General features: G+C 70.1%; 40 protein-coding genes. 29 read left to right on the forward strand and 11 right to left on the reverse strand.

What is annotated here, in order from left to right:
- Positions 1-88: 88 nt before the first annotated feature.
- Positions 89-2653, reverse strand: a complete 2565-nt coding sequence (gene pepN, locus ABZU76_RS48430; protein ID WP_354884297.1) for an aminopeptidase N — start codon at positions 2651-2653, stop codon at positions 89-91.
- A gap of 182 nt (positions 2654-2835) precedes the next feature.
- Between pepN and ABZU76_RS48435 the strand changes: the two genes are divergently transcribed.
- Positions 2836-3456 (forward strand): DsbA family protein, encoded by a 621-nt coding sequence (locus ABZU76_RS48435; RefSeq protein WP_354884299.1) that lies wholly within the window; start codon positions 2836-2838, stop codon positions 3454-3456.
- Positions 3457-3460: 4 nt separating this feature from the next.
- On the opposite strand, the gene ABZU76_RS48440 is transcribed toward ABZU76_RS48435, so the two are convergent.
- Complete coding sequence (locus ABZU76_RS48440) at positions 3461-4264, reverse strand: MBL fold metallo-hydrolase (protein ID WP_354884302.1); 804 nt, start codon at positions 4262-4264, stop codon at positions 3461-3463.
- Positions 4261-5007, reverse strand: a complete 747-nt coding sequence (locus ABZU76_RS48445; protein WP_354884305.1) for a 2-phosphosulfolactate phosphatase — start codon at positions 5005-5007, stop codon at positions 4261-4263. Before ABZU76_RS48445 ends, ABZU76_RS48440 begins: the two co-directional genes overlap by 4 nt.
- Positions 5008-5052: 45 nt before the next feature.
- Here ABZU76_RS48445 and ABZU76_RS48450 point away from each other — a divergent pair, with 45 nt between their 5' ends.
- Positions 5053-5526, forward strand: a complete 474-nt coding sequence (locus tag ABZU76_RS48450) for a ribose-5-phosphate isomerase (RefSeq protein ID WP_354884308.1) — start codon at positions 5053-5055, stop codon at positions 5524-5526.
- A complete protein-coding gene (locus tag ABZU76_RS48455; RefSeq protein WP_354884311.1) occupies positions 5526-6335 on the forward strand; it encodes a DNA-formamidopyrimidine glycosylase family protein in 810 nt (269 codons plus the stop codon). The genes ABZU76_RS48450 and ABZU76_RS48455 overlap by 1 nt, the downstream gene beginning before the upstream one ends.
- Position 6336: 1 nt before the next feature.
- Here ABZU76_RS48455 and ABZU76_RS48460 read toward each other — a convergent pair whose 3' ends face one another.
- Complete coding sequence (locus tag ABZU76_RS48460) at positions 6337-6906, reverse strand: TetR/AcrR family transcriptional regulator (RefSeq protein ID WP_354884314.1); 570 nt, start codon at positions 6904-6906, stop codon at positions 6337-6339.
- Between the two features lie 70 nt (positions 6907-6976).
- Between ABZU76_RS48460 and ABZU76_RS48465 the strand changes: the two genes are divergently transcribed.
- Positions 6977-7741, forward strand: coding sequence for an SDR family oxidoreductase (locus ABZU76_RS48465; protein WP_354884317.1), 765 nt, complete (start codon positions 6977-6979; stop codon positions 7739-7741).
- Positions 7742-7899: 158 nt separating this feature from the next.
- Here the strand turns inward: ABZU76_RS48465 and ABZU76_RS48470 are convergent, their stop codons facing one another.
- Positions 7900-8736 carry a hypothetical protein gene (locus tag ABZU76_RS48470; protein ID WP_354884320.1) on the reverse strand — a complete coding sequence of 279 codons (837 nt, stop codon included), beginning with the start codon at positions 8734-8736 and terminating at the stop codon, positions 7900-7902.
- Between the two features lie 142 nt (positions 8737-8878).
- On the opposite strand from ABZU76_RS48470, the gene ABZU76_RS48475 reads away from it, so the two are divergent.
- From ABZU76_RS48475 to ABZU76_RS48485, 3 genes are all read left to right on the forward strand, one after another.
- Positions 8879-9763, forward strand: a complete 885-nt coding sequence (locus ABZU76_RS48475) for a TIGR03619 family F420-dependent LLM class oxidoreductase (protein ID WP_354884323.1) — start codon at positions 8879-8881, stop codon at positions 9761-9763.
- Position 9764: 1 nt separating this feature from the next.
- Positions 9765-10205: a nuclear transport factor 2 family protein gene (locus ABZU76_RS48480; protein WP_354884325.1), complete on the forward strand. Its 441-nt coding sequence runs from the start codon at positions 9765-9767 to the stop codon at positions 10203-10205.
- Positions 10206-10299: 94 nt separating this feature from the next.
- Complete coding sequence (locus ABZU76_RS48485) at positions 10300-11313, forward strand: hypothetical protein (RefSeq protein WP_354884328.1); 1014 nt, start codon at positions 10300-10302, stop codon at positions 11311-11313.
- A 4-nt stretch (positions 11314-11317) separates the two neighbouring features.
- Here the strand turns inward: ABZU76_RS48485 and ABZU76_RS48490 are convergent, their stop codons facing one another.
- Positions 11318-11947, reverse strand: a complete 630-nt coding sequence (locus ABZU76_RS48490; protein WP_354884331.1) for a DUF6000 family protein — start codon at positions 11945-11947, stop codon at positions 11318-11320.
- A gap of 89 nt (positions 11948-12036) precedes the next feature.
- On the opposite strand from ABZU76_RS48490, the gene ABZU76_RS48495 reads away from it, so the two are divergent.
- Together ABZU76_RS48495 and ABZU76_RS48500 are read left to right on the forward strand one after the other, a co-directional pair.
- Positions 12037-13164 (forward strand): acyl-CoA dehydrogenase family protein, encoded by a 1128-nt coding sequence (locus ABZU76_RS48495; protein WP_354884334.1) that lies wholly within the window; start codon positions 12037-12039, stop codon positions 13162-13164.
- Positions 13157-14548, forward strand: a complete 1392-nt coding sequence (locus tag ABZU76_RS48500) for an NtaA/DmoA family FMN-dependent monooxygenase (RefSeq protein ID WP_354884337.1) — start codon at positions 13157-13159, stop codon at positions 14546-14548. The genes ABZU76_RS48495 and ABZU76_RS48500 overlap by 8 nt, the downstream gene beginning before the upstream one ends.
- Here the strand turns inward: ABZU76_RS48500 and ABZU76_RS48505 are convergent.
- Positions 14496-15221: a maleylpyruvate isomerase family mycothiol-dependent enzyme gene (locus ABZU76_RS48505; protein WP_354884340.1), complete on the reverse strand. Its 726-nt coding sequence runs from the start codon at positions 15219-15221 to the stop codon at positions 14496-14498. The two genes, ABZU76_RS48500 and ABZU76_RS48505, sit on opposite strands and share 53 nt — an antisense overlap.
- 41 nt (positions 15222-15262) lie before the next feature.
- Here ABZU76_RS48505 and ABZU76_RS48510 point away from each other — a divergent pair, with 41 nt between their 5' ends.
- The 4 genes from ABZU76_RS48510 (at position 15263) to ABZU76_RS48525 (ending at position 19409) form a co-directional block, all read left to right on the forward strand.
- Positions 15263-16171, forward strand: coding sequence for a MerR family transcriptional regulator (locus tag ABZU76_RS48510; protein WP_354884343.1), 909 nt, complete (start codon positions 15263-15265; stop codon positions 16169-16171).
- Between the two features lie 70 nt (positions 16172-16241).
- Entirely contained in the window at positions 16242-16481 is a 240-nt protein-coding gene (locus ABZU76_RS48515; RefSeq protein ID WP_354884345.1) for a hypothetical protein, read from the forward strand.
- A 78-nt stretch (positions 16482-16559) separates the two neighbouring features.
- On the forward strand, positions 16560-17744 hold the full coding sequence (locus ABZU76_RS48520; protein WP_354884348.1) for an LLM class flavin-dependent oxidoreductase: 1185 nt from the start codon (positions 16560-16562) through the stop codon (positions 17742-17744).
- A gap of 81 nt (positions 17745-17825) precedes the next feature.
- Positions 17826-19409 carry a cytochrome c biogenesis protein CcdA gene (locus ABZU76_RS48525; RefSeq protein WP_354884403.1) on the forward strand — a complete coding sequence of 528 codons (1584 nt, stop codon included), beginning with the start codon at positions 17826-17828 and terminating at the stop codon, positions 19407-19409.
- A 334-nt stretch (positions 19410-19743) separates the two neighbouring features.
- On the opposite strand, the gene ABZU76_RS48530 is transcribed toward ABZU76_RS48525, so the two are convergent.
- Both ABZU76_RS48530 and ABZU76_RS48535 read right to left on the reverse strand, forming a co-directional pair.
- Positions 19744-20259 carry a nitroreductase family protein gene (locus tag ABZU76_RS48530; RefSeq protein ID WP_354884351.1) on the reverse strand — a complete coding sequence of 172 codons (516 nt, stop codon included), beginning with the start codon at positions 20257-20259 and terminating at the stop codon, positions 19744-19746.
- A gap of 228 nt (positions 20260-20487) precedes the next feature.
- A complete protein-coding gene (locus tag ABZU76_RS48535) occupies positions 20488-20715 on the reverse strand; it encodes a hypothetical protein (protein WP_354884354.1) in 228 nt (75 codons plus the stop codon).
- A gap of 408 nt (positions 20716-21123) precedes the next feature.
- On the opposite strand from ABZU76_RS48535, the gene ABZU76_RS48540 reads away from it, so the two are divergent.
- The 12 genes from ABZU76_RS48540 to ABZU76_RS48595 all read left to right on the forward strand — a co-directional run bounded on the left by ABZU76_RS48540 (position 21124) and on the right by ABZU76_RS48595 (position 35398).
- On the forward strand, positions 21124-21507 hold the full coding sequence (locus ABZU76_RS48540; protein ID WP_354884357.1) for a hypothetical protein: 384 nt from the start codon (positions 21124-21126) through the stop codon (positions 21505-21507).
- A 72-nt stretch (positions 21508-21579) separates the two neighbouring features.
- The gene (gene pstC, locus ABZU76_RS48545) at positions 21580-22587 is read left to right on the forward strand and encodes a phosphate ABC transporter permease subunit PstC (RefSeq protein ID WP_354884359.1); all 1008 of its coding nucleotides are present in this window, start codon (positions 21580-21582) and stop codon (positions 22585-22587) included.
- The gene (pstA, locus tag ABZU76_RS48550; RefSeq protein WP_354884362.1) at positions 22584-23783 is read left to right on the forward strand and encodes a phosphate ABC transporter permease PstA; all 1200 of its coding nucleotides are present in this window, start codon (positions 22584-22586) and stop codon (positions 23781-23783) included. Before pstC ends, pstA begins: the two co-directional genes overlap by 4 nt.
- A gap of 62 nt (positions 23784-23845) precedes the next feature.
- Positions 23846-25489, forward strand: a complete 1644-nt coding sequence (gene pstS, locus ABZU76_RS48555) for a phosphate ABC transporter substrate-binding protein PstS (RefSeq protein ID WP_354884364.1) — start codon at positions 23846-23848, stop codon at positions 25487-25489.
- Positions 25486-27879 (forward strand): hypothetical protein, encoded by a 2394-nt coding sequence (locus tag ABZU76_RS48560; protein ID WP_354884367.1) that lies wholly within the window; start codon positions 25486-25488, stop codon positions 27877-27879. The genes pstS and ABZU76_RS48560 overlap by 4 nt, the downstream gene beginning before the upstream one ends.
- A 151-nt stretch (positions 27880-28030) precedes the next feature.
- Entirely contained in the window at positions 28031-29017 is a 987-nt protein-coding gene (locus ABZU76_RS48565) for a hypothetical protein (RefSeq protein WP_354884370.1), read from the forward strand.
- 20 nt (positions 29018-29037) lie between these two features.
- On the forward strand, positions 29038-30618 hold the full coding sequence (locus ABZU76_RS48570) for an Ig-like domain-containing protein (protein WP_354884373.1): 1581 nt from the start codon (positions 29038-29040) through the stop codon (positions 30616-30618).
- A gap of 82 nt (positions 30619-30700) precedes the next feature.
- The gene (locus ABZU76_RS48575) at positions 30701-31780 is read left to right on the forward strand and encodes a DUF916 domain-containing protein (RefSeq protein WP_354884376.1); all 1080 of its coding nucleotides are present in this window, start codon (positions 30701-30703) and stop codon (positions 31778-31780) included.
- Positions 31764-32495, forward strand: coding sequence for a hypothetical protein (locus ABZU76_RS48580; RefSeq protein WP_354884379.1), 732 nt, complete (start codon positions 31764-31766; stop codon positions 32493-32495). Before ABZU76_RS48575 ends, ABZU76_RS48580 begins: the two co-directional genes overlap by 17 nt.
- Before the next feature lie 38 nt (positions 32496-32533).
- Entirely contained in the window at positions 32534-33703 is a 1170-nt protein-coding gene (locus tag ABZU76_RS48585) for a hypothetical protein (protein ID WP_354884382.1), read from the forward strand.
- On the forward strand, positions 33697-34584 hold the full coding sequence (locus ABZU76_RS48590) for a class E sortase (RefSeq protein WP_354884385.1): 888 nt from the start codon (positions 33697-33699) through the stop codon (positions 34582-34584). Before ABZU76_RS48585 ends, ABZU76_RS48590 begins: the two co-directional genes overlap by 7 nt.
- 10 nt (positions 34585-34594) lie before the next feature.
- Positions 34595-35398, forward strand: coding sequence for a phosphate ABC transporter ATP-binding protein (locus ABZU76_RS48595; protein ID WP_354884388.1), 804 nt, complete (start codon positions 34595-34597; stop codon positions 35396-35398).
- Positions 35399-35401: 3 nt separating this feature from the next.
- Here the strand turns inward: ABZU76_RS48595 and ABZU76_RS48600 are convergent, their stop codons facing one another.
- Together ABZU76_RS48600 and ABZU76_RS48605 are read right to left on the reverse strand one after the other, a co-directional pair.
- Positions 35402-35911, reverse strand: coding sequence for a cupin domain-containing protein (locus ABZU76_RS48600; protein ID WP_354884391.1), 510 nt, complete (start codon positions 35909-35911; stop codon positions 35402-35404).
- Positions 35912-36509: 598 nt separating this feature from the next.
- Positions 36510-37406, reverse strand: coding sequence for an aminoglycoside phosphotransferase family protein (locus ABZU76_RS48605; RefSeq protein ID WP_354884394.1), 897 nt, complete (start codon positions 37404-37406; stop codon positions 36510-36512).
- A gap of 253 nt (positions 37407-37659) precedes the next feature.
- On the opposite strand from ABZU76_RS48605, the gene ABZU76_RS48610 reads away from it, so the two are divergent.
- From ABZU76_RS48610 to ABZU76_RS48625, 4 genes are all read left to right on the forward strand, one after another.
- Entirely contained in the window at positions 37660-38568 is a 909-nt protein-coding gene (locus tag ABZU76_RS48610) for an AraC family transcriptional regulator (protein ID WP_354884405.1), read from the forward strand.
- Positions 38569-38641: 73 nt separating this feature from the next.
- On the forward strand, positions 38642-39172 hold the full coding sequence (locus ABZU76_RS48615; RefSeq protein ID WP_354884397.1) for a nitroreductase/quinone reductase family protein: 531 nt from the start codon (positions 38642-38644) through the stop codon (positions 39170-39172).
- Positions 39173-39409: 237 nt separating this feature from the next.
- Positions 39410-40438 (forward strand): aldo/keto reductase, encoded by a 1029-nt coding sequence (locus tag ABZU76_RS48620; RefSeq protein ID WP_354884408.1) that lies wholly within the window; start codon positions 39410-39412, stop codon positions 40436-40438.
- A 685-nt stretch (positions 40439-41123) separates the two neighbouring features.
- Positions 41124-42368, forward strand: a complete 1245-nt coding sequence (locus tag ABZU76_RS48625) for an MFS transporter (RefSeq protein ID WP_354884400.1) — start codon at positions 41124-41126, stop codon at positions 42366-42368.
- Positions 42369-42689 lie beyond the last annotated feature (321 nt).

The raw sequence follows: 42689 nt of genomic DNA on the forward strand, positions 1-42689 counted from the left end.
CATGGCCACTTCGGTGTGCTTGAGCACCGTGTTCTGGATGTATTCCTGGGAAAACGGGCTGCGGGCCTGCTGCACGACCCCACCACCGTCAGACCTGGCTGTCGAACTCCCGCGCCGCGAGCGCGCGGACGATGCCGGCGCGGCCTTCGGACACGAGCCGGCGCAGTGCGGCCGGGTGCTCGGTCTTGAGCCACTCGTCGGAAGCGGTCACCGTTGCCGGCTCCACGGCCCACGACGGGTAGAGCCCGATCACGGTCGGCTGGGCGCGCTCGCTGGAGCGGCGCGTCCACACCTCGTCGATGACCTCGAAGTAGCGCTCGACGTAGCTGCCGAGCAGCTGCTTCTGGCCCGGGTGCGAGAAGCCCGAGATGAGGGCGTCGCTGACGGCGTTGGGGATCTCGTCGTCGTAGACGGCGCGCTGCCACGCGTCGGCCTTGGCCTCGGCGGTCGGCTGCAGCGCGCGGCACCGCTCGGCGTGCCGGCGGCCCGCGGCCGTGTCGTCCTTGGCCAGCTCCGCTTCGATGTCCGCGGTGCCGGCCTTGCCGTGGGCGACGAGCGCCTGCAGCAGGCGCCAGCGCAGGTCGGTGTCCACCGTGAGGCCGGGCAGCGGCGCGGAGCCGTCGAGCCAGCCCGCGACGACACCCAGCGTCGCCTCGTCGAGCACGCCGCCGGCCAGCGAGTTCACGAACGCCAGCTGGTGGTCGGACCCGGCTTCGGCGCCCTGGGCGAGCTCCAGCAGCCGCCCGGTGAGCGCCGGCCAGCCCTGCTCGGCGGCCCACTTCTGGTCCGCGTACGAGTTCAGCGCCGTCTGCGCCTGCAGCAGCAGCCGCTGCACCACGCCGACCTCGCTCTCGGCGTGGATGCCGCGCGCCACCAGCGTCACGAAGTCGCGCGCCTTGAGCTCGGCTTCGCGCGTCATCTCCCACGCGGCCGACCAGCACAGCGTGCGGGGCAGCGGCTCGACGATGTCGGCGATCCGGTCGATCAGCGTGGTCAACGACGCAGGGTCGAGGCGCATCGTGCAATAGGTGAGGTCGTCGTCGTTGACCAGCACCAGCTTGCCCGCCGGCTTGCCGACCAGCTGCGGCACCTCTGTGCGCTCACCGGAGACGTCGAGCTCCACGCGCTCCGTGCGCACGACCTTGCCCGAGTCGTCGTCGTACACGCCGACCGCGACGCGGTGCGTGCGCAGCTCGCCCGCACCGGGCTTCGCGCCCGTCTGCACCACGGCGAACGACGCGAACGTGCCGTCTGCCGCCACCTCGTAGCGCGGGCTGAGCGAGTTGAGGCCCGTGGTCTCGAGCCACTGCGCGCTCCACCACGACAGGTCGCGCCCGGACGCCTCTTCCAGCGCGGCCAGCAGGTCGGCCAGCGTGGCGTTGCCCCACGCGTGCTTTCCGAAGTAGACCTTCAGGCCGTCGAGGAAGTGCTCGATGCCCACGTAGGCCACGAGCTGCTTCAGGACGCTCGCGCCCTTGGCGTAGGTGATGCCGTCGAAGTTCACCTCGACGGCGTGCAGGTCGACGATGTCGGCCGCGATCGGGTGCGTGGAGGGCAGCTGGTCCTGGCGGTAGGCCCAAGACTTCTCGATGTTCGCGAAGCTGGTCCACGCGTTCTTGTACTCGGTGGCCTCGGCCTGCGCGAACACGCTCGCGAAGGTCGCGAACGACTCGTTGAGCCACAGGTCGTCCCACCAGCGCATGGTGACCAGGTCGCCGAACCACATGTGCGCCATCTCGTGCAGCAGCGTCTCGGCGCGGCGCTCGTAGGCGTAGCGCGTGACGCGGCTGCGGAAGACGTAGTCCTCCAGGAAGGTCACAGCGCCGGCGTTCTCCATCGCGCCCGCGTTGAACTCCGGCACGAACAGCTGGTCGTACTTGGAGAACGGGTAGGGCGTGCCGAACTTCTCGTGGAAGAAGCCGAAGCCCTGCTTGGTCTCCACGAACAGCCGGTCGGCGTCCATGTGCTCGGCGAGCGACGCGCGGCAGTAGATGCCGAGCGGGATCGTGCGGTGGGCGTCGGAGAACTCGTCGCGCCACTCGGCGTACGGGCCGGCGATGAGCGCGACCAGGTACGTGGAGATCCGTTCGGACACGGCGAAGTTCGTCACCCGCGCGCCGTCGGGAGTGTCCTCTTCGGTCTCGACGAGCGCGTTGGACACGATCTTCCAGTCGCGCGGCGCGTGGACCGTGAGCTTGTACAGCGACTTCAGGTCGGGCTGGTCGAAACAGGCGAACATGCGCTTCGCGTCGGCGGTCTCGAACTGCGTGTAGAGGTACACGCCGTTGTCGACCGGGTCGACGAAGCGGTGCAGGCCTTCGCCGGTGTTCGTGTACCGGCAGTCCGCGGTCACCACGAGTTCGTTGTCCGCGGCGAGCCCGGGCAGCGCGATGCCCTTGTCCTCGACGTAGGTGCTCACGTCGAGCTCGGCGCCGTTGAGCACGGCGGAGCGGACGCCCTCGGCGACGAGGTCGATCCACGACGACTCGCCCGGCCGGGTGGCGGAGAAGCGCACTGTGGTGGTGGAGAGGAAGGTCTTCTCACCGGGACCGCCGTGGCCGTCGGTCAGGTCCAGCACGATGTCGTAGGACGCGACATCCAGCAGGCCGGAGCGCTGCTTGGCTTCGTCACGAGTCAGGTTGGGGGCGGGCACGGGCACCTCTGGTCTTCGATTCCGGTTGCGGTTTTCGGGCTGTCCTGCATCCAATCATGCGAAGCGGTCCTCGGGCGACGGGGAACAACCGGGCCTGTCGCGCGCGTTGGCCGTCATTGGGGGACACCCCCTCTGCAAAAGGCATGCCTGCCGACGTCCAACCTCGCGAGGAGCTCGTTGAGATGACCGCTGCGTCCCAGCCCACCAAGGTGGACTTCTATTTCGATCCGATCTGTCCGTTCGCGTGGATCACCTCGCGGTGGATCCTCGAGGTCGAGAAGCACCGCGAGCTGGACCTGAACTTCCGGATCATGAGCCTGTCCGTGCTCAACTCGGGCCGGGAAGAGCTGCCGGAGCGCTACCAGGAACTGATGGACAAGGGCTGGCGCCCGGTCCGCGTGGCCACCGCGCTGGCCGCCGCGAAGGGCGAAGAGGCGCTGCGCGACTTCTACACGGAGTTCGGCACGCGCTACCACAACCAGGGCAACAAGGACTTCGACGTCGTCCTCAAGGAAACGCTCGAGGCCGTCGGCGCGCCGCCCGAGCTGATCGAGGCCGCCGACTCGACCGAGTACGACGAGGCGTTGAAGAAGAGCCACCACGAGGGCATGGATCCGGTCGGCATGGACGTCGGCACGCCGACCATCCACATCGACGGCGTCGCGTTCTTCGGCCCGGTGCTCAGCTCGATCCCGCGGGGCGACGACGCCCTGAAGCTGTTCGACGGCGCCGTCGCGATGGCGAGCTACCCGGACTTCTTCGAGCTCAAGCGCACCCGCACGGGTGAGCTGAACTTCGACTGACGTCTCACGGGGTCGCGAACGCGGCCCTCGTGACGCCGGCGGGGTAGGGCGAGGCCGCCGCGGCCTCGTCCGCCCCGCTGGCCCCGGCCACCACGGCGGCCTTCAGCTCGTTGAGCCGGCGCAGCCCATCGCGGTGCTCCCGGACGAACCCGGGGTCCACGGGCTCGCCGTGCCCGGGCACCACGATCCGCGGGTCGAGCGCGAGGATCGCCTCGAGCGCGCCCGGCCACTCGCCCAGGTGCGTCTCGTCGCTGAACGAGTACTCCGTGAAGCCCTCGGGCCCGTGCTCCACCACGTCGCCGGCGAACACGACACCCGCGTCGGGCACGTGCACCACCAGGTCGTGGTCGGTGTGCGCGCGGCCGGGGTGCACGAGCACGACGGTGCGGCCGCCGAGGTCGAGCTCGGCCCGGTCGGTCACGAGCCGGTCGGGCGGCATGAGGCCGGTCCGGTCGAGGGCGTCGGCGATCTCCGGCCTGCCTTCCGCGCGGTAGCGCGCGCTCCACTTGGCTTTCGCGGTTTCGCCGTGGTCCAGCAGCTCGCGCAGGCAACGTTCGTGGGCCCAGACGTCGCACGGCAGGAACGGCGTGGTGCCGAAGCTGTGGTCGAAGTGCGCGTGCGTGTAGACGACACTCCACGGCAGGTCCGTCAGCTCCCGCACAGCCGCGGCGAGCTCCGCGCCCTGGTCGACGTCGCCGCGTGTGTCGATCACCAGGCAGCGCTCGGCGCCGATCACCAGCCCGGTGGTCAGGTCGAGCTCTTCGTAGCGCCGCGCGTGCACGCCTTCGGCCACTTCGGTCCAGGTCATTCCGCCTCCAGGGTTTTCCCGCGCAGGGTGGGCGCGGTGGTGCTCACGTCTGTTTGCGCGGCGAGCTCGACGTCGCCGGGGTGGCCCGCCGCGGCCAGTTCGCGGCCGGACGAGCAGGTGCGCAGCGCGTGTGCGAGGTCGGTGCCCGCGTAGGCCGCGGCTGCGAGAGCGGCTTCCGCCGAGAGCGTGCGGCTGTGGTGGGCGAGGGCCGCGACGATGGCGCCGGCGCCGAGCTGGTCTTCCACACACGGGCGCAGGGGTCCGAAGTGCTTGCGCTCGCCCAGCAGGTCGATGCCCCAGCGTTCGCCGGCCGGGATCACGCCGACGGGCCGCCCGGCCGCCAGTTCGAGCGCCTTCGCCGCGACGGCTGACGCGTTGCGCAGGCAGCCCGCCAGCACGTGGGCGCCGGTGGCGGCGGCCGCGGCGGTCAGGGTGGCGCCGTTGGGCGAGGGCAGCGCGAGAAGCGTGCCGGACGGGATGTCCGTCACAGAAGAAGGCCGCAGCGTCCACGCTGCCTCACCCGCGACGACCGCGCCCGCGGCTCGCGCTTCGGTGACGCCGCGTTCGTCGCGCCAGCGCACCGGCAGCACCCGGCCGCCGCGCGCGGTGACGAGATCCGTGGTGGTGCAGAAGGAAAGCACGTCGACCACCACGAGCACCGCGCACGCGCCGCCGAGCGCCGCGACGCCTTCGGCGCCCCATTCGAGCCGCACGCCGTGTCCCGGCTGCTCCCACGTGTCCACCCCCAGAGCATGCCCGCCACCGGCGGTGATGGCAGACTCGCCGCTGTGCGTGTCTACTTGGGATCCGACCATGCCGGTTTCGAGCTGAAGAACCACCTGGCCAGCCACCTCGCGGGCCAGGGACACGAAGTCGTCGACGTCGGTCCGCGCACCTACGACCCCGTCGACGACTACCCCGCCTACTGCGTGGCCGCGGCGCTGCGCGTGTCCGGCGACGAGGGCAGCCTCGGCATCGTGATCGGCGGCTCGGGCAACGGCGAGCAGATCGCCGCCAACAAGGTGCCCGGCATCCGCGCGGGTCTCGGCTGGAGCGTCGAGACGGCGCAGCTGTGCCGTGAGCACAACCACGCGCAGGTGCTCGGAGTCGGCGCGCGCATGCACACCGTCGAGCAGGCCACGGAGATCGTCGAAGCCTTCCTGGCCACCGAGCCTTCGCCGGAGGAGCGCCACGGGCGCCGGATCCAGCAGCTGCTCGACTACGAGCGCACCGGTACGCCGCCGCCCCTGCCGGAAGCCTGATGCCCGAAGGGCACACCCTCCACCGCCTCGCCCGACTGCACAAACGCCGCTACGCCGGCGCGCCCGTCTCGGTGTCCAGCCCGCAGGGCCGGTTCGACGAGGAAGCGGCGAAGCTCGACGGGCAGGTGCTGGAGTCCGCCGAGGCGTACGGCAAACACCTGTTCCACGACTACGGTCCACACGGGACGGTGCACGTCCACCTCGGCCTGTACGGCACGTTCGGCGAAACGCCGCTGCCCGAAACCGAACCGGTGGGCCAGGTGCGGATGCGCCTGATCGGGCGCACGCACTGGACCGATCTGCGCGGCCCGACGCGGTGTGAGCTGCTCGACGCGGCCCAGGTGGACGCGATCAAGGCGCGGCTCGGGCCCGACCCGTTGCGCCGTGACGCCAAGCCCGATCTCGCGTGGGACCGGATCTCGCGTTCGCGCACGTCGGTGGCCGCGTTGCTGATGGACCAAGCGGTGCTCGCCGGTGTCGGCAACGTGTACCGCGCCGAGGTTCTGTTCCGTCACGGCGTCGCCCCGATGGTGCCCGGCCGCGCGCTCGATCGCGGGCTGTGGGACGAGATGTGGGCCGACCTGGTGACGTTGATGCGCCACGGCGTGCGCATCGGCCGCATCGACACGGTGGCGCCGGAGCACATGCCGGCCGCGCAGGGCCGCGCGCCGCGCGACGACCGCCACGGCGGCGAGGTGTACGTTTACCGGCGCGCCGGGATGCCGTGCCTGGTGTGCGGTACGCCGGTGGCGCACCAAGAGCTCGTGGGACGCAACCTGTACTGGTGCCCCGCGTGTCAGCCCGCCTGAGTCACGCGGTGAGGCCGTCCAGCAGCAGGTCGAGTCGTTCGGCCAGCGCGGCGGCCAGGTCGAACGGCGGCGCTTCGTCGGCGAGCCAGCGGCGGAGGGTGTCGCCGTAGATCGCGGTGACCACTTCTGCGACCGTGCGCGGCGGGAGTTCTGAGCGCAGCTCGCCGTGGTCCTGGCCTTGGCGGATGGCGTCGATCGTCGCGTCGGGCACGGGGTGCTGGTGGGCGACGACCTCGTCGTGGCGCAGGCTCACGTGCAGCATCCGGGTGAGGGTGTGTTCGCGCTCGTTGATGGCCGCCAGCGCGGTGAAGTAGCGGTGCAGCCTCGTGCGCGCGGATTCGTCGGAATCGTCGACGGTGAGCAGCTGGTCGCGGCGGTCCTGGCCCCATTCGACGAGGAAATCGCGCTTGTGCGGGTAGTGGTTGAGCACCGTCTGGCGCGCGACGTCGGCCTCCGCGGCGATGTGGTCGATCGTCGTCGCTTCGTAGCCGCCCTCCTCGAACAGCTTGAGCGCGGCCGTGAGCAAGCGCGCCCGCATCCGGGCCCGGTTCGCCTCGCGTCGTCCTGTCACGGAGTCAGCGTACCGAAGATTAGGCTGGAGGCTAAACTTAGGCTGGAGACCATACTTTGAAGGAGCGCACATGCAGGTGGACATCCGCGACAAGGTCATCGTCATCACCGGCGCGGCGCAGGGGCTCGGCCGCACGCTCGCGCTGGGGCTGGCCCGCGAGGGCGCGCGGATCGCGGTGCTCGCGCGCAGCTCGGCGAAGGCGGCCGGCACCGTGGACGAGATCGTCGCTTCGGTGCCGGACGCGCCGAAGCCGCTGGCCGTCGTGGCGGACGTGTCCGACGAGGACCAGGTCCGCGCCGCGGCCGCCGCCGTCGACGCGCACTGGGGCCGGGTCGACGCCCTGATCAGCAACGCCGGCTGGATGCCGCCCGCCGGCACGATGAAGGTGCTCGACTTCGAGCTGGCCGATCTACGACGGATCCTCGACAGCAACCTCGTCGGCTGTTTCCTCGTCACCAAGCACTTCGCGCCGATCATGATCCGAGGGGGCGGCGGGCGGATCATCTACGTCGGCAGCATGGTCGGCACTCAGGCCGGCCCCGGTGCCGGTGCGTACGGCGCGTCGAAGGCCGGGGTGCACCTGCTGAGCAACGTGGTGCACCAGGAGCTGGCGGACCAGGGCATCCGCACGGTCGCGCTGGCGCCCGGGCTCACGGTCACGCCGGGCATGCGCGTGGCGGCGAGCGACGAGCACATCGCGCGGGTGAGCGCGCGCTACCCGGGTGGCCGCGTCGGGCAGCCGGAGGACATCGTGCCGTTCGCGGCCTTCCTGTGCAGCCCGGCGGCCGAACACCTGTCGGGGACGCTGGTGGGGATCCGGCCGATCACGGGGTGAGTCCGATGTGGACGGAGTGGCCGAACCCGCTGGTATGCCTGGGGTTGTACGCTGTCCCCGACAGCGTGCACTCGCGTTGAAAGCCGTGAAGGGCCCCGGGGGACTCGAAGTCCCTCGCGGAGCCCTTCACGGTGCTCGATCCTTGGTCTTGCGTGGGGTCAGAAGTCGAAACCGCCGCCGCCGCCGAATCCTCCGCCGTCGAAACCGCCGCCATCGAACCCGCCGCCGTCGAAGCCGCCGAAGTCCTGGCCGCCGCCGTCGCCTCCGTCGAAGCCGCCGCCGTCACCGCCGTCACCGCCATCGCCACCGTCGCCGCCCTGGTCGCCGGACTCGATGGCGTCCTGCTGGCCGGCGTCGTAGCCCGACTCCCAGGCCGAGGCGCTGGCGATGCCGCCCATGCCGGAGAACATGGCGCTGAACAGGAACATCGAGCCCAGGCCCCACGCACCGGCCACGAGCGCGGGCTTCCACCACGGCTCGCTGTACCAGCCCTGCGGCACCGGACGCCCCGCCACGCGGCCGCCGGGGTAGTAGTACGGCGTGTCCTGGCCGGGGTCGGGCGAGGCCTCGTAGTGCTGGCCCTCGACGTCGACCTTGCGGTGCTCGGTCACCTTGCCGGCGCGCTCGCGCTCGGCCTCCTCCGGCAGCGCCGGGCCGGGGTCGAGGCCCATGGCGGTGCGGGCGGCGCGGACGTAGTAGAGGCCCTCGACGGCGGTGTCCTTCACCAGCCGAGCCTGTTCGACGGTCTGCGCCTGTTCCATCTGCGAGCCGGCGGCGTTGTAGCGCTCGCTGGCGTCGGCCATCGCCTGCTGTGAGGCCGTGTCGGTGCCGGAGATGTTGAGGACCTGCCCGCCGAGGCGTTCGACGAGGCGGCGCGCGTCGGCCTTCGCGTCGTCGAGCTGCCGCTGCCGCGAAGCGGCCTGCGACCGGGCGAAGTACAGCCCGCCCCCGACGATCACGACGACGAGCACGATCAACAGGATCGCGGTGCCCATGGGTCACTCCACGTGTTGAGCTTGTCTCAGCGGCCCTGTGGCCGCCTTTGATTCGGACAACGCGGACAGTACGCTGAGGGTTCCCGGGAGGTGACCTGGAGCACCTCTGGCCGGGAAAAGTAGAACACGTTACAGTCGGGGGATGAAGTTCTCCCTGTCGATCGCGATGAACCCCCTCGATCAGCTGGGCGAGCTCGCCCGCGCCGCCGAGGAGGCCGGATTCTCCTCGATCGTCCTGCCGGATTCCCTCTTCTACTCGGAGAAGGTGTCCGCGGACTATCCGTACACGCCCGACGGCAGCCGGTTCTGGACCGAGGAGACGCCCTGGGTCGACCCGCTGGTGGCGGCCGCTTCGATGGGCGCCGTGACCGAGCGGCTCGAGTTCTACACGTCCGTGCTGAAGCTTGGCTCGCGCAACCCGGTGCTGCTCGCGCGTCAGGTGAACTCGGTGGCGGCGCTGACCGGTGGCCGCTTCGGTCTCGGGCTCGGCATCGGCTGGTCGCCGGAGGAGTTCGAGTGGTGCGGCGCGCCCTACGAGCGGCGCGGCAAGCGCTTCGACGAGGCCATCGAGGTGCTGCGCCTGATCCTCGACGGCGGCATGGTCGAGTTCCACGGTGAGTTCTTCGACTTCGACAAGCTGCGCATGAGCCCGACGCCGCCGAAGCGCGTGCCGTTCTACATTGGCGGCCACACCGACATCGCGCTGCGCCGGGCCGCGCGCGTGGGCGACGGCTGGTCGTCGGCGATGATGACGCTCGACCAGCTGCGCGACACGATCAAGCGGCTCAAGGAACTGCTGGCCGAGGGCGGGCGCGAGGCCGATCCGTTCGAGTTCCAGGCGGTGTGCGTCGACCGGTTCGGGCTCGACGGGTTCCGCGAGCAGGCCGAGGTGGGCGTGACCGACGCGATCACGATGCCGTGGGTGTTCGAAGGCCTCGGTTTCGACGCCGAAGCGGGCCCGAAGGTCGACGCGATCCGCAAGTTCGGTGAAGAGGTCATCGCGAAGTTCCGCGGATCGGGGGAGTGACATGGGTGTCGAGGTCAGCTGGGACGTCGACGCGGACCAGCCGCCGGCTCGCCTGGCGTCGTTCCGCTCGATGACGTCGGTCGCGGCGGGCGACAAGGACGGGTGGCTGGCGTTGTTCGCGCCGGACGCCGTGGTGGAGGACCCGGTGGGCCCGTCGATGTTCGACGAGCAGGGCAAGGGCCACCACGGCCGCGAGGGCATCGGCGCGTTCTGGGACCTGACGATCGCTCACGTGGAGCGCTTCGAGTTCGTGATCCGCGACTCGTTCGCCGCGGGCGCGGAGTGCGCGAACATCGGCACCATCACCACCTACCTGCCCGGCGGCTACCGCGTCGACACCGACGGCGTCTTCGTCTACCGCGCGGGGGAGGACGGCCTGATCACCTCGATGCGTGCCTTCTGGGAAACCGACCGCGCCATGGCGACGGCGCGCCAGGTCTGAGCTGCCCGATACCACCTCCGCGGGTGGTCTGACCGGCCACTGTTCGGCTCGCGGTACCTCCGGGACGCCCGCGCGCGGGCTTACGGTGGGGCGCATGGTGGCTCGTGGTGTGCACCTCGTCGGCAGCGTGCCGCTCGAGGACTCGGAGACGGTGTTCCGCGCGGTCTCGGCCCACGTCGGCGAGTTCGTCCGGCGGGTGACGGACGGCGAGACGGGCGTGCGGTCGAACTGGACGTTCTGGCAGCGGGCGGTGTTCGCGCGCACCCCCGGCCTGGTCACCGACGACGTCCACCGCGGCGAGTACAGCAGCACACCCAAGTACCGGCTGGCCGGTCCCGCTTCGGCGGTGCGCTTCGGCCCCCTCGGCTACGCCCAGGCGGCGCTGTCGTCATGGGTCGTCTTCCGGCGCCTGCGCGCCGCGGGGGTGCTGCCGGACGTCCGGTTCCAGGTCAGCCTCCCCACGCCCATGGCCCCGATCCGCCTGCACGTGGACACCGCCGACCAGGCCGCCGTCGAGCCCGCCTACGAAACCGCGATGCTGCGCGAGCTGGAGCTCATCACCGACGCCATCCCCGCCGACCAGCTCGCGATCCAGTGGGACACCGCCGTCGAGTTCGGCATGCTGGAGGGCGTTTTCCCCAGCTGGGTCCCGGATCGCGAGGCCGGCGTCCTCGACCGCCTGACCCGCCTCGGCAACGCCGTGCCCGCCGACGTCCACCTCGGCTACCACCTGTGTTACGGCGACAGCGGCGGCCGCCACTTCGTCGAGCCCGCGGACACCGCGCTCCTGGTCCGCGTGGCGAACGCCCTGGCCGCGCGGCTTTCGCGGCCGCTGGGGTGGATCCACCTGCCCGTGCCGATCGGCCGGACGGATCCGGAGTACTTCGCGCCGTTGCGTTCCCTGGCGTTGCCCGCGGAGACCGAGCTGTACCTGGGCCTCGTGCACGTCGCGGACGGCGAACCCGGTGCGCGCAAACGCATCGCCGCCGCACTGTCCGCCGTGGACTCCTTCGGCATCGCCACGGAATGCGGCTTCGGCCGGCGCCCGCCGGAGACGGTGCCTGGCTTGCTGGCCCTGCACGCGGCGGTGGCCGACCTGACGCCCTGAGCTTTCACCGCTCCGGCGGCAGGGCCTTCATGCACTCGTCGGCGAATGCACACCGCGCCGCGATGACGTCGTGGAAATGATCGAGCGCCGCCCACTCGTCCGCGCGCTGAGGTGGGAACCTTTCGCGTAGCCACGGTGCCCAGGCGCCGTTCTCGCCCAGGAACTGAGCCGCGTGCGTGGTGCCGAGCAGCCCGTCGAGGTAGGTGAGAGCGCCCATGGCGGCGTCCTGCTCGCCGCGATCGGTGTGTGGCAGGAACGCGCGGAGGTAGTCGACCAGCAGGCGCGCGTGTTCCTCCGTAGCGAACCGCGCGAGCGCGAAGCAGTAACCGCGCCCTGCGTAGATACGCTCGTTCGCGAGGAGCAGCTCGCCGATCCGTTCGCGGTGTGCCTCCCGCCGGGCGAAGGCGACCAGCCAGGAAGCCGTGAGCTGAGCGCGCCATTCGTAGCCGAACAGGAGCTCGAGTTCTTCGTCGGTGATGCGCACGGAGTCCTCCGCCAGCGTGCGTCCGATGTTCCGATTCTCCGCTTGGTCGGACCCGAACGGGGTGTGATTCAACTTCAGGTACCTGCGCCCCGGCGTCACGTACGTTTCGACGGCCGCGTTGAGCGCGGGCTCGTGCCGGTGGTTGCGCATGCGGGAATTCTGCCTGTGCGGACGCCTGACCACGAAGGCCTTTTCCTGGCAAGATCGCCGGTCGGGAGTTGCCGACCAGGGGAGGCGTCATGGTTGCTGGACATCCGCTCGGCCCACCGGCTCACGAGCAGCACTGGGTGGACCTCGCGGCGGACCTTGCCGCCGGGTTCGCGCTCACGACGGCCGAGCGGGACCGGACCGGCGAGCTGCCCGTCGAGAACCTCCGACGGCTGAACGCGAGTGGGCTCGACGCCGCGTTGCTGCCGGCGCAGTACGGCGGCCAGGACCTGAGCTACCGCAGCTACGGCGCGATCGTCCGGCTGCTGAGTGCCGCGTGCCCGTCGACAGCGTGTGTGTGGGTGATGCACATCGGCGCGGCGGCGGGCCTGGTGGAGCTGTCGGAGCCCGACGTGGCGCGGTTTTTCGCCGAGCGGCTGGCGGCCGGGGCGCGGTTCGCGAATGCGTTGAGCGAGCCGGCGGGCGGGAACCTGTTCCTGCAGTCGCAGCAGCCCGCGGAGGCGGTCGAAGGCGGGTTCCGGCTGAGCGGAGAGAAGCGCTTTTCGTCCGGGTGCGAGATCGCCGACCACTTCCTCGTCAACGCAAAGGTCGACGGCGTCTCCACGTTCTTCGGGCTCGACGCCGATCCCGCGACGATGACGTTCCAACCGAGCTGGGACGCGATGGGCCTGCGCGCGAGCGGCAGCCGGCTGATCCGCTTCGACGGCACGCTCCTGCCGCACGAGCGCCGCTGCCCGCCGTCGAAACGGCGGCGCCCCAACCACATCGGGGCGGGGGTGGCGGCGTTGTCGCTGGGGGTGGCCGATGGCGCGCTGGCCGCGTTGCGGGAGCACGCGCGCGCCCGGAAGGTGCTGCCGGGCGGTGGGACGGTGGCGGAGCAGCAGTGGGTGCGCTTCGGCGTCGGCGAGCTGGAGAGCCGGCTGCAGGCCGCGGGGATGTTCGCGCAGCACATGTGCTGGCTCGCCGACGAGAACTCGCCCGGTTTCCTGCCCGCGACGATGCGCGCGAAGCTGCTGGCCAACGACGTCGCGCGCGAGATCGCCGACCTCGGCGTGCGCGTGGGCGGGGGTTCGGGGTACTTGAAGACGTCGCCGATCGAGCGGTGGTTCCGCGACGCGCAGGCGGGCTGGCTGATGGCCTACTCCGCCGAGATCTGCAAGGACGTGATCGGCTCGCAGGTGCTGGGCGACGATGCCTGAGCGGATGCTGTTCAACGCGTTCCACATGTTCGCCGTCTCTCACCACGCGCAGGGGTTGTGGGCCGAGCCGGACAGCCGTCAGCTCGGCTACACCGACCCCGCGACGTGGCTCGACCTCGCCCGGACGCTGGAGCGCGGCCGGTTCGACACGCTCTTCTTCGCCGACGTCCTCGCCCCGTACGAGACCTACCGCGGCTCGCGCGACGCGGCGGTGCGCGAGGGGATGCAGTTCCCGACCGGCGATCCCTCGGTGCTGATCCCGCTGCTCGCCTACCACACGGAACACCTGGGCTACACGTTCACGCAGAACATCCTGCAAGAGCACCCGTACCCGTTCGCCCGCAAAGTGTCCACTCTGGACCACCTGACGGGCGGGCGGGTGGCGTGGAACATCGTCACGTCGTTCCTGCCGGGTGCGGGCCGCAACCTCGGCCACGGCGGGCTGCCGGGCCACGCGGAGCGCTACGGCCGCGCCGAGGACTTCACGCAGGCGGTGCTGAAGCTGTGGCTGCACAGCTGGGAAGACGGCGCGGTGTTGAGTGATCGTGAGCGGCGCGAATTCGCCGATCCGGCCAAGGTGCACGCCGTGGTCCACAATGGACCGTTCTACCAGCTCGACGGCCCGCACCTGAGCGAGCCGTCGCCACAGCGGGTGCCGGTGCTGTTCAACGCCGGTGTTTCGTCGACCGGCCGCGCGTTCGCCGGCCGGTACGCGGAGTGCCTGTTCATCAACTCCCAGGACCCCGCCGAGGCGGCCCCGATCGTTGCCGACGTGCGCCGGGTGGCGGCCGCCGAGGGCCGGAACCCGACGCACGTCAAGGTTTTCGTGCCGCAGTCCTACTTGCTCGCCAGTACCGAGGCCGAGGCCCGGCGGCGCCACGCCGAGCTACTGGAGCGCCAGACCGTGGAGGGGAACCTGGCGCGCGCGTCGGTCTTCGCCGGGCACGACTTCGGCCTCGATGACCCGGACGCGCTCGTCGGCGACCTGCGCCGGCGCGAGGTGTCGGAGCCCGTGCGCAAGCTCCTCGCCTCGACCACCCGTGACGACTGGACGCTCGGCGAGCTGATCCTCAGCCGCACCAGCAAACGCGTGGTGGGGACGCCGGAGCAGATCGTCGAGAACATCGCGCGCTGGCAGGAGGCGGGCGTCGACGGGATCAACCTCGAGTACGTGATCTCGCCGACGAGCTTCACCGAGTTCGTGGACCACGTCGTCCCGCTGCTGCAAGCGCGCGGCCTCATGCAGCGCGAGTACGGGCCGGGGACGTTGCGGGAGAAGCTTTTTCCGAACGTTGGCCCTCAGCCGCCGCGGGACCACCCGGCGTGGGCGCTCACGCCGCGCTGTGGGCCAGCCAGTGGTCGACGAGATCCCGGTCGCCGGTGATCGTCACGTCGTCGGCCGGCCGGCGGCGGGTGAGCACGAGCAGGAGGTCGGTCAGCGGGCCGGAGAGCGTGACGTCGGCGGGGGCGGTGGCGCGGGTCCACTCGATGCCGTCCGGGGTGCGGGTGACGTGCCAGCCCTCGGCGTGGTCGGGGAGGAACCGCAGGGTCTGCCCGGTGCCGCTGAGCCCGGCGACGTCGGGTTTGAGCGTCCGCGTGGCGGGGTTCGCGAGCAGGCCGAACCAGTCACTGATCACGTCCTCGGCCAGCTCCGGGGCGACTGAGAACGCACGGCCCGCCGCGTCGGCGTGGTGCACGACGGCGTCGTTGAGCAGGCGGCGCAGCCAGAACCCGGCCGGCCCCTGGCCGAAGAACGTCCACACGGGACTGTCGCTCGTAGACACCGCGTCGACGAGGTCCGTGGCGCCGGCCCGCAGCCAAGCAGACCAGCCGGCCGGGTCGCCGGGGTCCGCGTCGAACGGGTCGGGCACCGGCGAAGGGCCGGAGCGCACGATGCTCGCCGCCCAGCGGTGCGCCTGGCCGACGTGGCCGACGAGCACACGCAGCGGCCAGTCGGGGCACGTCGGCACGCGGGCGTCGGGGTCGCCGCAGGCCGCGGCTTCGGCGATGGCGGCGGTGTGGTGGTGGAGGGCTTCGGCGAGTCGGGTGGTGTCCATGGCCGTACCGTAGGAACTCCATCCGGCTGGAGGTTCTACCGATGGTGACCGGGCTCACACTGGGGATCGGCGACCTGGCGCGACGGACCGGCGTGCCTGTCCGCACGATCCGCTTCTACTGCGACGAGGGCCTGCTCGAACCCGCCCGCAGCGCAGGCGGCCACCGCCGCTTCGCCGAGGACGCCGTCGAGCGGCTCACGCTCGTCCGCCGGATGCGCGGCCTGGGCCTGGGGCTGCCGCTGATCACCGACGTCCTCGCCGGCCGCCGCTCCCTGGCCGACGCCGTGGCCGCCGAACGCGCCGCCCTGGACCGCGAGGTCGCGACGCTGGCCTGGCGACGGTCCGTCCTGCGCGCCGTCGAGGACGCGACCCCGCTCGACCGGCCCGCGCGCCTCGAACTGCTGTCCGCCGTGGAAGACGGGTACGCCGCCCACGACGTTCTCGTCCGCCTCTGGCGTCCCATGACCACCGGGCCCGTCCCCGCCGAGTCGGCCCGCATGTTCCTGGACATCAGTGCCCCGCCGCCCCCGGAGCTGCCGACGTCCTCGCAGGTGGTCGCCTACGCGTCACTCGTCGTGCTCGCCTCGGACCGCTCGTTCGTCGATGCCCTGCGCGCCAGCACGCTGGTCGACCACGACCGGATCCCCGACCTCGCCGCCCTCCACGCCGAGGTGGCCCAGGCCTGCGAGCTCGCCTTCGCCGCCGTGACGTCCGGCACCCGCCCGACGCCGGGCCCGGCCCTCGACCGCTTCGTCGCCGCCCACGCCGCCTCCCTGCGCACCACCGACACCCCGGCCTTCCGCCACGCCCTCAACCACCGCACGGCCCCCGACCGCGACCCCCGCGTGCGCGCCTACTGGACCTTGGCGGGCCAGATCACGGGCGAACCGGCCCCGATGGGCGTCACGCACACCTGGCTGCTGGACGCGTTGAACGCTTCGACCGGCTGACGGGTGCGCCGTCCCGTGACGGTGTACCCGAAGGCCGCGCTGTTGCGTCGGTTTTCGTGCTACTGGCCGCGTGCGGGCGGCAACTTCCAGCGAGGAAATCCGGGCCGTGGTGACCGCCGCCGCGGCGGCGCGGAAGTTGCCGATCCTGCTGCTCGACGTGGGTCGGGCCGGTGCGTGCGCGGACGGGGACGCGCGGTGGTTCGGCGAGGTGGCGCGAGGGCTGGGGGACGACCGCGCGCTGGTCGTCGTTCGGGGGCGCCGTGCCGGCGACTCCGTCCCCGACCTCGCCGCAGCCCTCGCTCGACGGTGAGTCCCAGATCTTGGACAGGCTCGCCAGACGTCTGACGTCCAACCTATTCTCGCGGCGGACGAGGGCGAGGAGTGGTGCATGTCCGAACGTGATCGGGCTCGGCTGGCGGAGCCGGCGCAGCCGCAGGATTTCCCGGAAAGCCCGCTGAGCCGGGTGTTGCGGCAGCCGTTGCTGCTGGGGGTGTTCCTGCCGCTGCAGACGGGTGGGTGGTCGCAGTCGACGTTGCCGCGCGGGACGGACTGGACGTTCGACTACAACCGGGCGCTGGCGCAGCAGGCGGAGAAGTACGGGTTCGACATCGCGTTCGGGCTGTCGCAGTGGCTGCCCAAGGGCGGGTTCGGCGGGGAGACGCACTACCGCGAGAACTTCCTCGACCCGTTCGTCTCGGCGATCGCGCTCGCGTCGGCGACGGAGTCGATCCTGTTGCTGGGCACGGTGCACGTGCTGTACGGGCCGTGGCACCCGTTGCACCTGGCCAAGTTCCTCGCCACCGCCGACCACATCTCGGGCGGGCGCTTCGGTGCGAACATCGTCACCGGGTACGCCGAAAACGAGCCCGCGATGTTCGGGCAGCTCAAGCCCGAGCACGACAAGCGCTACGCGATGGCCGACGAGTTCGTCGCCGTCTGCAAGGACCTCTGGGCGGGCGCGGACAACCTGACGTTCCACGGCGAGCACTACTCGCTGCAGGAGGCCTACGCGTCGCCGCTGCCGAAGTACGGCCGCCCGATCCTGGTGTCCGCCAGCGGTTCCCCGGCGGGCTTCGCGTTCGCGGGCCGCAACTCCGACCTCGTGTTCATCTCCAGCCCGGCGGGCGAGAACATCGACCGCGCGCTGGAGGCGTTGCCGGCGCACGTGGAAAAGGTCAAGCAGGCCGCGCGGGACCAGGGCCGCGAAGTGCGTGTGGTGATCAACCCCACGGTCGTCTCCGCGCCCACGAGTGCTGAGGCGCACGCGCGGTACCAAGCGATCATGGACCACGCCGACCTCGGTGCGATCGGCGCGTTCACGGACCGCCACACCGCGGGCGACAGCCAGTCGTGGCTCGAGCACTCCGCCCGTGGCCGCGCGGTCGGCGGGCACCTGCACATCGTCGGCTCGCCCGAGGAGGTCACGGACAAGCTGCGCCGCCTGCACGAAACGGGCATCGACGGCGTTCAGCTGACCTTCTACGACTACCAGCCCGAACTCGACTTCTTCGGCACGCAGATCGTGCCGCTGCTGGAAGAGGCCGGGCTGCGCAAGAGTGTTACGAATCCCTGACTGTCCACGCGGGACCGGCCGCCGCGTCCGGTCCCCGGCCTACTCTGTGCGAAGACAGAGGAGGTCACCCTGATCACGTTGGTGCTGATCGGCTTGGTGGGCGGGCTGATCACCGGCATTTCGCCCTGCGTTCTGCCGGTTCTGCCGGTGTTGTTCATGACGGGCGGGGCAAGCGGCGCGCGCAAAACCGGCACGGAGCCGACGCGTCGCCGGCCGTTCCTCATCGTCGCGGGGCTGGCGTTGAGCTTCAGCCTCGTCACGCTCCTCGGCACGCTCGTGCTCGCCGCGCTGCACCTGCCCGGCGACGTGCTGCGCTGGGCGGGGCTCGTGGTGCTGGTGGTGCTCGGCGTCGCGATGATGTTCCCGCGCGTGCAAGACCTCCTGGAACGCCCATTTGTCCGGCTGGGCAGCAAATCCGTGCCGGGCGACCGCGGCGCGTTCGTGCTCGGGCTCGCGCTCGGCACCGTCTACGTGCCGTGCGCGGGGCCGGTGCTCGCGGCCATCACTGTGGCCGGCGCGACGCACACGATCGGTGCCTCGACGGTCGCGCTCACCATCGCGTTCGCCGTCGGCACGGCGATTCCGCTGCTGTTCTTCGCGATGGCCGGCAACCGCGTCGCCGAGCGGGTGAAGGCGTTCCGCGACCGGCAGCGCCAAGTCCGCATCGCCGCGGGGATCGTGGTGATCGGGCTGGCCGTCGCGCTCACGTTCAACGTCACCGACGCGCTGCAGCGCGCCATCCCCGACTACACCGCGGGGCTGAACCAGGCCCTCGGCGCGGACAAGGTGGGAGGCGGCGGCAGCCTGCAGGCGTGCGACCCGTCCGACGAGCTGCAGGACTGCGGCACCGCGCCGCAACTGGTCGGCATCAACCAGTGGCTGAACACTCCCGGCGGGAAACCGGCCGCGCTGCAAGGGAAAGTCGTACTCTACGACTTCTGGGCGTACTCGTGCATCAACTGCCAGCGCGCCATCCCGCACGTCGAGGCGTGGTACCAGCGCTACCACGACGCGGGCCTGGAGATCGTCGGCGTCCACACGCCGGAGTACGCGTTCGAGCACGTCCCCGCCAACGTCGCGGACGGCGCCGCCCGCCAGCACATCACCTACCCCGTGGCGATCGACAACGACTACGCCACCTGGAACGCCTTCAAGAACGAGTCCTGGCCCGCCGAGTACCTCGCCGACGCCACCGGGCATGTCCGCCACGTCTCCCTCGGCGAAGGCGACTACGACGGCACCGAGTCGCTCATCCGCGAGCTGCTCACCACCGCCAACCCGGGCCAGACGCTCCCGCCGCGCACCGACGTCGCCGACGACACCCCCACGAACCCGTTGCAGAGCCCGGAAACCTACCTGGGCTCCGAGCGCAGCGGTGCCGGCGGCGTCCCCGTCGACCTCCAGGGCAAGTGGACCACGACCCCCGAGTACCTCACCGCCGGCGACGACGCCTCCCTCACCCTCACCTACGACGCCTCAGTGGTCTACCTCGACGTCGGCGGCACGGGCACTGTCACGGCGACCGCCGGCGGCGTCACGAAGACGATCCCGGTGTCCGGCAGCCCGGACATCCACGCCGTCGTCCAGACCCCGACGCCCCAGCAGGGCACGGTGACGCTGAAGCTGAGCCCGGGATTGCAGGCGTATTCGTTCACGTTCGGCTGACGTTTCGCAGCAGGCCGCGCCGAGGTCGGTGAGGCAGTGGCGCACCATCGTGCCCTCGCGGTGGCTGGTCAGGAGGCCCGCGGGGCGCAGGATCGACGCGTGGTAGCCGGCCGACGCGGGAGACACGCCGACGTGGCGGCTCAGTTCCGTGGTGGTGCGCGCGCCTGCGGCTGCTCACCGACGCCGCACCGTCCCCACCACCGTGCGGCGTACCCCCGGCATCGGACGGCACTTGGTCAGGCGTCATGGTCGAGCTGGTCACAGGGCGGGGCGGGGCACCCATCCTGGGCGCGCCGAGGTGGGCGGACAAGCTTTTCGAGCGTGCTCGAAAAGGTCACCACCGGCCGCGGTGCACGACCTCGTCGAACGGGCGGCGCGTGGGGTTCTTGATCGGCCGCAGCGGCCGGTCGGCGGGGTAGCCGATGGCCAGCATGAGCGATACGACGTGGTCGCCCGGCACCCCGAGGATCTCGCGCGCCCGGTCCTGGTCGCCGATCGAGGAGTGCCCGGTGCCGATGCCGAGGTCGGCGGCCGCGAGCATCATCGCGTAGGTGGCCTGTCCGAGGTCGTACTGGTCGAGCACGCGCGTGCGGTCGTCGGCCGGTTCGGGCACCACCAGCACGATCGCGGCCTGGGCGCCGGCGAGGTGCCCGGCGCCCTGCCAGACCGTGGAGAGCTCACGCAGCTGCGCGCGGTCGGTCACGAGCACGAAGTCCCAGTGCTGGCGGTTCGACGCCGAGGGCGAGCGCCAGCCGGCCTCGGCGATCCGCGTGAGGTGTTCTTCGACCACCGGCTCGTCGGTGTAGCTGCGCACGTTGCGGCGGGCGCGAATGGCGTCCCAGGTCTCCATGGTGCTCTCCTCTTCGCAGGTCGGACCGGTGCCGGAAAAGACCCTTGCGGGACAAGGCTGCCACGGCGGACGCGAGCACCGCTACCTCGTCAACGGTGAGACCCGGTGATCCACTATGGACGAAAGCTGGCCCTGAGCAAGGCGGGGTTCGTCGCGGCTCTCGAACTGCTCCGAACGGCGGAAAGTGCGCCGCACGGTGTGCGGCGCACTTTCCCGGGAACTGTATGACTAGTTCTGCACGAGCCAATAGCGGATCTGGCCACCGCTGATGGTGATCCTCTGGCAGTCGAGCGAAGCGCCAGGGTGGCCGACCGCGTACACCGCCAGGCCGACGCGGCACGCGGGCTCGTTGTCATACGTCGCGATCACCGTCTGGGCCGAGGCGATCGCGTTCCCGCCGAGGACCAACGCGCCGGCGACCAGTCCCGTGGCGACGACCTTGCTGCTGAGCTTCACGATTCTCTCCAGTCCTGCTCGCGCTCGAATCTTCGTGGTGATCATGACACGGCATCGGGGTATAGCCGGTGCTTTTGTCACATCAGGGTGAAGGCGGGGAAGAAGTGTTGCCCTGTCGGCGAAAGCCCACCGTTGCGGGCAAACGGGCAGGGTAGATTCGTCCCTGCCGTGAACGCTGCCCTGGTGCTCGGGTCGGCCGGGGTGGTAGCCGTCGCGCACGTCACCGTCCGGCGCGCCCGGATCGAGCCACCACCCGGATCGCCGGATGCGGGGTGCTCGACCCGAGTGTGCGTTTAATCCCCTGTGAACGGTTGGAGCACGTGCGCGCTGCCCGTTGTTCGGCTGGCGTATACCGACGTGGGTGAGCCTGAGCGCGTCGGTCGGGGACCGCTGGAATAAAGGAAAACAATGGCCGAACCTCGGTTCGAGATGGTGTCCATCTCGGTTGCTGGACTGAATGGACGAGCGCATTCCGATGCGGGGTGGGCCGTCATGTGGCGTTTTCTCTCAGCCAACAACCGCAGCATCGCACAGTCGGTTAATTCCTTCCCTGACGGTGATTCCTGTGCCTTCGCGGTGCAGACGCTCAAGGCCGGCCTCAAGCTCGCGGAAGTCTTGACCGTGCGCGACGAGCAGGGGATGTGGCTCTGGCAGCTCCGCATGGACGGAACGTCGGTGGGCGTGTCCAGCCGCAAGTACCGCCGCCGCCTCCACGCGATCAATTCGGGTAGTTCTTTTCATCAACTGGCCGAATCCAGCCGCGAGATCAACCGAACGCGTGTTCGTCCGTAGTTAATGTTTTTGCCCGGCCTGAGACAGCTGTCCGGGTAAAGCTGCGCGTGCGTGATTCGGAGAGGAGGGGACATGACCGGTGTGCTCGAACACGGCGGCGGGGAAACGCGGACCCGCCGGAAGACCGGAAGATCCGGCGGCGCCGACCGCTTCTTCCGCCTGGCACTGCTGGGTGCCGGGCTGCTGGTGCTCACGATCATGGTGGTGGTCGGCGGTTTCCTGCTGAAGAACGGAAGCCAGGCGCTCGGCCGGGCCGGACTGTCCTTTCTCACCACGCAGGCCTGGCAGCCCGACTCCGGCAACTTCGGCATCGCCGCGGTGCTCGTCGGCACGCTGCTCATCGCCGGAACCGCGCTGTGCGTGGCCTTTCCGCTGGCCTGCGGAGTGGCGCTGTACATCTCGGAGTACGCGCCGCCGCGGCCGAAGCGGGTGCTGATCAGCCTGGTGGACCTCATGGCCGCCGTCCCGAGCGTGGTCTACGGCCTCTTCGGCGCCGTGTTCCTGCAGTGGAACCTGCTCGACGTGCCGCGCTGGCTCTCGGTGCACCTCGGCTGGTTCCCGCTGTTCACAGTGGACGGTTACGACGCGAACGATCCACTGAGCAGCCAGACGGTGTTCGCCAGCTCCACTTTCTTCGCCGGGCTGGTCGTCGGGATGATGGTGATGCCGATCACCTGCTCGGTCATGCGGGAGTCGTTTTCCCAGGCACCGACCGGAGAACGGGAAGGCGCGTATGCGCTCGGCGCCACGCGCTGGGGCATGATCCGCAGCGTCGTGCTGCCCTACGGCCGCGGCGGGATGATCGGCGGCACCATGCTCGGCCTCGGCCGCGCGCTCGGCGAGACGATCGCGGTGTACATGATCATCGCTCCCGTCTTCACGATCCAGCCGCACGTGCTGCAGAGCGGCGCGAACTCCGTGTCGGCGCTCATCGCCCAGCAGTGGGGCGCGGCCAGCCCGTTCGGCCTCTCGGCGCTGATGGCGGCCGGGCTCGCGCTGTTCGGCCTCACGCTCGTCGTCAACTTCGGCGCGTCCGCGATCATCGCGCGCAGCCGCTCTGGACAGGGGAGTGAGGCATGACCGCCCTGGACACTCGGGAAACCCCGGAGATCCCCGAACTCCCCGAGTTCGACGACACACCCGAAACGCCCGAACGCCGGCGCGTCACCCGTCCCGGCCGCCGCGCGGACACGGTGAACGTCGTGGGCGCACTCGTCGCCGCCGTCGCGCTGACCGCGATCGTGTTCACCCAGCTCGCCCCGTTCGGCGGCGCGATCGGGTTCCTCGCGATCGCGTGGGTGCTCTTCCTGGGCCTCTACGCGCTGCTGGTCTCCCTGACCGACAACGCGCTGACGGTCCGCGACCGCCTGGTCTCCGCGGTCGTCCACAGCCTCGCCGCGTTCGCGTTGCTTTCGCTCATCACGATCGTCGGCTACCCGCTGGTGCGCGGCATCGACGCCTTGAGCCACTGGAACTTCTTCACCGAGGACATGGCCAACGCCGGCCCGCTCGACCCGCTCAGCCAGGGTGGCATCATCCACGCGGCGGTCGGCACGCTGGAGCAGATCGCCATCTCGCTCGTGCTCACCGTCCCCTTGGGACTGACGTGCGCGGTGTTCCTCAACGAGACCCGCGGCTTCTTCTCGCGCCTGGTGCGCACGATCGTCGACGCGATGACCGCGCTGCCGTCCATCGTGGCCGGTCTGTTCGTCTACGCCGCGTTGATCCTCTCGCTGGGACTGGAGAAGTCGGGCCTTGCCGCGGGTTGCGCGATCAGCGTGATGATGCTGCCGATCGTGATCCGGGCCTCCGACGTGGTGATCCGGCTCGTGCCCGGCTCGCTGCGGGAGGCTTCGCTCGCGCTGGGCGCCGGGCAGCTGCGCACGGTGTGGCACGTCGTGCTGCCGACCGCGCGCTCGGGGCTGACCACCGCGATCCTGCTCGGCACCGCGCGCGGCATCGGCGAAACGTCCCCGGTGCTGATCACCGCCGGGTTCACCGCCTACCTCAACGCCGACCCGTTCTCGGGACCGCAGATCTCCTTGCCACTGGAGACTTTCTCGCTCGTCACTTCGCCGGAGGAAGCGATGAAGGCCCGCGGGTTCGGCGCCGCCGCCGTGCTGATGCTGCTGGTGCTCGTGCTGTTCGTGATCGCCCGGCTGGCGGGCGGTCGCCCGGCCGGAGAGCTGACCCGCGGCGGACGCCGGCGCCGGGAACGCGCCTCGGCCGCCGACCGGGAACGGTTCATTCAGAGGATGCAGGGGGAGCAACAGTGACTGTGCCGATCGTTCCCAATCCGACCACAGTCACGGCCGAATGCGGTCGTCGCAAAGGTTACGTGCCGAGTTGGAGCCGGCCTACTTTTGGCCGGATTGGGAAAAGGCGTATCTTCCGCTGGGTCACGCTGGCGCTGGCGCTGGTGCTGCTCGGCCAGAGCACCGCGTTCGCGCAGGGCTACGTGCCCATCAGCGGCGCGGGGTCCACGTGGAGCTCGAACGCGCTCGATCAGTGGCGCAAGAACGTCGGCCAGTACGGCATGCGGATCAGCTACGCCGCCACCGGTTCGACCGACGGCCGCAACCAGTTCAAGGCGGGGCAGGTCGACTTCGGTGTCTCGGAGATCCCGTACGGTCTGACCGACGCCGGCGTCACCGACGTCGCGCCGACCAACCGCGGTTTCGCGTACATGCCGATCGTCGCCGGTGGCACCGCGTTCATGTACAACCTGCACATCGGCAACACCCGCGTGACGAACCTGCGGCTCTCGGGCAAGACCCTGACCGGGATCTTCACCGGCGCCATCACCAGCTGGGCCGATCCGCAGATCAAGACCGACAACCCGGGCCTGACGCTGCCGGCCCGCAAGATCATCCCCGTGGTGCGCTCGGACGGCTCGGGCACCAGCGCGCAGTTCACCACCTACATGGCCCGCCAGTACGGCTCACTGTGGGACGCCTTCTGCCGCAAGGCCGGGCGTGCCACGCCATGCGGGTTCACCTCGAACTACCCGCTCGTGCCGCCGATGATCGGGCAGTCGGGCTCGCTCGGCGTCACGAACTTCGTGCGGCAGGACCAGAGCGAGGGCGCGATCACCTACGTCGAGTACTCCTACGCGCGCAACGCCGGGTTCCCCATCGCGAAGGTGCTCAACCAGGCCGGGTACTACATCGAGCCGAAAGCGCCGAGCGTCGCGGTCGCGCTGCTCGCGGCCCAGATCAAACCGGACCTGACGCAGGAGCTCGGGGCCGTCTACACGAACCCCGACCCGCGCACGTATCCGCTGTCCAGCTACAGCTACATGATCCTGCCGACCACGCCGACGGCGCCGTTCACCGTCGAAAAAGGACGGACGCTGTCGGACTTCGCCTACTACTTCCTGTGCGAGGGCCAGCAACAGGCCGACCAGCTGGGTTACTCGCCGCTGCCGATCAACCTCGTGAAGGCCGGCCTGAACCAGGTGGCCCGGATCCCCGGCTCGACGAAGAAGCCGACTGACATCACGAAGTGCAACAACCCGACGTTCTCGCCGGACGGCACGAACCTGCTGGCCAAGAACGCCCCGCAGCCCTCGCCGTGCGACAAGATCGGCGTGGTCCAGTGCACCACCGGCACCGGCGGGGCGAAGTCCTCGACTCCGAACAACGGCGGCCCGGGCGGCCGTTCGAACGCCACCGGCGGACCGGGTGGCACGGCGGGCAACACCGGCGGCACGGCCGGCACGCCGGGAAACACGAGTTCGAACCCGGGCCCGCCCGGCACGACCAAGGGGCCCGGCGGCGGTGCGATCGACCCCGACACCGGCCTGCCCGTGGGCACGCAGAACCTCGCCGACGGCGGCTCTTCCGTGCCTGTGTCGCTCGCTCAGCGCGACGACGCCACGGCCGCGCTGCTCACGTCCGTTGCCGTCGCGCTGCTGCTCGGGCTCGTGATCGGTCCGCCGTTCCTCGCTCGGCGCCTCACGAAGGACAGGGACCGGTCGTGAAATACCTCAGACTCCTGCTCGCGGCCCTGCTCGCCCTGGCCGCGCTGCTCGTGGCCGCCCCCAGCCAGGCCGAGACCGGCTCCGAGGTCACCGTGCCGGGCACCGGCGCGTTCTCCGCGCTGAAGATCACGGTCAGCCAGACCACGGACCTGATCAACCAGACGGTGCGGGTGACCTGGACCGGCGGGCAGCCGACCGGCCCGTCGGGCAACTTCGCCACCAACTACCTGCAGATCATGCAGTGCTGGGGCGACGCGCCGACCGGCCCGACGCGCGAGCAATGCCAGTACGGTGGCCTCGCCGCGCAGGGCTCACCGGTGGCGGGCGCGTGGACGCGGCTGCGCCAGGTCAGCTACGGCACGTTGGTCGACCAGAAGGAGACGCTCAAACCCGAGGCGGGCAAACAAGCCGTGGTGCCGTTCACGTCCGTCTCCGGGGTCACGACGACCTCGACCGGCGAGTTCTTCACCGCGGGAACCACCAACGAGGTCCCGCTCGCCAAGACCCGGCTCGACGGCGGCGGCGAGGTCGATTTCGAGGTGCAGACCGCGCTCGAGGCCGACGGCCTCGGCTGCGGCACCGTCGTGAACGGCGCGCCACGAGCGTGCTGGCTGGTGATCGTGCCTCGCGGCAACACCGAGGTCGACGGCACCCAGGTCGGCGTCGGGGACAACCGGCCGCAGCTGGACTCCTCACCGTTGAGCGAGACCAACTGGGAGAACCACATCTCCGTGCCGTTGAAGTTCCAGCCGGTCGGCGACTCGTGCCCCCTCGGCTCGGCCGAGCGCCAGACCTCGGGCGACGAGTTCCTCTCCGAAGCCGTGCTGCGGTGGCAGCCGACGCTGTGCGCCGGCGGCGGCACTGTCTACGGCTTCACCCAGGTGCCCGACGGCGTCGCCCGCCAGACCGTGGTCTCGGACAACCCCGGGCTCGCGTTCATGACCGATCCCGTACCGCAGGACCAAGTCACGAAACCTCTTGTCTACGCACCGATCGCCTTGTCGGGCCTCAGCATCGCGTTCATCACCGAACGCCAGTCGGCAGGTGAAGGCGTGGTGCCGCCCGAAGTGTGGCAACGCGACGGCGAGCAGATCACCGAGATGAACCTGAACCCGCGCCTCGTCGCGAAACTGCTCACGCAGTCCTACGTGCTGTCGCTGCCGGTGCGCCAGGACTACCTCAAGGGCAACCCCGACTCGCTCACGCTCGATCCCGAGTTCCTCAGGCTCAACCCCGATTTCCAGGACTCGGGACGGCTGATGTCCGCGGTCGACGCCCTGGTGCCCACAGTGGACATGGACGCCACCACCATGCTGTGGAACTGGATCAAGGCCGACAAGGACGCGTCGGACTTCGTCAACGGTGTGCCCGATCCCGACGGCATGAAGGTCAACCCGTCCTTCCGCGGCACGAACCTGCCGGTGTCGAACTTCCCGCGCTCGGACCTGACCTGCGCCGGCACGGGGAACCTCGCCAGCTGCGCACTCGACCTGCGCCCGCTCGCCAACGACATGCACGAGGCCGGCCGCGCCATCAGCCGCGGTGACACGCTGGGCAAGGCGCCCACCGGCTTCTCGACGCCGACCGGCGCACCCGAGCTCAAGGCCGTCGACCGCGAGCCGCAGGGCCAGCGCAGCCTGCTCGCGGTGGTCGACACGCCGACCGCCGAACGCTACGGCCTGCCCACGGCCAAGCTGCGCAACTCCTCCGGCGCGTTCGTCGCGCCGACCGACACGGCGATGCTCGCCGCCGTCGCGGCCGCGAAACCCGGTGCCACCAAGGACGTCCTGCACCTCGACCCGACGACCACCGCGGCCGACGCCTACCCGCTCACCAACCTCGCCTACGCCGCCACCGCACCGTCCGCTTTGGACAAACAGGCGGGCACCGACTACGCCGCGTTCCTCAAGTACGCGGTGGGCGACGGCCAGCGGCCGGGCGTCGAACCGGGCACCTTGCCCGCCGGGTACGTGCCGCTGCCCGATTCGCTGCGTTCGCAGACCGTGGCCGCCGCCGACACCATCGCGGCCGAGTCCGGCCCGACCTCGCCCCCGCCCGCCGACGACACGTCCGGCCAGGGCTCGGGCGGCGGGCTCGGCGGAGGTGTCCAGCCCCCGGCCTTCGCCGGGTCCGGTGGCACGGGCGACACGGGTGGCGCGCCCGGCACCGGCGCCGGACCTCCGCCGTCCGTTCCCGGCGGAGCATCCTCGGCGGTCAAGGCACCGTCGACTTCCACGGCCAACCCGCAGAACGTGGCGCAGACGCGGCCGACCCCGGGCTCGCCCGTCGGCTTCGTGCGCTACCTGCTGGTGATCCTGCTCGCGGCGGGCGCGGTCGCCGTCGCCTCCGGGCCGGCGCTGACGCGCCTGAGCAAGCGGATGGGGAGGTGATGTCCGCGGCCCGCCGTGTCAGGAGCGGCAACTCCTGACCCGACGAGCCGGGTGCAACCGGCAAGACCGGCGTCACGCCTGCGAAAAGCACTGACGCCGGCGAGCTCGGACGAAGAGTCCGGGCATACCTGCTGAGCAAAGGATACCTGAAGTGAGCAAGAGAAGAACCCTGGTCACGGTCGCCGCGGCGGCCCTGGTCCTCGGCCTGAGCGGGGTGGCCCAGGCCGACCCGAGCGGCGCTCCCACCTTCCGCCAGCTCGCGGGTGTCGGTTCCGACACCACGCAGGGCGTGATGAACGGCCTCTCCGACACGATCACCGTCGGCGGCACCAAGATCATCGCCTCCTACGACGCGGTGGGCTCGGCCAGCATCACCACGAAGGACGCGGCGACCACGCCGGGCTGCACCATGACCCGTCCGGCCAACTCGGGTGAGGGTGTCAACGCCCTCGTCGCCTCGCTCGACGCCGGCGACAACTGCGTGCAGTTCGCGCGGTCCTCGAGCAACAACTCCGCGAGCTACGCGGGCAAGAACCTCACCTACGTGCCGTTCGCCGTCGACGCGGTGACTTACGCGGTGCGCTCGGACAGCTCGATCTCGAAGAAGCTGACCACCGCGCAGCTCAAGAGCGTCTACAACTGCACCGCTCCGGGTGTGGGCACCACGTACAAGCCGCTGCTGCCGAAGTTCGGTTCGGGCACGCGCGCGTTCTTCCTGTCCTCGCTGGGTCTGACGAACGCCGCGAACTACACCACGACGTTCCCGTGCGTGCACGACGCCGACACCACGGGCGCGCCGATCGAGGAGAACACCGGCACGTTCCTGACCGACCCGGCCAACGTCGCGCCGTACTCGATCGCCGCGTACCAGAGCCAGATCACCGGCGTGGTCCCGGCCGTGCAGGGCAAGGCCGTGCTGGCCACGCTCAACGGCATCTCGCCGACGTCGCTGAACACCGCCTCGTCGTTCAAGCGTGACGTCTACAACGTCGTCCCGACCGGCCAGCTGGCCAACGCGCCGTACGCCGGCACCTTCGCCGGCACCGGCTCCGCGATCTGCGGCGCCACCGACGTGATCACGAAGTACGGCTTCGGCAAGGCCGCCAACTGCGGCGACACCAGCATCGTCACGCCCTGACCCGGAAAAGGACCTCTTCCATGAGCACCAGATCCCTGCTGCGCCGCGTCGCCGTGGGCGGTGTCATCGTCACCGCCGCGCTGGCGGCGATGGGCACGCTCTCGACGGCCTCGGCCGCCGTTCCGCCGGGCACGCTCGGCACCCTGACCCTGAGCCCGGCCACGGGCGTCGACACCACCGCGGGCGTGGCCACCACGTCGGCGGGCTGCCCGGACACGGCTGACGCGTACTACCTGTACGTCTTCGGCCCCGGCGGTTTCACGAACGGTCTCATCGCGACGACCACCACCGACGTCGGCCTGTCCCACACGGACGGTTTCCCCGTCCAGCTGGGCCTGTCGATGAAGGACATCGCGCTGGACAACAGCACCACTGTCCAGCCGGGCCGCTACGACCTGGTCGCGAGCTGCATCGACTCGTTCTCGCAGGAGGTGCAGGGCACCTTCACCCAGGCGATCTACTTCACCGACGCCACGCACTACCAGAGCACCGACCCCGACGCGCCGGTCTCGACCAGCACGTCGCTCGCGGTCTCGCCGGCTTCGCCGGCGACGCAGGGCAGCCCCGTCACCCTGACCGCCACGGTCACCCCGGCCTCGGCCGGCGGCACCGTGCAGTTCAAGGACGGCGCGGCGAACCTGGGCTCGCCGGTGGCCGTGAACGGTGGCACCGCCGCCCTCACGACGTCGGCGCTGACCGCCGGCAGCCACTCGCTGACCGCCGTCTTCACCGGTGGTTCGCAGAACGTCGGCGGCTCGACCTCCGCCGCGGTGACCTACCAGGTCAACGCCCCGGTCGCGACCCCGACCACGACCGCGCTCTCGGTAACACCGAGCGGCACGGCTCAGCAGTTCAGCACGGTGACGCTGAACGCGTCGGTCACCCCCGCGGGTGCGGCCGGCTCGATCCAGTTCACCGACGGTGGCGCGAACCTGGGCAACCCGGTCGCGCTGTCCGGTGGCACCGCGACGCTGACCACTTCGACGCTGGGCGTGGGCGACCACACCTTCACCGCCGAGTTCGTCCCCGCCAACCCGGCGGCGTTCGTGGCTTCGGAGTCGGCCGGCGTGCCGCTGTCGGTGACCGCCTTCGCGGGCGTCGCCACCTCGGAGAACATCACCACGACCGTCAACGCGGGTGAGCTGCTCATCAGCGTCGACAACGAGAACGTGACCCTGCCTTCGCCGGCGATGCTCCCCGACGCCTCGATGCTGCAGACCTCGGGCCAGCTGAACCCGGTCACGGTCACCGACACCCGCGCCGGAAACCCGGGCTGGAACGTCTCCGGCCAGGCGACCGACTTCGGTGACGGTGCCTCGCACGCGATCAACGCCGCCAACCTCGGCTGGACCCCGGTCCTCGTCGACAAGGTGGCCGCGCAGAACATCACCGCGGGCCCGGCAGTCGGCCCGGCCGCGGCTGTGGAGCCGGGCACGGCCGCTCCGGCGGGCCTCGGCCTGGCGGGCTCCCGCACCCTCGCCACCGCCGCTTCGAACGGTGGCAACGGCACGGCGCACCTCGGCGCCGGGCTTTCGCTGAACGTGCCGACGTCGACCGTCGCCGGCACCTACACCGCGGTGCTCACCCTCACCGCCATCTGATCACCGGGTCTCCGGCGGCGCGGTGCCGGCCGCCCGCCGGAGACCCGGCCCCAGTTGTTCTTCCGTTCGAAGGGAAACGCCGATGCGCCTCGTGGCACTGGCCGCCGCGCTCCTGCTGGGTTTCGCGCCCGCAGCCACCGCCTCCGCCGCTCCCGCCGCCGAGGTGCACCCGTCTTCGCACCCTGTTGCCCAGGGCGCTCTTCTGCCGGCCGCCCAGCCGCCCGCGGGGGACCAGCGCGTGACGTTCGGCGTCCGTCCCGCCACCGCGAAGGCGCCGGACAACCGCCCGAGTTTCGGTTACGGTGCCACGCCCGGCGCCGTCGTCAAGGACTACGTCGCCGTCTCCAACGTCGGCACCACACCGGTGACGCTGAAGATCTACGCGAGCGACGCGTTCAACACCCCGGAGGGCGGGTTCGACCTGCTCGCCGCCGGCAAGAAGTCGGTGGACGCGGGGGCCTGGACCAAACCTGCGCAGACCAGCGTTTCCCTCAAGCCGCGCTCGGTCTCGATCGTTCCCTTCAGCCTGACCATTCCCGTGAACGCGACCCCCGGTGACCACGCGGCAGGCATCGTCGCCGCGCTGACCACCGAGCAGACGGGCGCGAACGGGCAGCGGGTCTCGGTCGAGCAACGCGTCGGTGCGCGCATCTACCTGCGCGTGACCGGGCAGCTCACCCCGCGGCTCGCGATCACCGGCCTCACCGGCACCTACGACCCGACGCCGTTCGGCCGCGGTGACGCGACCGTGAGCTACACCGTGCGCAACACCGGCAACACCCGCCTCTCGGGCACACAGCGCGTGGGCGTGAGCACGCCGTGGGGGACCACTGTGGACAGTGCGGCGCTGCCGCCGATCCCGGAGCTGTTGCCGGGCGGGCTGTTCAAGGTGACCACGAAGGTCTCCGGCCTGCTGCCCGCCGGCTGGCTGGACGCGACCGTGCACGTCGACCCGCACCCCGTGGCCGGGTTCACCGATCCGGTGGAGCCGGTGGAGGAGACCCTCACGCTGAGCGCCGTGCCATGGGCTTTCCTCGGGATCCTCCTGGCCCTGATCCTCGGCGTGCTCGCCGTGGTGGCCACCCGGCGCAGGCGTCGACGCGGTGGCACGACCGAAGCCCCGCCCGCCGAGGAGGTGGCTGAACATGCGGCTGCGCACTGAGCTCCTCCTGGTGACGGGTGGGCTGGTCCTGTTCGCCGCGCCCGCGCAGGCGGCGCCGATCGGCGGCCTGGTCGTGACCCCCGGTGAGGGCCAGGACGCGTCCTCGATCCGCATGCACACCAGCGCCGGCTGCCCGGCCGACGCCGACGCGTACTACGCGAACCTGCGCGGCAAGGGCATGCCCGCAGCCGGGCAGGTGGTCGTCGCGAACACCGACGTCGGGATGTCGCACACCGGCGGCTTCGACGTGTTCCTGGCCCAGACGCTCAAGGACTACGCCAAGGACAACGGAACCACGCTCTCGGGCACCTACGACGTGACGCTGTACTGCATCGACTCGTTCAGCCAGGAGAGCAAGGGCGAGTTCACCGCGGAGCTGAAGTTCGAGAGCGCGGTGAAGTACGCGGCGCTCGGCGCGGCGAAGGGCCCGAACCGGGCGCCGGAGACCACGTCCTCGGCGCCGCCGCCTTCGCATGCGGTTCCGCCGACGTCGGCCGTCCCGGCCCAGCCCGGCGCGGGTTCGACCCCGGTGACGCTCCCCGGGTCCGGCAGCAGCGGTGGGCCGACGACCAGCGCTCCGGCACCGGAAAACGTTGGCGCGAAAGCGGAATCTTCGCCGACGCTGATCGGCGCGTTCGCCCTCGTGGCGGGCGTGGGCTTGGTGGTCGCCGCGGTGGCCCTCGCCGCGTGGGTGGTGCGCCGGCGTGCCCGGTGAAATGCGGTTGTCCCCTGAACAGCGGAAGGAAAGCTTTCATGCGTAAGCGTCAGCTCGTCGTGGCGGGCGCCTCGGCGGCCGCGGCGGCGATCGTCGTGGTCACCCTGGTGACCTCCACCGCCTCGGCCGCGCTGCCCCCGCCGGGCAGCCTCGGCACCCTCACTCTCGAACCGCCCACAGGCACCGGGGACACGGCGCCGGTCGTGCGGACGTCGCAGGGTTGCACCCCGGACTCCGACTCCTACATCGCCCACGTCTTCGGGCCCGGCGGGTTCGCGCCCGGGCTGGTGGCGACGTTCGGCCTGCAGGACGTGGACTTCTCGACCACGCAGCCGTTCCCGGTGCAGTTCACCAAGGGCATGACCGACATCGCGACGGACAACCAGACCGAGGTCGTCGCCGGCACCTACGTGGTTCAGGTGTCCTGTATGGACTCGTTCTCGCAGACGCCGACCGGCACGTTCACGACGAACATGTACTTCACGGACCCGACGCACTACCAGTCGGCCGATCCGAGCGGTCCGCCCGTGTCGACGACGCCGACCACACCGACGTCGGTGAGCACCTCGCAGCCGACCTCGACCACAACCACCACGTCGACGTCCACGACGACCACGGGCACCACCACGTCCACGGGCACCACGACGACCACGCCCACTCCGTCCGCTTCGGACTCTTCGGACGCCCCGACCTCGACCTCGTCGACGACCACCACGTCGGCCACACCGACCACGACCACCACCGGCACCACGACGACGGGCTCCACGACCACCCCCGGCACCCCGACGTCGACCTCGACCACGACGACCCGCACGTCGACCACGAACTCGAGCCCGGTGTCGACCACCACCACTCCGCGCACGACGACGACCACCCCGACGAGCACGAGCACCACCACGCCAACCGGCACGTCCACGACGACGTCCTCCGGTACGGTCTCCAACACTGAGACCACCGACTCCTCGTCGAGCTCGGCGACGTCCACAAGCGACACTTCGGCGACCGTCCCGGCCGGGGACACCAGCACTCCCGGCTCCGGCGGCGGTGCGGGCGAGAACGTCGGCACCTCCGTGCCGGGCCGTACGCTGGCCTACACCGGCGTCGACCTCGGGTTCTTGATCCTCGCCGCGGCCGTGCTGATCGGGCTGGGCGCCGTGGCGCTCATCGTGGTCCGCCGCCGCAGGGCAGACGCCCGCCGCACATGGTGACCATCGAGACGGACACCGCCGCACCGCCGACGGGGAAACCCGCGGCGGTGTGGGTGACCGGGCAGGCGCTGTCGATCGTCGGCGCGCTGATGCTGTGCCTGGTCGTGCAGATCGCCGTGATCGGGCAGCTGGCGCACAACCGCGACCAGGACCGGGCGTACGCGGCGTTCCGCGACCAGCTCGCCAACGCGACCGCGCCGGCAGGCGGCTACGACCCCGACGGGCACCCGCTGGAGCCGGGGACTCCGGTGGCGGTGCTGACGGTGCCGCGGATCGGCGTGCGCGAGGTCGTCGGCGAGGGGTCGACGTCGGAGGTCCTGAAGTCCGGGCCGGGGCACCGCCGCGACACGGTGCTGCCGGGCCAGGCGGGCACGAGCGTGGTGCTCGGCCGGCGCGCGGGGTACGGCGCGCCGTTCCTCGACATCGGCAAGCTCAAACGCGGTGACCTGATCAGCGTCACCACCGGGCAGGGTAAGCACGAGTACGAGGTGCTGGGCGTGCGCCACAGCGGCGACCCGCAGCCGGCCCCGCCCGCGCAGGGCCAGGGCCGGCTGACGCTCGTCACCGCCGACGGCCCGCCCGGCCTGCCCGCCGACGTCCTGCGCGTGGACGCGCGTCTGCTCACCCCGGCCGTCGGGATCGGGGGTGTGCTGCCGGCGTCGGCGATGAGCGAGTCGGAGCAGGCGCTGTCGGGCGACCCGGCGGCGATGGTGCCGCTCGTGCTGTGGGGGTTGCTGCTCGTGGTGAGCGCGGCCGGAGTCGTGTACGTCCACCAACGCGTCGGCAAGTGGCATTCGTGGGTGATCGGGGTGCCGCTGCTCGGCGCGCTCGGCGTCACGGTGGCCGACCAGGCGGCTTCGCTGCTGCCGAACCTGTTGTGAGGAGACCAGGATGACCATGCTGCTGCCGTCGGTCGAGGAGACCACGTCGATCGAGGCGCGCGCGGTGTCCGCGTGGTTCGGCGACCGGAAGGTGCTCGACCGCGTGTCGCTGACCATGCCCGCGCGGTCCGTCACCGCGCTGATCGGCCCGTCGGGGTGCGGGAAGTCGACCTTCCTGCGCATCCTCAACCGCATGCACGAGCTCGTGCCGAGCGCCACGCTCGCCGGCGAGGTCCTCCTCGGGGGCGACGACATCTACGACCCGTCGTGGAAGCTCACCGACGCGCGCCGCCACATCGGCATGGTGTTCCAGAAGCCCAACCCGTTCCCGGCGATGTCCATCTTCGACAACGTCACAGCGGGCCTGAAACTCACGGGCACCAAGGTGCGTGGCTCCGAAAAGGACGCTCTCGTCGCCGAGTGCCTCATCAAGGCCGGCCTGTGGAAAGAGGTCCGCGACCGCCTCCGCCAACCCGGCGGCGCGCTGTCCGGCGGGCAGCAGCAGCGCTTGTGCATCGCGCGCGCCCTCGCGGTCCGCCCGAAGGTCCTGCTCATGGACGAGCCCTGCTCGGCGCTGGACCCCACTTCGACGCGCCGCATCGAGCAGACGATCGAGGACCTCAGCGGCGAGGTGACCATCGTGATCGTCACCCACAACATGCAGCAGGCCCAACGGGTTTCCGCGCAGTGCGCCTTCTTCCTCGCAGAAGAGGGCGCCCCCGGCGGCATCGTGGAGGCCGGCCCGACCACCACGATCTTCGAGTCCCCGCACGACGACCGCACCGCCGACTACGTCCACGGCCGCTTCGGCTGAGCGTCAGTTGTCACCGTTGAGGATCACCGTCGGCGGCGTCCCCTTCGCCTTCACGTAGAACACGGCCAGCTTCGCCGGCTCCGTCGCGCTCGCGTTGCGACTCACGACGTGCACATCGGTGGGGGACTCGTAGAACACGCCACCCATGGGGACGGTCTGCAGCTTGCCGCCCTTCACTTGCGTGACAACACTTCCCTCGAGGACGTAGACGAACAGGTCGCAGTTGTGCCGGTGCACCTGGGAGGCTTCCCCGGGCGCGAAGTCGACGATCTCGATCATGCCCTCCTTGCCGGCGATGTCGGGCAGGCTCTGGGTCATGAGCCGGGTGACGGCGCCGGCTTTCGTCTGGTGGCCGTCCGGGCTGATGTTGTGGGGGCTGGTGCTTTGGGTGCTCGCGCTGTGGGGGCTGGTGCTCGATGCCGGTGCGATGTCGGCCGCTTCGCCTGTACTGCACGCCGCGACGCTGCCCAGTGCCAGCAGGGAAACCAGCGCTGCCTTGATCGTCTTGTTCATGTCTTGCACTCCCGCCCGATAGTTGATCTTCCTCTCGACGTTAAGGTCGGGATGGCACCGGAACGCGGGTCACTTCAGGGCAAGATCATTGGGCCACTTTCACGGCGAGGGCCACACCGTGGCGTCGACCAGCCGCCCGCTCGCACCGCGCCCGGTAAGGCCGGCGCCGCCGGTCGGTTCGGTCCTCGGCGAGCAGGTCGAACACCAAAGTGCACGGGTTCGTGGAATCTTGGACGTGATCACGCGGGAATCTGCCAGCACGGCGTCGCCGCCGCACGGAGCGTCCGGCCCAATCGGGGAAGCTCCCGCACCACCGGATCCACCACGCCCACGCCTCCCAGCCCGAGGTCGCTCGTAAGCCAGCCCGTCCACCGCGCGACCTGTGCTGGTTCAGTCAACATGGCATGCTGCCCTGTTTACCGATTCCGGTCTGCTGTGGTTTTTCCTCGGCCGTGCATGAGCCGTCGGAGGGGTGGTTGTGGGACCTGACCGCGTGTGACGTGAGCCCGACGACGTTGCGAAGCCTACGATCTGCTGCGGTGACGGGCTGCCACATGGCCCTCGACCAGGATCGAGAACAGGTTCGAAGCAGCGACCGTCAAACGCCCTTCAGAACACGATCAAGTGCCGCCCGGCCTGCAGGTCCCCAGTGAGGCTTGCCGCCGGGGAGGCCCCGATCTCCGTTCTGCCCCATGAGCATCAGGAAGAGGCTCTTCATGGCGGCCAGCCCGCGGGCGCGCCGGATCGCCGCCTCATCTGCGTGCGTGTACGTGTCGAAGAACCGTGAGGCCGTGCCCGCGGGTAGCAGCACCCATGCGGCGGCGAGGTCCCACGCCGGGTCGCCGGCGAACATGTCACCGAAGTCGACGATGCCCGAGAGCGTTCCGTCCGAGACGACGACGTTCGCGGGATGGAGGTCGCCGTGCACCCACACCGGCGGGCCCTCCCACGCGTGAGCCGCAACGGCGTCGTCCCAGACGGCCCGGACGTCGGCAGCGATGTCGTCGGGAGCAACGGCCTGGAGGAAGTTCTCGAAGCCGCCTGTGCAGTTCCGGGGATGGGCTCCGCGGTCTGTGGCGATCGGTGCCTCGGTAGGTGCCTCCACATGGAGCGCCTGGAGGAAGCTCGCCAGCGTGTCGGCCGCATGGGCGCCGCGGCTGATCGTGACGTGGTCCAGCGGCTCGCCGGGAACCCACGTCATCACGGTCCAGTGCTTGGGGAAGCGCTCGGACGGCTCGCCGAACCGCACCGGGGTCGGCACCGGGAGCGGCAGGCGCGGGGCCAACACGGGTAGCCACCGCCGCTCCTTGAGCTGGAGCTCCGGAGTTGGGTCCATGCGCTGCATGCGCACGGCCAACTCGTCCCCCAGGCGCCACATTTGGTTGCCCCAACCGCCCGCCACCTCGCGGATGGTCAGCCCTGCAAGGTCTGGATGTTGCTCCTGCAGCAGGTCGCGGACCAGGTCTGCGGTGATCTCGATCTCGGAGTCGGTCACGCGAAGTCAGTGTACTGACGCAGCAGGCGCAGTGGCGGAGCGGAGGCTTTGCGACGGAACGGCCCCAAAGTGCAGAGAAGCCAGTAGCCGGGATCCAAAAAGTGACGCGAGCGTTGATGAGCAAGACACTGGCGCCGTTCGACAGATACCCGGTAAGCCTCGGGACATCGATCGAGCAGCTGGCCTCGGCGGACAACACTGCGAACAGCAGTGCGTGCAGCGGGGTCTTGGGCGGATTTGTTCTACTGGGGACATGGTTGTAGACGAGTTCCGCGAGCTGCTGGAACAGCACGTTCGACCGGACGGGACCACGGCGATCGAAGGCGTTCGGATCTGCCAAGCCGCTCCGAGTGGTACGCCGGAGACCGGGATGTCGGGCACGGTGCTCGCCGTCATCGCTCAAGGACGAAAGCGACTGGCTCTGGGTGAGCTGATCTACGAATACGGGGTGGGCCAATACCTGATCGCCTCCGTCGATCTTCCGGTGACCGGGCATTTTCTCGGTGAGATGCCGGGCGTCCCTTCGCTCGGGTTCGGGATGACGCTCGAACCCGCCGAGATCGCCGAAATGCTGCTCACGAGTGGGCCCGTGGAGTTGCCGCCGTACGCAGAAGCCGCCCGACCGGGTATCGCTGTGAGCGACGCGCCGGTCGAACTGATGGAAGCGATCGTGCGGCTGTTGCGGCTGCTGGACCGGCCCCAGGACCGGGCGGCGCTCGCCCCACTGGTCAAACGCGAAATCGTGTGGCGTCTGATCACCGGCGACCAAGGCGACGCGGTACGCCAACTCGGTCTCGCCGACAGCGGGTTGTCCCACATCCGACGAGCGGTCCGCTGGATCCGGGAGAACTACGTCCGATCATTCCGCGTCGAGGACCTTGCTCGACTCGCGGGGATGAGCGTGTCCGCGTTCCACCGGAACTTCCGGGAGGTGACCGCGATGACACCCGTCCAGTTCCAGAAACACATCCGGCTGCAAGAGGCGCGGCTACTGCTGGCGCACCATCCCAAGGACGTCACCGCTGTGAGCTACCAGGTCGGCTACAAGAATCCCTCCCAGTTCAGCCGGGAGTACCGGCGCCATTTCGGCGCCCCGCCGAGGGTGGACGCGATGCGACTGAAGGGAGGAGAGACCCCCGGGTCAGTCCAAGCACTGCCGTGACGATCCCTTCCGTGCTGGAGAATTGTGCAAGTAAGCAAGAGGATCTCGTTGGCCATCCGACCGGAGCGCTGCTGTGCTGGAGGTGCTGGATCAAGCCACTACGGAGAGAACCGCCATGCACGCTGAAGCCAGGCAGAGCGCACATCAAGACCGCGGCTACGATTATGTCGAGGTTGTGCGTGCCCTCGACATCGGACCGAATTCGGGCAGGGCAGAGCGGACGATCGACATCACGACCACGGGTCGGTGGAGCGGACAGCTCCGACGGATCGAGATCTGGTTCCACCACGTCGACGGCCGCTGGTATCTCACGGGCATGCCCGCAGCTCGCAGCTGGTACGCCAACGTGCTCGCCAACCCACGGTTCACCGTCCACCTCAAACACGGAGTCCAAGCCGACCTGCTGGCGACCGCACTGCCGGTCGACGCGCCGACACGACGACGCGTGATCACCGAGGTGCTCGCACTGCAGAACCGAAGTGATCTCGGCACTCAGCATGCCGGCCGCCAGATTCTCGAAGTGTGGCTGGCGCGGAGCCCGCTGGTCGAGATCGTGTTCGACGACGAAAGACTACGCGCGTTATCAGCGACGGATCGCCCTTGAGCGCGACCCTTCCGGCAACGAGTACCGGGCTTGGTCGCCCGGCAGATCCGCACGGGCGGCCTCGACGGCACCGGGCCCATTTCGAACAAAGATAATTTCGCAACAATTCGCGACGATCTTACCGGATTAAAGCCGGTGATACTATTTTGCCGGAATTTCCGGAAAGCGCGAGCGGTTCCGGTCAGGACTTATGCCGCGACGATTGTAGCTTCACGGTCCATTTTAGCAGGGAGAATCATGAAGTACCGCACACTGGGCCGTACCGGAATCCAGGTCAGCACCTACTGTCTGGGCACCATGATGTTCGGGTCCATGGGAAACTCGGACCACGACGAGTCGATCCGGATCATCCACAAGGCGCTGGACGCCGGGATCAACTTCGTCGACACCGCTGACGTGTACTCCCTCGGGGAATCCGAAGAGATCGTCGGAAAGGCGCTCAAGGGTCGCCGCGACGACATCGTGCTCGCCAGCAAGGCGAGCCTGCCGATGAGCGACGATCCCAACCACCGGGGAAATTCCCGACGCTGGCTCACGACCGCGGTCGAGAACTCCCTGCGCCGCCTGCAGACCGACCACCTCGACCTGTATCAGATCCACCGCCCCGACCCCACGACCGACCTCGAGGAAACGCTGTCGACGCTGTCCGACCTGATTCGCGGCGGCAAGGTCCGCGCCATCGGCACGTCATCCTTTCTCGGCTCGGACATCGTCGAGGCGCAATGGGTCGCCGAACGCCGTGGCCTGGAGCGCTTCCGGACCGAGCAACCGCCATACTCGATCATCAACCGCAGTATCGAACGCGAAGTGCTGCCGGTCTGCCGTCAGTACGGCATGGGAACGCTGGTCTGGAGCCCGTTGGGCCAGGGCCTGCTCACCGGGCGGTTCCGCAAAGGCCGGCAGTCCGACAGCCACCGGTCCAGCTTCATGCCGGACCACTTCGAGGCCGACCGCAAGCTCGACGTCGTCGAACAGCTGATCCCGCTCGCCGACAAGGCAGGCCTGCCGATGACCCACCTCGCGATGGCTTTCGCGGTCGCGCATCCCGGCGTCACCTCGGCGATCATCGGACCACGCACCATGGAGCAGCTCGACGACCTGCTGGCCGGTGCTGACGTCACCCTGGACGACGACATCCTCGATCGGATCGACGCGATCGCCCCGCCCGGCACTGACGCCGGACCCAACGAGGTCGCCTACGCACCGCCGGCCGTCACGACCGTCAGCCTGCGTCGCCGACCGGCCGACGAACGGTCCGCCGCCTGACCAACGTCGCAGTGGAGACCTTCTTAACTGATACTGGACCGCACAGCGCAGCCTCCAAGCGGATCAGGGAAGGTCTCCACAGGGCGGCAAGAGAGTGCTGATCATCGCTTGGATGGCTGTCAGCCGTCTCCGACGCGGCGGGGGAAGGCACGGCCGAGGACGCACGATCGCTGATCCGACCGAGATCGCCTAGTGCGTCTGCTGCGGACCCCGCCGGTCCACGCTGCCGGACCTGGCCTGGATCGCCGAGGCCCGCTGGCGGATCGAAGACGCACTCAGGTCGGTCCTCAAACAGTTGAGCGGCCCTCGTCAACTTCGCCGCATGCCAGGAGCGGGAGAAGCGGCCCAACTGGCGCAGGCAGCGACTCGCCAGTTCAAGGGCGCCCGGAGACCCGGCAGACGGGCCCGGTGACCCGGGGTCTGGGAACCTCCGGGCCCGCAATGCGCGACGCTACGTGGGTGCGGTGCGCCGCGGATAGCACCTAAGGGTGGAGATCCTGGATGTTCACGTTGCCGCCCGTGCGTTGCGTGGCGCAGGGCGAGGTGTCAACGACACACAGTCCGGCTTGTAGACAACACGTCGTGCCAGTCGGTCAGGCCTGGATCAGCGTCGTTAAGTACAACTTGAGCCGAATCAACTCAATTTTCTTGCCCGACCCGAAGAACCTCTGCCACGGTGGCTTCCGTGGCGAACGAGGGGGTGGCCACCCGCCGCGGTGGCCTGCTGCGTACGAGGGACTTCCGGCGGCTGTGGCTCGCCGACGCGCTGAGCCAGGTCGGCAGCCGCATCGACTTCCTGGCCGTTCCGTTGCTGGCCACGACCGTGTTGTCGGCTTCGGTGGTCGAGGTGTCACTGCTGAGAACACTCGCGACGCTGCCCTACCTGGTGCTCGGGCTGCAGGTCGGCGCGTGGTGCGACCGGATCCGGCAGCGGCCCGTGCTGGTGGCCGCCGACCTCGGCCGCGTGGTGCTGATCGGATCGATCCCGGTCGCGGCGGTGGCGCAGGTGCTCACGCTCTGGCACCTCTTCGTGGTCGTCCTGCTCGCGGGCGTACTCGGGGTGTTCTTCGACGTCGCGCACCAGACGTACGTGCCGCACCTCGTCGCGCGCGCCGACCTGCCCGAGGCCAACGCGCGGCTGCAGACGAACGCATCCGTCGCCGCGGTCGCGGGCCCAAGCCTGGCCGGCGTGGTGATCCAGTACCTCGGCTACCCGGGCGCGATGGCCGCCGACGCCGCGTCCTACCTGTGGTCGGCCCTGTGGCTGCGCCGCATCGAAACGCCGGACCCGACCGGCGAACGGTCCGGCCGCAGCCTCCACCAAGAGATCGCCGAAGGGCTGAAAGCCGTGCTCGGCGACGCGATCATCCGCGCCATCACCTTGCACGGCACGGTGTCGTGCCTGTTCCAGTCGATGTTCATGGCCATCAGCGTTGTGTTCCTCAGCCGTGACCTCGGGCTGTCGCCGGTTGCGATCGGGTTGCTCAGCACGGTTTCCCTCACCGGCGCGTTGGTGGCGAGCGCCGTCGCGAGACCGCTCGAGCGGCGGGTCGGGGCGGCGCGGGCGCTGAACGCGGCGGCCGTCGTCTACGGGGGCTCGTTCCTGCTCTACGCGTTCACCACGCCCGGCTGGGGTTTGGCCTGGTACGTCGCCGGCGGGGTAGGCGCTGGGTTCGGGATCATCCTCATCAACGTCTACGCCGTGAGCTTCCGCCAGGCCGCCACCCCGCGCAGGCTGCTCGGCCGCGTCAACTCGGTGTCGACGACGTTGATCCGCGGCATGGCGCCCCTCGGCAGCCTGGCCGGCGGCGTGCTTGCCGACGTGACGAACATGCGGACCACGCTGTACGTCGTCGGCGTCGGACTGCTGCTGTCGACGGCGATCCTGCTCGCGTCGCCGCTGCGGCGGCTCAGGGACCTGCCGGAGTGACGTGCGGAGGCGCCGTCGGTGCCCGCCAAGTGGGATCTCAGCCTGACCGCCGTGAACCAGGACCTGTTGCGGGTCGGCCGAATCCGCCCGTCGATGCCGGACACGCCCAGTTGGGCGAAACTGCTGCCTGCCGCGATCAGGTGTTCCGCGTATCCCCAGGCCAGCGTCAGAACTACGGACTGGCGGTCAGGTGTTCTTGTGTCATGCCAGAACGACGGGAGCCGCCGGCTGGCACACCATCAAGGCGGCCATCCCGCATCTGCGGGCGCGTAAGGGCGGTTCCATCATCCTGACCGGCTCGACCGGCGGCCAGCGCGCGAT

This window comes from Amycolatopsis sp. NPDC005232 (assembly GCF_040607795.1).
In the GTDB taxonomy this organism is placed as follows: Bacteria; Actinomycetota; Actinomycetes; order Mycobacteriales; family Pseudonocardiaceae; genus Amycolatopsis.

What these genes read in the sequence shown, in the direction of transcription:
- ABZU76_RS48435 (WP_354884299.1), top strand. Translation starts at nt 2,836, where the DNA reads ATGACCGCTGCGTCCCAGCCCACCAAGGTGGACTTCTATTTCGATCCG.
- ABZU76_RS48440 (WP_354884302.1), bottom strand. Translation starts at nt 4,264, where the DNA reads ATGACCTGGACCGAAGTGGCCGAAGGCGTGCACGCGCGGCGCTACGAA.
- ABZU76_RS48455 (WP_354884311.1), top strand. Translation starts at nt 5,526, where the DNA reads ATGCCCGAAGGGCACACCCTCCACCGCCTCGCCCGACTGCACAAACGC.
- ABZU76_RS48465 (WP_354884317.1), top strand. Translation starts at nt 6,977, where the DNA reads ATGCAGGTGGACATCCGCGACAAGGTCATCGTCATCACCGGCGCGGCG.
- ABZU76_RS48470 (WP_354884320.1), bottom strand. Translation starts at nt 8,736, where the DNA reads ATGGGCACCGCGATCCTGTTGATCGTGCTCGTCGTCGTGATCGTCGGG.
- ABZU76_RS48475 (WP_354884323.1), top strand. Translation starts at nt 8,879, where the DNA reads ATGAAGTTCTCCCTGTCGATCGCGATGAACCCCCTCGATCAGCTGGGC.
- ABZU76_RS48480 (WP_354884325.1), top strand. Translation starts at nt 9,765, where the DNA reads ATGGGTGTCGAGGTCAGCTGGGACGTCGACGCGGACCAGCCGCCGGCT.
- ABZU76_RS48485 (WP_354884328.1), top strand. Translation starts at nt 10,300, where the DNA reads ATGGTGGCTCGTGGTGTGCACCTCGTCGGCAGCGTGCCGCTCGAGGAC.
- ABZU76_RS48490 (WP_354884331.1), bottom strand. Translation starts at nt 11,947, where the DNA reads ATGCGCAACCACCGGCACGAGCCCGCGCTCAACGCGGCCGTCGAAACG.
- ABZU76_RS48495 (WP_354884334.1), top strand. Translation starts at nt 12,037, where the DNA reads ATGGTTGCTGGACATCCGCTCGGCCCACCGGCTCACGAGCAGCACTGG.
- ABZU76_RS48500 (WP_354884337.1), top strand. Translation starts at nt 13,157, where the DNA reads ATGCCTGAGCGGATGCTGTTCAACGCGTTCCACATGTTCGCCGTCTCT.
- ABZU76_RS48505 (WP_354884340.1), bottom strand. Translation starts at nt 15,221, where the DNA reads ATGGACACCACCCGACTCGCCGAAGCCCTCCACCACCACACCGCCGCC.
- ABZU76_RS48510 (WP_354884343.1), top strand. Translation starts at nt 15,263, where the DNA reads ATGGTGACCGGGCTCACACTGGGGATCGGCGACCTGGCGCGACGGACC.
- ABZU76_RS48520 (WP_354884348.1), top strand. Translation starts at nt 16,560, where the DNA reads ATGTCCGAACGTGATCGGGCTCGGCTGGCGGAGCCGGCGCAGCCGCAG.
- ABZU76_RS48530 (WP_354884351.1), bottom strand. Translation starts at nt 20,259, where the DNA reads ATGGAGACCTGGGACGCCATTCGCGCCCGCCGCAACGTGCGCAGCTAC.
- ABZU76_RS48540 (WP_354884357.1), top strand. Translation starts at nt 21,124, where the DNA reads ATGGCCGAACCTCGGTTCGAGATGGTGTCCATCTCGGTTGCTGGACTG.
- pstC (WP_354884359.1), top strand. Translation starts at nt 21,580, where the DNA reads ATGACCGGTGTGCTCGAACACGGCGGCGGGGAAACGCGGACCCGCCGG.
- pstA (WP_354884362.1), top strand. Translation starts at nt 22,584, where the DNA reads ATGACCGCCCTGGACACTCGGGAAACCCCGGAGATCCCCGAACTCCCC.
- ABZU76_RS48570 (WP_354884373.1), top strand. Translation starts at nt 29,038, where the DNA reads ATGAGCACCAGATCCCTGCTGCGCCGCGTCGCCGTGGGCGGTGTCATC.
- ABZU76_RS48575 (WP_354884376.1), top strand. Translation starts at nt 30,701, where the DNA reads ATGCGCCTCGTGGCACTGGCCGCCGCGCTCCTGCTGGGTTTCGCGCCC.
- ABZU76_RS48580 (WP_354884379.1), top strand. Translation starts at nt 31,764, where the DNA reads ATGCGGCTGCGCACTGAGCTCCTCCTGGTGACGGGTGGGCTGGTCCTG.
- ABZU76_RS48585 (WP_354884382.1), top strand. Translation starts at nt 32,534, where the DNA reads ATGCGTAAGCGTCAGCTCGTCGTGGCGGGCGCCTCGGCGGCCGCGGCG.
- ABZU76_RS48590 (WP_354884385.1), top strand. Translation starts at nt 33,697, where the DNA reads ATGGTGACCATCGAGACGGACACCGCCGCACCGCCGACGGGGAAACCC.
- ABZU76_RS48595 (WP_354884388.1), top strand. Translation starts at nt 34,595, where the DNA reads ATGACCATGCTGCTGCCGTCGGTCGAGGAGACCACGTCGATCGAGGCG.
- ABZU76_RS48600 (WP_354884391.1), bottom strand. Translation starts at nt 35,911, where the DNA reads ATGAACAAGACGATCAAGGCAGCGCTGGTTTCCCTGCTGGCACTGGGC.
- ABZU76_RS48610 (WP_354884405.1), top strand. Translation starts at nt 37,660, where the DNA reads ATGGTTGTAGACGAGTTCCGCGAGCTGCTGGAACAGCACGTTCGACCG.
- ABZU76_RS48620 (WP_354884408.1), top strand. Translation starts at nt 39,410, where the DNA reads ATGAAGTACCGCACACTGGGCCGTACCGGAATCCAGGTCAGCACCTAC.